Here is a 57671-nt window from a genome sequence, read left to right as displayed (position 1 = left end):
TATGACCCAATTCCACGGCACGATAATGCATAACACCAGCACCTAAGCTAGCCATCTCCATCATCTCTTCGTAGTTGATCTTTTCTATTTTTTTCGCTCTTTTTAGCTTTCGTGGGTCCATTGTATAGATTCCGTCTACATCTGTATAAATCTCGCAGGAACCCTTTAGCTTAGCAGCTAAGGCTACAGCTGAAGTGTCACTACCCCCACGTCCTAATGTTGTATACTCGTTTTCTTCTGTAACTCCTTGAAATCCTGCCACCACTACAATTTTATTTTCTTCTAAGGCTTTTATTAACTTAGAGGTTTCAATATCCTTGATACGAGCCTTTTGATGAATCGCGGTAGTTTGAATATTAAGCTGTGACCCTGTAAAGGATACTGCTGAGTATCCTTTTGCATTTAGGGCCATAGATAGCAGTGCTATAGACATTTGCTCTCCCGTAGTTAATAGCATGTCCATTTCTCGTGGTACTGGATGATCTGTGATCCCCTTGGCTAAGGAGATCAACTCATCCGTGGTTTTACCCATAGCAGAAACAATTACTACGACGTGGTATCCTTCTTCTTTTTTCTTAATGACTTTATCAGCTACTTCTTTTATTTTTTCTGTCGTAGCTAAAGATGAGCCTCCGTATTTTTGTACCACAATCTCCATTTTTTATTACGCCCCCATCAAATCTCGAAGTTCTTGTACGATTTCTGTTTTTGACTTTGTTTTATCGTCAATTTCTTTAATAACTTTAGCTGGTGTTCCTGCCACTACTACATTTTCAGGCACGTCTGATGTTACAACAGCTCCTGCTGCCACAACTGAACCCTTACCTACCTTTACACCTTCTAAAATAACTGCGTTTGCTCCTACAACTACATCATCTTCAATGATAACAGGTGTCGCTGAAGGTGGTTCGATTACACCAGCCACCACTGCTCCCGCTCCAATGTGACAATTTTTACCAATTGTTCCTCTGCCGCCTACTACCACATTCATATCAATCATGGTACCTTCACCAATAATCGCACCTATATTGATGACAGCACCCATCATAATAACAGCATTTTTATGAATTTCTACTTTTTCACGAATAATAACCCCTGGCTCGATTCTTGCTGGGATATCCTTCATATCTAATAGTGGAACACCTGAATTTCTTCTATCATTTTCTAGTACATAGTCAGCTATTTTATCTTGATTTTCCTTTAACAATTCAGCAATGTTTTTCCACTCCCCAAAGATTACGCCGCTATCTCCTTGAATAAAGTCCTTTACCTGCCACTTGCTCCATTCTATCTGGCTCAACTGCCCCTTTAAGTATACCTTTACCGGTGTTTTTTTCTCGCTGTCTTTAATGTATTGTATAATTTCTCTTGCATCCATTTTCTATCTTCCTCCTCTAGTTTTTTATATTACCCTTTTCTTATGTTTCCATAAATCATAAGGTTTTATTATATTCTATACAGGTATCTACAATACCAAGCTGCCTTCTTTTGAAAGGCAGCTTAAGTTTTTTTACTATTATTTTAGACCCAAAACATCCTTCATATCGTACATTCCACTTTCCTTACCAATAAGGAATTTAGCAGCCTCTAATGCCCCTTGAGCAAATACAGAACGATCATAGGCTTCATGGCTAATTTTTACAGTCTCTAGGTCATGAATAAAACTAGCTTCATGTACACCTACAATATTTCCTCCACGAATAGCATGAACACCAATTTCTCCCTTTTCACGAGGACATTGACCTTCTCTGCCATAGACATGTTTCCTTGTTTCCCCTAGGCCTTTTTCGATGGATTCTACAATGGTAGTGGCACTACCTGATGGTGCGTCCTTCTTTCTATTGTGATGGGCTTCCACTACCTCAATATCTACCTTGCCTTTTAAAATAGATGCTACCTGTTCTACTAAGGAAAACATAATATTCATTCCTAAAGACATATTGGTGGCCTGTAGGATAGGAATTACTTCTGAAGCTTTTTCAATCAGCTGTTTTTGTTCAGCTTCGATGCCAGTAGTCCCAATGACCAAAGACACCTTATTATCTACACAATATTTTAAAACTCCCTGAAGTGCAGTTGGATGAGAAAAGTCAATAACTACATTTGGCACTTCCTCAACTTTATCAAAAGGATTTTTTTCATCTACACCCTCTATCTTACTCCAGTAATTGTCCTCCACTGCTAATTTATAAATTTTCTGCCCCATTACTCCGCTTATACCAGCTATCAATAAATTCATAAAAACCTTCCCTTCTCCTATATGATTTGTAGATATTTCATTTCCTCTACCAGCTTCTTCATATTTTCTTCCTCCATAGGAGTTAAAGGAAGTCTTAATTGATTTTCAATATATCCCATTACGCTTAAAGCAGCCTTCGTAGGAATTGGATTTACCTCAATAAATATCAGATTAATCAACTTCTTATAATGTACTTGAAGCCTAATAGCTTCTTTAATATTCCCCTCTTCAAAGGCTTTACACATAGCTTGTGTTCCCTTTGGTTCTATATTGGCCAGTACAGAGATTACACCATCACCACCACAGGAATAAATAGGTAGAATATTATCGTCATTACCAGACCAAATTTTAAAGTCTGCTGGTACCAACCTTTTAATCTCTAGTACTTGACTCATATTGCCGCTAGCTTCCTTCACACCAATGATGTTTTGTACTTTGGCAAGTTCCACCACTGTTTGAGGTTCAATATTTACACCAGTTCTTGAGGGAACATTATATAAAACCACTGGTAGTGTTGTTGATTTTGCGATTTCCTTATAGTGTTGTATTAACCCTTTTTGTGTGCATTTATTATAATAAGGCGTTACTACTAAAACCCCGTCAGCTCCTAGTGCTTCTGCTTGTTTTGTGTATTTGATGGCTACCTCTGTATTATTAGAGCCTGTTCCAATAATAATAGGTACTCTTTTATTTGTTTTGGCTACAGCAGCTTTTATTACAGCTTCTCTTTCTGCTTCTCCTAATGTTGATGCTTCCCCCGTAGTACCTAGTACGATTAAGGCCTGTATATCGTTTTGTATTTGAAAGTCAATCAATCTTTCAAAAGCTGGTATGTCTATTTGCCCATCTTTAAAAGGGGTTGCAATGGCAACGCCTGCACCTTTAAACATATTTTTTCCTCCTTATTTGTTTTATAGGAAATGTTTTCTTATTTCATGCCTTCCATTACCTCAATAATTTGAACAGCGTTGGTAGCAGCTCCTTTTCTCAAGTTATCCGCCACAACCCAAAGAGATAGTGCTGTTGGATCAACTAAATCTTTTCTTATTCTTCCTACATAAGTATCGTCTGTATTTGCTATCTCTAACGGTGTAGGATATCCATTGATCTCTGGATTATCTATTACTACAACCCCTGGTGCATTTTCTAAAATTTGTTTTACTTCTGCTACCTGTGGGGCTTCTTTAAGTTCTAAATAAATAGATTCACTATGTCCATAAACTACAGGAATCCTCACGGTAGTAGCGTTTACTACTATAGTATTATCTTCAAGTATTTTTTGTGTCTCGTACACCATTTTTAATTCTTCTTTTGTAAATCCATTTTCATTAAATACATCAATATGGGGAATACAGTTACCTGCAATTCTTTTTGGATATACTTGATTAGGATAAGCTTCGTCCTTTAATTGGCTTTCTAACTCTACAATAGCTTTATGTCCGCTGCCGGATACTGCTTGGTAGGTAGATACTACAATTTTTTTAATTCCATACCGTCTATGAAGTGGTGCTAAGGCCACCATCATTTGTATCGTTGAACAGTTAGGATTTGCTATAATTCCTTTATATCCCTTTAGTGTATGAGGATTTACTTCTGGTACCACCAAAGGAATCCCTTTAGTCATTCTCCACTGGGAAGAGTTGTCAATTACCACATTTCCTGCTGCAGCTGCAATAGGTGCAAATTTTTCTGATACGCCACCTCCAGCTGAAAATAGTAGATAGTCAAACTTATCCTTCATAACTTCTTCTGTCAAAAGTTCTACTGTAATTTCGTTTCCTTTAAACTCTATTTTTTCTCCAGCTGATCTTTGAGATGCAAAAGCTCTCAAAGAATCGATAGGTACATTTCTTTCCTTTAAAATTTCAATCATTTTACGTCCGACCGCTCCCGTTGCTCCCACTACACCAATAGATAGACCCATATTTATTCCCCTTCCATAATTTGATTATTGAGTTAGATTTCACCTTCATAAAAGTATATTAAAAATCTCCTAGGATAATCCTAGGAGTTGTTAATGCGACAAAGTATAGATACTTTAGTAATTGTCAAAAAATATTCTTTAGAACAAATTACTAGCTGCTTTCTTCTATAATATTGTAGCAATTAACAAATAGCACCCCATGGATTAGTATTTCCATGACAGTTGTTTAGTTATTCACTAAACCCCCAACTGTTAAACTGAAAACCATTTAACAGTTTCGGCACGTCAGCCTTTCTATAGCAGTATTGAGGGTTTCCCTCTTAACACCTACTATATACTCATCTTCAATGCACCTCTACTCATTAACTGTATATTTAATTGTTATAAATCCTCTATAATAGAAAACCCTTATGATATTGTAGGTAGTGTAACACACTTTACTGGATGCTGTCAACCGTATTTGGAAATTCCCTCTCCCATATTGATTTTTCGGAATTTTCTATGTTTTAAAACACGCCTTATACGTGATTATATTTTGGGGTAATGGGTCAAGTAATTTTATCCTTGAGCTTGCGTTGTTTTATATACAAAGAAGGACAGAGAAAATTCCCCCGTCCTTTTAAATAGCCATTTTTTTGTTAATAGTAAAAATCATGATCCCCAATAGTTTTCATAAATCTTCTGTTGGCAACAATCCAAAAGTTAGTTGCTTTTCTTGGATTTAAGAAATACAGAGCATCTCCTACAGGCTTCGCTCCATTAAGTGCCTCTGTTGCTGCTTGAACACTGTCTCTATTAGGTGTATTGTGGATTGTTCCATCAATTACTGGTGAAAACTGTACATAACCATGTTGTCTGTCAAAAACAACCCCATAAATTGTATTAGGAAAGTTACTGCTTCGAACTCTATTTAATACAACATTCCCTACTGCTACCTTTCCTTGGTAGGGCTCCCCTTGGGCTTCAGCATGGATAATTCTACTTAACCAGTACATATCATCCTCTCTTTGAGAACCTCTGGTGACCACTGTATTAGATGATGCCTGTGCAACATTTACTGGTTGTGGAGGTGTTTTAGTCTGAACTACCTGTCCAACATAAATCGTATCAGTATTTATGTTGTTAATAGACCTTAACTCTTGCAAGGAAAGATTTGCTCTTTCAGCAATTAGAAATAATGTGTCTCCACTTTTTACTGTATATCTGTCGGAAGTAATAGGAGACATATCAACCGTATTTGCAGTGCTTGTAGTGCTTCTCGGAGCTTCAACAACTGCAACCTCCGCTGCAGCTTCCTCTGATGTAATACTAGAGGCAGCTGTTTGTAACTTTTCTTCAACTTTTTCTGTCAATTCACTACTTGCCATAATTTCTTCATCTGTTTCATGTACTTCTTCATCAGAGGTTTCATAAACCCATTCTTCTGTCTCTTCCTCTAAGTACGTTTCTACCTCAGCAGCACTATCTTTTATCTCTTTGTCAGGTGCATTTGCTATTTGTACTGAAGCAATCGCTACAACGATGAGTACGATGGACATAATACCAATCCACCATTTGTTTGATTGTATCTTCATATACACCAACCTTTCTCATAGACTCTCAAAAATTTTAGCATAAATCAAAAGGGGTGTATATGGTTTCAAGGGTTGTAAGTTTTGGTAAAGGGGAGGCCCCTTTAAAAACTGTCGTTACACATAGATTCCAATATTTTCAAACCTTAGGATGTTAGGTAAATTTTATTGCTTTATCATTAGCGCTAGCTAAGCCATAAATTGTCATCCTAAGGAGAACAAAGTGAAGTCGAAGGATCTTAGAATTAAGAAAATTCTTCGTTGTTTCAAGATCCTTCGCTATGCTCAGGATGACAAATTGAGAGGGTTTTTGGAAATAATCAGCTTAAGTTAACGCATATGATTGCTTTACAACTCTGTTAGGGTATATAAATCTTTTCGTCTATTCTTCAATAGAGGAAGTTCTTCTCTCACCTTTTCTAAATAATCTAAGTCTATTTCTCCATAGATAATAGTTTCCTCTTCCTTCGTAGCAGCGATTACTTTTCCAAAAGGATCTATAATGGTAGAAAATCCGTAGGCATGATAGTTAGATTGCAGGTTTCGAGCAGGAGATGCACCTATGCAGTAGACTTGGTTGTCTACCGCTCTGATTTTAATGGTATCATGCCAATGAGCAGGTCCGGTGGTGGTGTTAAAAGCTGCTGGTATAATAATCACTTCTGCCCCCTTTAGTGCCATTATTCTCATAAGCTCTGGAAATCTCACATCAAAACATATAGCTACACCTATCTTGCAGAATTCTGTATCTACTACTGTCACCTTTTCCCCTGCTTCAAAGACATCTGATTCTTTAAAGGTAATTTTTCCTTTAATATCTATATCAAACAAGTGCATTTTCCTATGGCTGCCTAAAAGCTCTCCCAATGGTCCAAAGATAAAGGAAGTATTGTAGATTTTATCATGGGACTTTTCTGCTATAGATCCTCCTACAATGTACATAGATAATTCTTTTGCTAAACTTGATAGCCTATTGGTGGTCTCCCCTGGATAAGTTTCTGCCGCCTGTACCATAGCCTTTCTGCTATAGGGACAATTAAATATTTCCGGTAGTACTGCTATGTGAGCACCTTGAGATTTTGCCTCACGTATCATTTTTTCAGCTTTAGCTAGGTTTTCTTCCTTATCTTCAGTAACAAGCATCTGGCAAACCGCCATTTTAAACTTACGCATTTTCACCCACTCCTTAATATGTAGTATATATCATTAGAACCAAAACATAGCCTAAAAATCAAAAGTTTCCTTTTAAACCATTATATTTTGTGATAGTATATTTACATCATAATAATTTCTTATTAAACAGGAGGAGATCCCCCTATGAGAAAAGTTTTAGGAGTAATTCATTTTTTATTATATGCTATTTATGTTAGCATTTTTGTTATTCCAAAAGCAAAAAAATTACAAAAAGAAGATCGTATTCAAGAAAAAAGACAGTTAACTGATAGAATTAGCAAACGTTGGTCTGAAGTATTAATAGGTGCTACTGGCAGTACTGTAGAAGTAAAAGGTTTAGAAAACATACCTGAGGAAGGACCTGTATTATTTGTAAGTAATCATCAAGGCTATTTTGACATTCCTGTTTTACTGCTTTATCTACCAAAATCTTTGGGCTTTTTAGCTAAGATTGAGCTAAAGACTTGGCCTGTCATCAGTAAGTGGTTGGAATGCATCGAAGGTGTTTTTATAGATCGTAATGATATGCGTCAATCCTTGACAGCCATTAAACAAGCCACTGAAACCCTTAAGTCTGGTCAATCAATGGTGATTTTCCCAGAGGGAACCAGAAGCAAGAGCAGCGAACTAAGCCCTTTTAAACCCGGTAGCTTAAGACCAGCACAAAAAGCAAATGTTCCTATTGTACCTATTACTATTCAAAATACTTATAAGATCTTAGAAGCTAATAACGATAAAAATCTTACCGCAACCAAAGTCATCCTCACTGTTTCTCCTCCAATTGACTTTAACGATGTCTCAAAGGATACCTCCAATGATTTAATTGTTCAGGTCCACGAAATCATCAAAGATAACCTACAAAGCTCCTAGAAAAGTCTAGGAGCTTTGCTAATACAAAGTATCTGATCCCTTCTGTATATTTTTCGCTTTAGAATATAGGATTTTTAAATGATTACCCGATTTTTGGTTTGTTGAAACCAGTTTATTTTTTTGATACACAAGGATGATCTTTTATATAAAATCTCCAGGGAAAATCTATAGCTTCCTCTGCATAGTCTATATTAATTCTTTTGGTGGTTACTATATCAAAGGAAGAAGTTTCTTCACTTTCCATGATATATAATTCATCACCCAAAAGATTCATGCCATTATTCTCTTTTGTTATATGCATTGCCATGCAAAGCTTCCCTGGGCCATTGGTTAGGTTCTTAAGTTGTTTTTTAGATATTTCATCCATCTTCTTTTTATATCTATTTTCCACCATTTTTTCTAAAGCCTCTATCGGCTCTACAGCTCTGACTAAGACAGCAGCAGCCTTCCCCTCTTCCTCCGTTACAACATTGAAACAATAGTACATACCGTAGATTAAATAAACATAGGCAGTACCAGGAGGGTCGTATAACACTTTTGTTCTATTGGTAATTTTATTGTTATAGGCATGACATGCCTTATCAATTTCTCCTATATAAGCCTCTACTTCTACGATTTTACCGATATATTTATTACTTCCTACATAATGCACTAAATACTTCCCTAGCAAATCTTTAGCTACCTCTAAAGTAGGTCTATTATAAAATTCTCTGCATAGCTTCCCCATAATTCTTCTCCCTTAATTTATTTAAACTGTTTCTGCATATTTTTCTATATTAACTATGCTACCATTATACCACTGATGATTAAATTTCAGTTTCACTATTTTCTACTTCTTCTACTACATTTTCCTTTGAGGATTTTACTAGATGCCTTAAATCAAAGACGTACATGCATGTTTTATCTATAATATAAAACTTCGTTATATTCTCAGGGTTTAGGCTATGCTTGTATAAAATGGGTTTCTCTATTTCATCAGCAATTTTAACCAGGTCCTCTATCGTCTTTACTTTATAATAGCTATCATGAGGGTTTATCTTTTCTTCTTCTAAAGCCACCAGACGGCTACCATGCTTCTTAAATATGTTATTTAGGGTTTTCTCCAGTTTGTTTTTAGGAGGTTTATTGGAGGTAAAGAAAATAACATAGATCAAGCCTATCAAGCAGATACCTATAAAGATCCCGTGTAAAACAAGGTTTTTCTTGCCTAGAGGAAGCTCTACTTGTATGGTTTCTTCAATATTCTTCTCTGTTTCTCCTATCTGCCTTTTCTCTATTACAACCTGACTTTCTCCAAGAGGAATAACAATTGCAGGAGACTTTTGTTCTTCTATTAGTCCCTCCTCTGTATTAGCCTTCAGATTCACCTTCATATATATAATCAATCTTGTTGATGTTCGTGTTTTGGCAGCCTCAGCCACTTGATCTGCAAACTTATTATAGCCTTCTAATATAAAAGAAATGTCTTCTTCTATAAAGATTTTTTGATCCTTTACAGCAAAGCTATTTACTGGTAAAATAATAAAATCTTTTTTCCATATGATTTTTTCCCCTTCTGTTTCCCTGTTATAACCTTCTATGGTTGCAAGGACTTCATAGTCACCCTCTATACTTACTACTGCTTCTCCATAAAAGCCATAATTAAAAGTTGTTTGGATATGATCTATAAACTCTGTAAAATATGTATGATCTTCTCCTAAACTTTCTTCATCAAATAATAGGTTTGGCTTTAGAAAAACCTCATAGCTGACATCTGTCTTGTTTTTGTAGCTATAACGAGGAATTTGCTCCTCACTAAATTCCACATAACTTATTTTGCCATATAGCGAAAACGACATAATCCCTATTAAAATTATAAATATTATAATAAAACTTACTCTTAAGCTTCTATTCAAACTTTTTTTCATATACCATACCTCCATGATAAGCTTTACTATATAGGCATTCTATAATATACTATTTTTTCCTTGAAACTCTGCTTATTTTAAGGTAGTTTAATACCAATTCTGTACTTTAACAAAATCTTCAAGTCATTAAAAACGGAGTTAGTAGGAAATTTTACTAACTCCGTTAAGTTCGTAGTTATTATTTATTATTGTTGAAAGGTTTTATCAAATACATTGTGTTGTACAAAGTCAAATATGATCTCTACTTCTACTTTTTCATTTTCACCTTCATTTTTTCCATTAACATTGTTTAGTCCATCTTGTGGAATTTTAAAGGTTACATTATATCCAAGTCGCTCATCTTCACTCTTTCTAGTAAGCTCTTCATCAGCACCTATATACTGACCTATTAGTTGTTGACTTAATACTGTTTTTAATTCAGCTAAGCTTACATCGTTACCTTCAATTGTTTTTCTAGCCCTATGGCTTCCTTTTTGACGAATAACAAATTCATAATCTACTCTAATAGCCTCTTGTAGTTTACTATTTGTTATTTTTTTGCCTCTTGCATCTTTAGCAACAGTATTCACTGTAATTTCATTAATAACCGCTGGTAATGTTCCTTTATTTTCTGCTCTTAGGCTTGTGATAAATTGAGTACCTGGATACATATTATCAATAGCAAACTTTGCAACGTTTCCTTTAATTTCTGTATCAGCAACAACAAGGTTATCGATTAAGTCAGCAGCTTTTACAGCTTGACTATTGAAGTCTACTTCAGAAGATGCATTTGCTTTCGACAATTCAATCTTTAATTGTCCACTTGACATACTGTTGTTAACAGTAAAGCTTTCCGTCCATGCCGCATAACCTGCACCCATCAACCCTATTGCTACTACTAGAACTAATGCAATAAATTTTGTTTTTTTCATTTTCAAACCACTCCTCTTAGTAAATTTAGGTTTAATAAACCTTATACTGTTAGTATAAAGATTTTTTACATAACCTGCGCCCTGCAAAAGAGTAGTTTTCATCTGCTCACTTAGGGTTATAAAGCTACCACCAATTACTTACCTTCTACTACTTTTGTACCATATAAGTTTACTTCTTTAAAAAATTATTATTTCATCCCATTATCTACTGACAAAAGTAAACCAACGATGGCAGGGCTGAAACCCCTGCCTAAAATTGTATATCCTCTAATAAAACATCATTTTTTTGTTTAAGAAGTAGTGTTGGCCAACCTACTTTAGGTACTACCTTTATTATTGTGCCATTTATTTCTTCCGGCTTTACTAACCTTGTATCTACTGCTGTGTTATTGTCCCCCCTTGTTTGGTAACTAGTCATGCCCTTATCATCTTCCCTTATATCTATAATTCGGTGAGATATTAGTATATCATTTCGCCTAAACTGAATAACATCCCCTACCTGCAGCCGATGAATATCTTCTATGTCCCCTATCTTTCTTACCAATATAAGATCCCCTGGATATATCATAGGCTCCATACTTCCTGTAGCTATCACAGAAGGGTATATAGGGAAAACACCTACTACAAACCATACAATCCCAATGGAAATGATGCTTGTAATAATCCAGCCCAGTATCCCCTCTTCATCCTGAGCTGTATTTTTTGTCTGTTTTGCTTCCTTTGCGTACATATTTTGTAATGTTATCAACGAAAACACGGGACATAGAATACCTATAAGGGCAGCTGTAATCCATTTAACATCTGGAAGGATAGGAGATAACCAGTGAAAAAGCTGAAATATACCTAGATAAATCATTGATGTCAGTGGACCACCAAGAAAAACTAAGTATGTAGCCATTAAATTTTGGCAAAACTCTGGTGCAAAGTACCGAGCTATAAATTCAATGATGGTTGGAAGTTCCTGCAAGCTTAAGACTTGATTAAAAGAAATTGTAGTAACCGTCATGAACAGAGACACAAGGATAAAAATAAAGTAGTTCTCTTTCTTTGTTAAATGATTTACTAAATAACTTCTTATGAACTCTTTGCCTATCAGGGTAGTGCCAACAAAGCAGATATTTGTTATAACCCCTATGATGCTACGATTATAGGGGCTTTTCCCAAAACCATCAATCATCCCTGTGATTATAGACACCACAATATATAAAACTCCAAAATTAAAAGCCCACAGGTTAAGAAAACTCCTATGCTTTAATTTGCCCTTAGGATGAACCTTGGGTAAATTCCATACTATCACAGCGCACCCTACCCATAGGACAGGCTTTATATAATAAAAAAGCTGGCTTCCTACACCTATGAAGGAAGCCACTGATGAATTTTGAATAATATATATCCCTATCATTAAAGCAAGCACCAAAAGACACCTTATTTTAGATCTTCTTGTGGGTAAGTAGTTTTTTTCTATCATCATCGATCCCCCATTGTCCATTATTCTTCTCTATCATTTGTACTATCGGGACTTTCGGTATCGTCTGAGGAACTTGAGTTATCTGAATTGCCGGTACTACAATCGTCTGAGGTTTCTGTTGAAGTACTGCTGGGTGTAGTATCTGAAGTTTCCGTTGCATCTATGGAAGTTGTTGTTTCCGTTGTTTGTATTGTATCTGATAAATCCACTGAATTTGTGAAATTTACTGTCTCGGATAATTCAGTAGTATTTTCTATGTTTATAGCACTTTTTTTATCTGAAACTTCTTTCATTGTTCCTTCTTGCATGGAAGTTTTATCAATTATTATATTTTTGCTTTTATCTATACTTTCCTGAGTATCTATTTCTCTACTTTTCTCATTACTCCCTACAAATTCATTCGTAAAAGTTTCTATTTTATTTTTTTCCTCTAAAATTTCACCTCCACCCAAATCTGCTTGAGGCACCTCAGGCGCTACAATTTTTATATTTCCTGTGATGTATAGGTTTTTTTTCCAAGAACCATAGCCTCCAGACATAAAAAGCATCGCTATCAGGATACTAATTATGATAGTGACTGTCTTTTTTTTCATCATCATACCTCCATTTTAGTTGATATTTGCTATGTTAATTTCCCTTAATAATTTTTCTAAAAATTATGCTAAACTAAATTAATCATTGGCTTGATAGTATTTTAATTCAATCTCAAAGCTATAATCTCCAGGATCTTGATCTTTTGGCACTTCCACCAAAACATTCCCATCATTATAATCAACATATATGCCTTCTGACGCCATAACTTCATATTCACCAAACTTTACAGGAATAGTGCTGTAATCAACTATTTCATAGCTTAGGCTTCCCGTGCTGCCAGGTGTTAATGTAATTTGATCATTACGAGGTATCACCTCCAAATCCATTTTCCCTGTAGATAGAGAAGCTATCATTTGCAACCCACCATTCCAATAACCATAGCTTATACCCATAAGATTTAATACAGTAATAGAACCTATTAATATCATACACTTTCCTAAGGAATCTTTTTTTCTTTTCTTTTTTGCCAAAAGATCTCCACCTCTTTCTTTGTAAATTACTTTTTCATTAAAACTAGTGATTAAACCTTGTAGTATTATTTATATAGATGGCAGCTTCTGTTCTGTGTTTTAAATTCAGCTTAGAGAGAATATTACTGACATGTTTCTTTACAGTATGTTCTGATATAAAAAGTCTTTGAGCAATTTCTAAATTACTTAATCCTTTGCCTAATTCATTAAGAATATCCTTCTCTCGCCCTGTTAATGTTTCTACTGATGTAGCTTTATCTTGATTCAGCTGATATTTCATGACTTCTGGATCAAAAAATTTTTTGCCTCTTATCACAACACTAAATCCATATAAAATATCTTCAGCAAAAGCTTCTTTTAATATATATCCATCTACCTCCGCTTTTTGAGCTCTTATAAAATCCTCCTTTTTCAAGGATGATGTAACCACAATAAACTTTGTTGTAATATTTTTATTTCTTGCCCTCTGGATAAGTTCTAGTCCATCTTCACTGCCAAGATTTAAGTCTATTATTGTGACTTCAGGATTAGATTCTGACATGATCATTATTGCTTCTTCTATGCTCCCCGCTTCTTTTATTTCTTTCACTTTATCATCAAAAGATAAAGTAGATGATAAACCTTTTCTCACTAATGGATGATCATCCACAATCAGTATCCTCATACAACTTCCTCCTTATAAGTTTTTGGTATATCATTAGGAATCGTGATATCTATTTTTGTCCCCATACCTATCTGGCTATTTAAGTTTATCCTTCCATTTAAGGAACAGGTCAGTTGAAAAATATTTCTTATCCCCAAACCCATTTTTTTATTTTTTTCTAAAAGCATAGCATCAAATCCTATGCCGTTATCTATTATTTGAAGGGAAGTAACACCTTCTTTTACCTCAAGCGTTACCTCTATTTCTTGAGCTGATCCATGTCTTGTTGCATTACCAATGCCTTCACATATCATTCTATACAGTGCTTTTTTTTGCGTCATGCACAAAAGTTCGTGATTTCCTCTTGGATTAAAACGAATGATTATATTATTTAATGCTCTCATCTCATTTAGATAGTTTTCAATGTTAACTATAAAATTATTTACACCATCCTTTGTCCAACTAAGACCATAAATTGTAGCTCTTAAATCCTTCACTACACTATTCATACAAGCTCTCATTGTATTAAGTTCTGCTTCTATTTTATAAGCTTTCATCATTCTTAAACTTTTGATTGTAGTAAACATACTACAGGATACACTGAAAAGTCTTTGTAGCACACTATCATGTATTTCATTTGCTATCCGATTTTGTTCTTCACTAATTAACAACTCTTCATTCACCTGCTCTAGCTGAAATTTTTCTAGTGTGATAGAACTGAGATTTGATAAAAATTTCAACTGCTCTAGGGTTTCTTTATAACTTACTCCACTGTCTACATATGTTATATCAATTCCTAGTATGCCATAGACCCTATAACTAGATTTTATAGAAATAAGTAGCAGTTGATTGCTTTTTATATTCAATTCAACAGGTGTGTCTTTTTTGATAATAGCAGACCATTTTTTTATTACTTCACAACGAATCTCTTCTTTTAAGTCTTTAGATAGCTTATCTGACTGAATAATGAATTCAGTATTGGACTTATTCGGATATATAAATAAAACACCACTATTTTTTGTAATTTTCCTTCCATAATGTAACATTAACTGAATTAAATTATTTTTACTTTCCTGTCTTGTAAACAACTGTGTCACCCTATAAAGTTCCATGATATAGTCCATTGACTGCTTAATTTCTTCATTGGCTATTACCAACCGTCTATTTGTTTCTGAAAGCTCAACACTTTCTTCTTCAGTCTTTTTTATATACTTTGTTAAAAGTTGAATAACTCCAGTAATGAGTATAAAGCTCAATATGAGATTAGACTGTTCACTGACTGTAGTAGCAAAATCCCCACTCTTTTTTAGCAACAAGGGAGACATGTAAATTAAACTAAATAGGTAAACAAATATATTCCCCCAACAATACTTTCTATTTAACTTTACTGATGTCACTAATATGGTATTAAGGGAGTACCATATATAGGGACTGCTGAGACCGCCGGATGGTATAAGGATAAATGAGTTTCCAATAGTTTCAATTAAAATCAATAACTTAATTTTTGAAATAGAAGATTCGTTTTTTATATACAGGTAGTTGATGATAACTGAAGAAGTGCTTATACAGATTACAATGAACACTTTTCTTTTAATAGAATAATTTAAGTCACTTATTAGATAGAAAAAAGAGGTAGTAACTACAGATGTATATCTGTATAGAAACATAATTTTAACTATTTCTGACTTATCCTTTAGGAAAAATATTTTATTGTAAATCCTTTGATAAATCAAAAAAACGCCTCCTCTACCAAACTTTATTAGCTTGCTTATTTATTCTAGAAATCTCTTCCTTACCCCTGGATAACTTTATTACACTACTTTTCAAATTATTAGCTCATTTATGGAAAACAGTTCTATAAGCAAAATAATTCAAAAAACAAAAGAGACCTATCTATAATATATAGCCTAGGTCGGTTGCACCACTCACTCCATAGGTTCTAGGTGCCCAAATATAGAACCTACTTCTTTGTTTCCTAATGATTAATTATAATTTTTTTCTCTCATCAACAATAACAATACAGTTTTTTTAAATACTCCTTTTACACTATACTATAGTCTTATTTTCTTTTTTTTAAATCCTACAAAAGAGGTAGTTTTTTTTCAAAAATACCCTGCACAAAAGGGTAGTAATACCTATTTTCCAACAAATAAGAGACTTATGCCTTTCCCTCAAATCTTCAAACTAATTTTTCCTCTTCTTCTGAAAAAATTTTGATCAATCCCATTTTGTTGTTAATGTTTAGCTTTTGATATATATTTTTAACGTGATACTTAACCGTATTTTCACTTATATAGAGATGTTTTGCTATAGCTTTATAGGTATATCCCTTGAGTAGCAATTCTATAATTTCCGTTTCCCTGTCAGTAAACTTTTTATTTTGCTTAAGCTCCGACACGACTATCTTCTGATGATGTTTCTCCATATCTATAGACTGAAAAAGAAATATATCATTTTTAAAGAAACTAGCAAGTTGCATATGTAGTATAGGTAGTAGGACCACCATCATACAAACAATAATCAGTGCAATTAAGGAGGCATTTAAGTAAGTTTCTCCAGTGTTAAATAAATTTTCTCCAACCATACCTCCAATACTAATTCCCAATACATTCATAGATAAGCCAATTCCTAAAATCTTCCCAGGATTATCACTATAATCAAAAAACTCTGCTAAGATGCTCCACCAAAACAAGTCAAATACGCCAAAAGCAGCAAGCATCAGTGTATTGATCATCAAGTAGCTTCTAACAGACCTATCCAACCACATAAAAAAGATATAGGAAACGCCTATCATAGCAAGAGCAATATGCAATACATAACCTTGGTTTATTAAATTCTTTGAGCTTTTAAGGAGAAAAAGTACTGCAATATATGGTATCGCCCAGTAATAGCTTGTTAACAGTTTATGATGGGAAAAAGCCGGTAGTACCACACGGTACATTAAGCCTGAATTGATAGTAATAATTAAGATAAATAAACATAGGATGACTAGAGATCTTAAGCTGGTGAAAGCTTCTTGATGGGATTTTTCTAACTGCACTGTGCAGTAATCCTTCTCTTTAGCCGACGCTTCCAAGTTAAAAGTTAGTAACAGTCCTGCCACAAGAAGTATACAGGCTAAAGCAAGCCCAAATAAAGATGAAATATTTACAGCAACTCCATTAATCAAAATCATTAACATATTAGAATAGATCAGGACACTTGCTGCTGTTTTAAAGCGTTGTCCCCTTTGAGAATAAATCTTGAAGTAAAAACTCCAACTGACTATATAAGCACCAGCAAAAAACGCTATGACACCAATAGATATATACCATAGCATAGAAAAGGGTAAAAAGAAAATTACGCTTCCTAGTATACATATCATTGTAGAGGTTATCATAGCCTTTCTTGCAGTAACCTGTTTCTTAATAAAGAACCCACTAATAAATAGTCCCATAAAATGACACAACACGGCTATTGTATTATGTGTCATTCCTTCTGTGTTTACATTTTTCATAAGGTTATATAAAATTTGCCCTTCAAAGACAACAGATAATAACCATCCAGAAACTAAAGAAAAGCTTATAATAGATAGTAACCGTTGATCCTTTTTTAGTTTTTCCATGAATATACTCATAAGATCACCCTCCAAGTGAATATGTGATATACTTCCACCACCTACCTTTACACTTAAAAACAGGACCTTTTTATCACATTAGGGCAAAAAATTCCTCTTATGTAAAATTTAGGATTTAATCATACAATATGAGTATATTTTACATCATTCTTACTTTGTCGTCTAGCGCTTTAAAACTACAAATTTTGCAAGGTTTCTGAATAAAATCACCATGCCCCACTGAAAAAATTTCTAACAGTAGTATTTATAGAATTTTTCTATTTTCTTCCATAGTAGCATCGCTAAATTTTATTTTTAAGTTGTACTAAAGTTAAATATAATATAATTGGAACAAATTAACAATGGAGGTGTGTAAATATGCAAGAGGGTAAAAGTAAGATCATTGTATCTGGCGGACTAGTTGGTCTGCTGGCTGCACTTCTGGTGAAGTTCGGAAATCCTGTTAATATGGGAATCTGCGTAGCTTGTTTTTTTAGAGATATAGCAGGAGGCTTAGGGCTACATAGAGCAGCGGCAGTACAGTATCTACGACCAGAAATTTCTGGATTTATTTTAGGTTCCTTTGGCATGGCAAAGATAAAGGGAGAATTTAAGTCCAGAGGTGGTTCTTCACCATTATTACGATTCGTACTGGGTTTTTTCCTTATGATTGGTGCTTTGGTATTCTTAGGTTGTCCTTTAAGGATGATTTTACGCCTTGCCAATGGTGATCTCAATGCATTATTAGGTTTATTTGGTTATGTAGCTGGTATTTGGATAGGCATTCAATTTTTAAAACAAGGCTTCACCTTAGGAAAAAATACAAAACAAACCGCTATTTCAGGTTATACTCTACCTGGTTTCGCCATTGCTATACTAATTTTTCTTTTAGCAGCTCCCGCTTTTATTTTTTTCAGTGAAAGTGGTCCAGGATCTATGACAGCACCTATAGTCTTGGCACTGGCAGCGGGCCTAGTTGTTGGGGCTGTTTTACAAAGAACCCGCCTTTGTACCGCTGGAGGTATTCGAGATATTTTATTGATCAAAGATTATCATTATTTATGGGGACTTATTGGTATATTTGTGTTTGCACTTTTAGGAAATCTTCTCTTCAATTTCGATACTTTTAAAATAGGCTTCCAGGATCAGCCTATTGCTCATAGCGATCATCTATGGAACTTCCTTGGTATGACTTTAGCAGGTATTGCTGCTGTTTTACTAGGGGGATGCCCTCTTAGACAATCTATTTTAGCAGGTGAAGGAGATACCGATGCTGCTATAACCATCTTCGGTCTCATGGCGGGTGCCGCCTTTGCCCATAATTTTTCTCTAGCAGCAAGCCCTCAGGGAGTTGGCTTAAATGGTAAAGTAGCTGTGATCATAGGACTCTTTGTAGTTTTAGCTATCGGTTATGGGGTTGTAAAATCTGTAACCCATCACAGAGAAACATTGAATACAAAAGGAGGAATAGAAACAAATGTCTAATATCGTTGATGCAAGAGGCAGATCTTGTCCAGAACCAGTTGTCATGACAAAACAAGCCATTGAAGGCTTTAATGGAAAACCCATACAGGTCTTGGTAGACACTATGGTGGCGGTAGAAAATATTAAGCGTTTCGTAAAAAATCAAGGGTTTCAAGTAGAAGTAGAAGAAAACAACGAAGAGTATTCTCTACATATAAGAAAATAGGTGATTACTTTGAAGAATTACTATTGTGTGCTAACCTTTCACAATACTCACTATGCCCTAAACACCGAAAAAATCTTAAAGGAAAATCATATACCTATCAAGCTTATGCCAGTTCCGAGACAAGTTAGTTCTAGCTGTGGCATAGCCGCTGAATTTCCCTGTGAAGACAGAGAAATGATACTAAAATTATGTACAGAGCACCATATTGAGATTGATGAAATCCACAAAATCCAGAAGCAAGAAAAAGGTAATTGGTTTACGAAATTAATGGGTACAAACTCGTGAGTATATTACAACAAATGAAGATAGAGGAGAAAAAAATTTCCCCTCTATTTTTTATTTTACCTTTTCAATTTCGGTATTATATCTTAACCAAATAAAGCATTCAATATTAATAGTCCTACTAGTCCTACTGCCCATGCTATGGTAGTAGTGACAGACCATACTCTAATCTGTTCCTTTACGTCTTTAATACCTAACATACGGTTTACAACCCAGAAATAGCTATCATTAAAGTAAGAAAAAATTAAAGAACCTACACAGGCTGCTAATGCTGCAAATACAGGGTTTACCTGTAAATTAGCCAGCATTGGTGCTGTAATAGAAGCAGCAGTGATCATAGCAACAGTGCCACTTCCTTGAATCAAGCGTACAACAGAGGCTACGATGAAGGGAACTAGTATTGCCGGTAGAGGAGAAGCAGCGATCAACTGTGCTAAATAATCTCCAGCACCACTTTCCCTTAACACAGTACCCAAGGCACCACCGCCACCAGTTACTAAGATAATAATCCCAGCGGAACGAATCCCCTCCTCCATTTTTTCTATAGTTTCTTCACGGGTTAAGTTCTTTGTTAAGCCTAAAATTGCTACCAATAGTCCTATTCCCACAGCGATTACGGGAGAACCTATAAAAGCAATAATACTAGCTGTATTACCTCCCCAGCTCAACAAGTTTGATAAATTAGATAGCAAAATTAAGATTACAGGGATAAAAATAGGGGCAAAAGCCATAAAAGTAGATGGCAGCTGTACTTCTTCTTCACTTACAGCTATTTCGTCATAAACTGGGTCTTGATAGTTTGGACGAATCCAAGTATCCCCTTCCCCTGGCAATTGGTAGATTTGACTTCCCATCCATTTACCGTATAACATACCCGCCAAAGTCATAGGAATCGCTAATACAATTCCCCAAAGCAGTAAGCTGCCTACACTTACCTCAAATATTCCAGCAACACCAACTGGTCCCGGCGTTGGAGGCACTAATGAGTGGGTGATCACTAAACCCAATGCTAGAGCAATACCTAAAGAAACAACAGACTTTTTCGTTCTTCTAGAAATTGCTTTTACGAGAGGTGATAAGATAACAAACCCCGAATCACAAAAAATTGGGATCGATACAATAAATCCTGTGATAGCCATTGCCAGTTCCTCTCTCTTTTTTCCCAGAACCTTAATAAAAGTCTTTGCCATTTTTTCAGCAGCACCAGATGCCTCAAATAACTGTCCCATCATAACACCAAAACCTATAATAATACCTATACTGCCTAGCGTGTTACCAAAACCTCTTGTGATGGACCCAACCACGCCATTTGCCGGCATCCCACCAACTAAACCTGTTACAGCAGCTGAAATAATTAATGCTAAGAATGCGTGTACCTTTGTTTTAAGGATTAAGGTTAATAATAAAATAATACCCAATACTAATCCTAAAACCATCTGACCTCCCGAAACTGCTAATTCCATTTCATCTCCTCCTTTTTTTTATTATAAAGTTCCTTCTTCAGTGCTCAAACACTAGAGGGTCTAAGAACTTTTAGACTAAAAACGTTTTCCTGAGCATAGCGAAGGATCTTGAAATAACGAAGAACTTTCTTAATTCTAAGATCCTCCGACTTCGCTTTGCTCCCTCAGGATGATAATTTATGGCTTAAGTTAACACTAGTGCTTCAGGCTTTTATAAAAATTATTATTGGTGATGGAAGGATAGGAGTAGTTATTTTTTAAAGTAAGATCCATATTTTGCCCCTACTTTAATAGCTTCGATCATGCTGACAGCACTGGCTTTCCCTGTACCTGCTATATCAAAGGCTGTTCCGTGATCTACAGAAGTTCTTAAAAATGGCATATTATTTGTCAGAGATATTGTTCTTTCAAAGTCTACCATTTTTGTGGCAATATGACCTTGATCATGATATAAGGATAATACTGCATCAAAGTTTCCCTTTAAACCAAAGTGAAATACTGAGTCAGCAGGTACTGGACCTACTACATCAATCCCCTTTTGACGGGCTTCTTCAATAGCAATATTGATTTCATCTACCTCTTCTCTGCCAAAAAGACCATTTTCCCCACTATGTGGATTTAACCCTGCAACAGCTAGCTTTGCCCCATGAATACCCAACCGCTCTAATGCTGCATAACACCTCTGTATATAATCGAAAACTCTTTCTTTCTTTACTAAGTCACAAGCTTCTCTTAAAGATACATGACGTGATAAGAAAAATACTCTAAGTTTATCTACTTCAAACATAGTCAATGGATCATTGGTATTGGTTAAATCCGCTAATATTTCAGTATGACCAATGTAATGAATATTTGCAGCTTTTAAGGCTTCTTTGTTTATAGGCGTAGTGGCAAGAACATCTATCTCTCCTGACTTTGCTAAATCTACAGATTTTTTAATATAATCAAAAGCCGCTTTTCCCCCCATTGCTTGCACTTTTCCAAATTTGAGGTTTTCTATCTCAACATTTTTTAAGTCTATTAAATTTAAAATACCCTCTCGATAATCTCCTTCATTTATTTGGGAGATTACTTTTATTTCTAAATCAACACCGCAGATATCCATTGCCTGCAATAGTGTGGATTTATCTCCTATAACAACAGCTTTACATAACTTATGAATCTCTTCTACTGCTAATGCCTTTACTACAATTTCTGGCCCTATTCCTGCAGGGTCTCCCATTGGTATTCCTATCACTGGTATTTTCATGTTAAATATCCCCTTTCTTTGTCAGTCTAAATTTATATGATATTCATTAGATATCTTTGTTAGTAGATATTCAATACTATCAATCATAGCGGTATCTCCCCCCACTAGGCCACCCTTCGTTATAATAGGCATATTGTTGTATTGACCATCAATAATTCGCCCATAGGCAGCTAAAGGCAATACTTCGTCCTTTACTTCTATTCCAGCAGACTTCAGTTCTTTACACACTGCTACAGTAATATCCCCCCCGCTGGTATATAAAGCACCGATTAAACCTTTACTTAATCGCATTGTATTCTCTGTTATCTTTGCTAATCCCTCAGCTATTCTTTGAGTCACATCATCTTCCGATATATTTAGACTTCTGCTGATTTCCTTTAAGTTTAAGATGCTGCTACCATTAGTTGTGACTCCTAACACTTCATATTGATTCATTTGAGATAGAAGCGTTGTCACTACTCTATGGATCTCTTCTTCCTTCCTTTCTGGATAAATAAGTGCTTCAGGATCTACTTTTGCAATTAGTGGTGTATGCTTTAACTTTAATTCTTCTAACTGTCTCTGTGTGTTGTTGGTAACGCTTCCTACTGCAAACATCACTTTTTTCCCAGGTATTACACTGGATTGCCCTAGTAAAGTTTTAGCTAAAGCAGCGGTAAAAGGCCCTGGATCTACCGCAACAATCGATAGTTTTGTAGCAGTTGCAGCCTTAGCTATCGCTTCTATTTCCTCATCTGTTGCTGCATCTATAATCACTATCCTTTTGCCACTTCTCTTTTCCTGTAAAATTCTATCTTTTAAGCTATTCTTTCCCTTCAAAACTTCCTTTAAGGGAATAAAACCAACCTCATAAGTTGTTTGATTGCTGATCAATTCTATAATACAGGAAGTATCTACGGGAGTTTTAGGGTCTTTTGCTACATCTGTCTTTTCCAAGGGAATAGCATTAACCATGAGATATCCCCCTACCGCTATTCTGCCAGAGGAAGGAAAAGAAGCTACGACAATAGCTAGTTCTTCTTTATCTAAGGTGTCTAACACAGCCTCTATTTCTGCTCCTATATTTCCTCTCAAGGTACTGTCAATTCTTTTACTAAACATGCTAATCGTTTTGTTTTTAAAGACCTTTACTATTTCCACCACTCGTGCATAGGCTAACTCTCGACTAATACCCCTGCTATCTGTACTTATGGCAATAGTATCAAAGTTATTCTTTTCTTCAGAAAAGTTTTGTAAATTTAAGTAGGTAGCAGATTTGAATCCCCTTCTTGCTAACAAAACCCCTGTAGCATTGGCACCCGTCAAATCATCGGCTATTACTATTATTCTAGACATATATACTCCCCCATTTGCAGTTCTGCTATTTTTCTATCCTTTCGATGGCAACTTTCTTTGTCTTCAATACATCTACTGCTTCTAACTCTAGGTCAGTGTCTGTAATAATTAAGTCTAGTTCCTCTAAAGAGCATACCTTTGCAAAACTTTTTTTTCCAAACTTCGAGCTGTCACATACTAAAACTTTTTCTTCCCCCGCTTGGAGCATTTGCTTTTTCAGTTTTGCTTTATCTAAGGTAGGTGTAGTAATGCCACTTTTCAAATCAACAGCATTAGCTCCTATAAAAATTATATCCGCTAATACATCTTTAAAGAAATCTCTTGCATTAGAACCAATGACAGCACCAGTAGATTTTTGAATACATCCACCACAACAATAAACCTCTATATTTTCATAAGGATACAAAAAGGCTGCAATCATTACATCGTTGGTAACAATCTTGATATCCTTCTTATTCACCAATTGTTTCGCTATCTCCATATTTGTAGTGCCAGCATCTAAGATCACCGTATACCCCTCATGTACCAAACTAGAGGCATATAGCGCTAACTTTCTTTTTATGCTTATGTTCGTTGTTGCCTTATCTTTATAAGGTACTTCCTTTATTAGTGGCTCCTTTAATACAGCCCCTCCATAGGTTCTTGTAACGATATCTTCTTCTTCTAAGATCTGTAAATCTCTTCTTATGGTCATAGTTGATACACTTAATACCTCTGCCAAATCCTCCACGATTACCTTCCCGTGCTCTTTTAAATGATCAGTTATTATTTTTCTTCTTTCAGCAGGTAACATTAGTTTTAACCCCCAGGTTGTTTTAATTTAACATTTTAAACCTTCTTATTGTTTGTTTGTGTTTGTTTTTGTTTCTTTATGTTTATTATAAGGAAGTTTTGCCATTTTTGCAAGATGTTTTCTGAAAATTTAAATATGTAATAATAAAGCTCTAAAGAACTTCTCGTTTAAGAGAGTTTTTAGAGCTAAAAGCTTATCAAATAAAAAGATATTATAAATTTCTATAGCCTTCATACTTATATAATTCTTCCTCCCCCTGAGTAATCTCTTCTTTGTATGAGTCACTAACACAAAAGTTCTTCAATCAACTTTTGTGTTAGTGACTCATACTGGGTAGAATAGAATTTGCTCTCTGATACTTCAACTTACTGGAACAAAATCACTATACTAGTCCTAACAACCTAGCAGTCTGAGCTACAATAAAGCAGACAAACACACCAGTAACTGTTGGTATCATGAAGGAAGCAAAGGTCCATTTCTTACTCTGGGTTTCCTTCCTTATTGTCAGCATTGTAGTACCACAAGGAAAATGTAACAATGTAAAAATCATAACACATACTGCTGTCAACCAAGTCCATCCATTATCTATAAGTAGCTCTCTCAAGGCTTCTAAACTGTCTAGTTCCAGCATAGCACCTGTAGACAAATAGCTCATAACAATAATAGGTATAACAATTTCATTAGCAGGAAGCCCTAGTATGAAGGCCATAATGATATACCCATCCATACCAATTAAGCGACCAAAGGGATCTAAAAAAGCGGCACAATGATCTAATATGCTTATATCGCCGACCATAATATTTGCCATTATCCAAATAACAATGCCTGCAGGTGCTGCTACCATAATAGCTCTTCCTAATACGAATAGAGTCCTGTCTAGTATGGATCGAACTAAAACCCTTCCCACTTGTGGCTTTCTATAGGGAGGTAATTCCAATGTAAAGGAAGAAGGCAATCCTTTTAAAATTGTTTTGGATAGAATCTTTGAAACAACAAGTGTCAAAACAACCCCTAAAATAATTACTCCTAACACTGAAAGTGTAGCTATAAAGGATTGGCTGATGCCTGTAGCGGATCCCCCTATAAAAATAACCGCCATAGAAATCAAAATAGGAAACCTACCGTTACAAGGTACAAAATTATTGGTGATAATAGCTATTAGTCTTTCCCTAGGAGAATCGATAATTCTACAGGCAATAACACCTGCTGCATTACACCCAAATCCCATACACATGGTCAACGCCTGTTTACCATGTGCACAAGCTTTCTTAAAGAAGTTATCTAAATTAAAAGCTACCCGAGGCAAATACCCTAAATCTTCTAGTAAAGTAAACAAAGGGAAAAATATCGCCATTGGAGGCAGCATTACTGCTACAACCCATGATAAGGTTCGATATACCCCAAATACCAACATGCCGTGCAGCCAATCTGGTACTCCTAATCCTAAAACAAAGTTTGATATAGGTTGCTCCATGGCAGAAAAGAAAGTAGCTAAGGCTTCTGCTGGATACTCTGCTCCCTCTAAGGTGATCCAAAAAACTATCCCCAGTAATGCTATCATAATAGGGATTCCAAATACTCTAGATGTTAATATATTATCAATTTTTCTATCCATTTCATTATACTTTTCATTTTTGATAAGGACAGTCTTCTTGTGGATTTTTTCAGCTTCTTTTACAATAGCAGCAACAATTTTATCCTGATTTTCTTCTTGTTTTATATTTTCTTTTTTAAGAAACTCCTCCCCCTCTTTTATACAACCTTCTAAACCTTCTGAGTTCAATTCTTGTTCCTTTAAATAAGTGTTTATAGATTGTAGAATTTTAGTATCTCCATTAAGGAGTTGGAGAGCTACCCATCGACTGTTGATTTGATCCTCTACTACTTTTTCCATCTTGCCTTCAATTGTTTGCAGTACTTCTTCTATCTCTTTTCCATAGTGTATCTTCTTAGGCTTTAAGCTAATTTCTCCTAAAGCCACCTTATAAACTGTATCCTTTAATTCCTCTAGACCTACACCATCTCTAGCACTGGTTCCTACCACTGAAACACCTAAACTTTCAGATAGCCCCTGTAAATCAACTTCTATTCCCTTTCTTTTGGCTTCATCCATAAGGTTGACACACAGCACTACTTTATCTGTTATTTCTAAAATTTGTAACACCAAAATTAAGTTTCTCTCTAAGGATGTAGCATCTGTTACTACAACAGTTGCTTGAGGCTTACCAAAACATATAAAGTCCCTTGCTACCTCTTCTTCCACAGAATTTGCCAACAAAGAATAGGTTCCTGGCAAATCCACTAATACAAATTTTTTATCCTTATGAGCATACCTTCCCTGTGCATTGGTGACGGTTTTTCCTGGCCAGTTTCCGGTGTGTTGGTTCAGCCCTGTTAAACTGTTAAATACTGTACTTTTTCCCGTATTAGGATTACCCGCCAGAGCAATCACTATTTCATCGGGAGAGTTAAGTTGTACATTAAACATTTCATCTAATGCGCCTTTTCCCGTTGATTGGTGCGTAAGTCCCACAATAGATCCCTCCTATTTATTTTTCAATTGCCTCTACCAGAATCTTTGAGGCTTCTTCTGACCGAAGAGCAATAACAGTACCTCTTATTTCATAGGCGATAGGGTCTCCAGAAGGACTTTTTCTTAAGGATTCCACCTTCGTGTCTGTAATCAAGCCTAGATCCAGCATCCGCCTTCTAGCACTTCCCTCTGATACAAGTTCCTTCACTCTTGCAAATCCACCTATTGGCAATAGATTTAATGGAATTAATTTTTCTTTCATATATAAACCTCCCATGAGAATAAAGTTAGTTGCAGGAAAAAAACATTCCTACCCCCAATATATGAAAATAAAAAAAAAGTGTTACGAATATAATGTAAAAAACATATAAATACTTATAAAGGTGTGATTTGATATGAATAATAGAGAAAAGTATCGTACCGTCAGAGGATATGAGCTGTTAAAGAGAGATAAAGAACAATTGACCCACAGTATGGAAGACTATATGGAGATGATTTACCGCAATGCCATGAAGGACGGGTATATACGAATGAATATTTTAGCTGAACAACTAAATGTGCAAACTTCCTCCGCTACAAAAATGGTTCAAAAATTAGCCAAACTAGGGTTATTACATTATAAAAAGTATGGCGTGATTCATTTAACGGATCAAGGGAAAGAAGTCGGAAATTTTCTTTTGCAGCGCCATAATATCATACTGGAATTTTTAAAGCTGCTGGGAGTAGAAGACCGTATCTTAACCAATACAGAAGTGATAGAGCATGGGGTTAATATTGATGTGCTTAAATATATACACTTATTAAATAGTTTTTTTAATAGCGATCCTTTGGTGAAGGAAAAGTTTGAAGCTTTTAAAGAAAACTACGATAATAACTAATTTACCAAATCTTGTAATCAAATATTTATACTCAATGGTATAAGTATCATTTTTTACTATATTTATTGCTTCTATAAAAATAGAGAAGCCTTTTTTTAGGTTTCTCTATTTGAAATTTATTTATTGTACTTTACTTCTCTCATACCCTTGCCCAGCCTTTTGCTAGAAAAAATTGCATAATAACCCCAGCTAAAAAACCAGCCCCCATATTCCACATACCAAAGCCTGCTGTAATTAACATAATATAAAAGTCAGATCTTTCACTGCCTACCTTGCCTGCTCCTGCCGCCACTTCTAAACCTGCAAAGAATAGGATTACCCCCAGAACCGCCTCAGGAAACACTTGAAGGATAATGTCAATAGAACCACTGAAAAACATTGCTAAAGTTAATAAGATACTTCCCATAATGACTACTGCTCCTCCGGTTTTAGCACCAAAACGAACATGTCCTGCCATGCCTCCAACCCCATGACACATGGGGGCCCCGCCAAAGAATGGAGCAATTAGATTGACAAGTCCAACACTGTAAGCAACCTTTTTTTCGGTAGTAGGACGGTCGGGGAAAAGACGATTATTTTCTGCCGATACAGCCACAACTGCATTTCCTAGAGTAATAGGCGCTTGAGGGATTGCCATAAGCAAAGCTCCAGAAAATAGCTCTTTTAAAGTAAAGGGAACAAAGTTGATAGAAGGTACCTGTAGTTTAAACCGAATATTGCTTAGCTGCTGAATAAGATCTGGTGTTTCTATAAAGGCTACCACACATCCAAATAACAAAAGTGCAAACATCGCTGGGAAACGCTTACTCTTAAGCAGAAAAAAGGTGATCAGCAAAGCAATAATAGCAATCATCCAACTGTTTGTCATCATTTTTATGCCATTTCCCATAAAGGATAGTCCCAAGCCAAGGGCAATACCACATATAATTGGTTTGGTAGCTAGTTTTGCTACATGACTAATAGAGTTAGTAACGGATAAGACCAACCAAAGAAGTCCCGTAAAAAAACCAGCTCCCCAAATCATACCAGGACTCACAACGGCTGCCTGAGTAATGGCAATACCTCCTATTAGCTTCATAGGCTGAACCGGCATAGGGGTACGAAATACCAGTCCAACCAAAACCATCGAAAGTCCAAAGGAAAACAGAATACCAAAGGGATCTAGCTTAGTGACTCCGATAAAACCAACGATAAAAGGCAATAATATCCCCAAATCACCAAAAGCCCCTGCCCATTCCATCCAACCATATTGGTTTTTGATATTTTGTTTTTGATGTGTTTCTATTTTTGTGTTCAAAGTTTTTGCTCCTATCTTTCGTATATTAGCGTCTCATGCTTCTAAACATAACAGTCGTTTTTTTCTAAACTGCCGAACTGCAGCAAACAAAGGTTTTTGATGTCCAGCGTCGAAGACGACAATTATAGCAGGATTTTTCATCCTCTACTATCAGCTCTTCTTCCACATCTTCTTTAAAATTTTTGCACTGGTTCGCTGCTTTAGCTGCTAAGTCAAAATCCTGCTGTCCTCCCGAAAACTCTTTTTGGCCTTTTTCATTTCTAAGAAACATTCATCTCATCTCCAAACTTTCTAATTTGCTGCTTATTGCAGGCCATATATATCTGTCCTTTATCAGGACTTTTGCATCCTGCAACAAGAAGTACAGCTTTTCCATCTAGTAATATAGTTTTTGTCTTGGCTTCAAAAACAACTTTTTCTTCTTCCGAAAGGATATTTTTATTGGTATCCATCACCAGATCAATTGATCCCTGCTTATAAAGATCGGCTACTGTATAGGCTTTGTCAGAAGGAGGAATGTTCAAACGACCTTTAAATTCTCCGTCATTTCCTGACAACCTTAGTCCAGTACCTGCTAGGGCGCCGATAACCCCTTGCCCTGTTCCCCCATGCTCAGAAAGATGGACTTGCAAAGTTTCGGCCAATGTATAAGCTTGTTGTTTTGTTAACACCTCTTTTTTAGCCCTTTTACCAAAATCCATCAAGCTTACTGGATTCTCTAACTTTTCTATATCTACCACACATAAACCTGGATCAGAGCCTTCAGCATGTTCCTGTTTTAAATAAGCAGAGGCATTATCAATGATCATCTGATAATACGCTTCATTTATTTCTGCCTCAAAACACATAGAGCTGTTATGAGAAGTATAGGGTATGTCTTCATGAATCAGAAGTTGATGTCGTGTGATTTTTTTGCATCTCCCCAATTATTTTTTTCAATCATTGCTGCGATACCTTCTGCTAAAGCACCTGTACTAATTGCTTTTTCTAAGTCATCTGTGTCGTCGATACATAATAATATTTTCATGTCCTTCCTCCCCCATCTTATGGTTACTTCTATCTTAAAAACATTTAGAGACAGCTTTCCTATAAAAGCTGTCTTTAACATAAACAGTTCTTTTAAAGCTGACATTTCCATAGTGTTGTTGACAATGCTATTAAGTTAAAAGTTTTACCTTATGAAAATACCCTTACAGATTTTTTGATAGCATATGAACTAAGTTCAGAAATGCCAGAAGCTAAGGAAATCTTTTTGAAAATATTATCTTTGTGTTGGTTATCCCACCATGAGCCTGCAAGTATCGTAATTTTGCTATTTGTAAAGGCTGGGGGAAACATTGGCGTCGATGCACCAATCATAATAATTTCTCGTGCATCTTCACACATCTCTAAGATTCCATCAATAGAACCGTTAATCATAGTTGTTCCACTGAGGGCTACAATATCGCAGGTGGGAAGTAAGCGAGACTGTTCCTCCATCGGTAGGACACTGCCTTTTTTTCCACCACACTGAGATATGCCTTTATCAAAAACATACAGTTTCTTTGCCCGAGCACCTATCATCTTAGCCACAGGTGGTATAAAACCAATCATACCAACCGTATCTGTATCCTTTACAGTAATACCAAAGGGTCTATCCAGTGTTTCAGCATCCTCCAGCTTCTGCTGTCTTGATGCTGCCACCAGTACCGCCATTCCAATAGCTTTTTGTAGACTGTCGCCACCTGTCACCACCCATTGGGCAATGTCAGCAGCCTTTTCTCCAATCACCTGCTGTCCAAAGGGAAAGATAGAACAACCTGCCTGCAATTCATCTCTAAGAACATAAGATATGCCTATGTCGCCGTTGTCCAATTCTACAGCTATCAAAGAGACACCTACCACCAAATCCTTCACTTTTCTACCTTGTAAATAGGGTTCTGCTGTTCTTAAAACTGATGCTATCAACATAAAAACTCCTCCCTTCTAGCTGATGCCCTGTGGAACACATACCCTCCGTCCCAGTTCATCAATTTCAAACAAACGCAACTTTCTACCATACAGATTAAATAAAAATTCTTCATCCAGGATTTCCTGACTCATTCCAAAAGTGAGCTTTCCATTTCGATCTAATACCGTTACCTGATCATCAAGTAAAAGAACATGATCAGGATTATGGGTGGTCATCACTACACCATACCCCTCATCCCTCAGCCGCTGCATCATCTCCAGTACCTTCATCTGATTGCCAAAATCTAGATGGGAGGTAGGTTCATCCAACAGGATAATAGAGGGTTTCTGCACCATCACCCGGGCAATTGCCACCTGCTGACGTTCCCCACCACTGATTTTCATGAAAGATTGCTCTGCGATATGTTCCAACCCCATTGCTTGGATTGCTTTCCATGCCCTCTCGTATTCCGCTGCCTTTGGCTTCTGAAACACTCCCATACGTGGTGCACAGCCAGTGACAATATAGTCCAGCACACTGTAGTTGAAGGAGGGGATAATATTTTGTGGTACAAATCCAATTGCACAAGCAATTTCTCGTTGAGACATTCTTCGATAACTTTTCCCCTCCAGTAATATATCACCTGTTTTAGGTGTATAAAGTCCTGCTATACAGCCAAGCAACGTAGATTTACCTGCTCCATTTGGTCCTAAAATAGAGAGAATACGCCCCTGTGTAATATCAAAATTCAGTTCTCTAAACACCTCTTTCCCCTTAGGATAGGAAAATCCTAAGTCCCGTACCGCAATATTCATCCTGCACCCGTCCTTTGTTTCCATAGTAGCCATGCATAAAATGGTGCTCCAATCAACCCTGTAAGGATGCTCAGAGGAATTTCCACTGATGTTGCTGCCCGAGAGAGTGTATCGATAAATAGCATAAATAAGCCCCCTAGCAGTATGGTGATGGGCAGCAGCTTTGTATTATCAGCACCAGCCAATAACCGCCCCAAATGAGGAATCACCAAGCCAATCCAACCAATGGTACCACTAATGCTGACTGCATTGGCTGTAAGTAAACTTGCACAAACAATCGTCAGTCCCCGATATAGCCCTACATTCATCCCCAAGGTTTTAGCTTCCTCCTCCCCAAAAGAAAGAATGTTAATTCTCCAACTCAGGGCAAGCAGCAACCCTCCACAGATAAAAAACAATGGGGAGACCGCCACGATTTGTCCTTGATTTACCGATGCAACACTACCCATTTGCCAAAAAACAATCTCTGCCAACTGTGTTTGCGGATCAGCAATATATTTCAATATCCCCAAAAGGGAAGACATAAAACCACCAGTAATGATCCCTGCCAGTACCAGTGCCATGTTGCTGTCATTACGCAACAAACGAGTGATCCCAATGCTCATACCAACAGCAAGCATGCCTACCGCAAAGGCGGAGAACTGTATCATGACCATGCCACCATCTAATAGCAAAATAGCCATTGCTGCTCCAACGCAGGCTCCTGATGACACTCCTAGTAGATCAGGGGAAACCAAAGGATTTTTAAAAACCCCTTGATAAACTGCTCCCGAAAGGGAAAGCGACCCACCCACCAATATGGCTGCTATTACACGCGGAATACGGATAACAAACAATACATCATGCATTGCTGCATCAGCAGGAGACGAATTTGTTGCTTTTTCTATCACTACTCGCATAACATCTGCAGGATTCATACTGTACCGTCCTAGGCTCAATGCCATCAAGCAGAGTCCTACCAATGCCCACATCAGTCCTGTTAGAAGTATAGGATACTGCTTATTTCGTACGTTTTCCATTATTTTGAAATTCCAAGCTGTTCAGCAGTAAAGGTCTGTCCATATACAATTTGATAAAATTCATTTGCATCTTCCATTAGTTCCTCGAAGGAATAGTGTTCAGGGTGTAGGTTATAGCATGTCCAACATAGACCCAATAATGAGGCTGCAACAGGATAATCCCATGGCTCTAATTTAGATGGAAATTGAAAGACCTTTTTGTTTTGTATAGCAGAGATACTTGCCCATTGGGGATCTTTTAAGATATCTTCCACCGTATAATCGGCATAAACAGGGATGTAGACCACCTCAGGGTTCCAAGCAATAATCTGCTCAATATTCACTTCCGTCCATAGCTCCTCTGCCTGAAAACCAGCGGTTACATTGACACCTCCAGCAGTGTCAACCATAAGGTTTTGCAGCATTTTATCTGTGCTCACTGATGTTTTAGAGCTTCCTGATAGCATCAATACTGTTGGCTTCTCGGTGACCTTTTCTGCTACCGCACTGATTTCACTAATCTTTTTATCAAAAAATGTTACCAGTTCCTCTGCACGTTCATCTTGACCAATTGCCTTCCCTACTAGGATTAATCCGTCTTTTATAGAATCAAATTTTTCAACATCTAGAGCAATAGATGGAACGCCAATTTCAGCAAGCTGATCAATCATATCCTTAAAACGAACTGGCATTACTATAAGGTCTGGGTTAACGGTCATCACCGTTTCCATATTGATATTCTTACCTTTACCTATTTGTGTTACTTCGTTAATTTCAGGGGCAACCAGGTCATATAGACCATAAGCCATATCCTTATTCCCAAAACCTGCAAATCGTGAACCATTTCCATCCAAAACAACAACCATGTTCATACTGGGATTGTGAGTACCAATCACCCGTTGGGCAGGCGTTGGCAGCTCTACAGTTCTGCCTAAATGATCAACTAAACGAATCGTTGTTTCCTCCATGGACTGAGTTTCATCAACTACTGAGGCGGGTTCATCCGATGAGGTTTGCGTCCTATCAGCACATCCCACAAATAGCAACAAAGTCATTGCACACACCAAAGCCAAGCTTAAAAGCTTTTTGAAAACTTTCATTTCATTCTCTCCCCTTTTTCTATGTATTCCTCTATTGACTTCTCTAACATTTATAATAGGGACGACAAAAAATAAAAAATGCCGAACCCCATTTAAAGTAGAGTTCGACAAGTAATCGCCATTCAAAGTCAATAGCAACTCTCCTTTCCACAATGGGAGATCATGTCGTTTCCAACATAACCCTAACGCCTGCAATCCATAGCTAGTAGCCTCAGGTCTTACAGGTTTGGAGCTTTTAAAATATGTAACTTTTACCAGTTCCACTTTAACATATTTATCGCATTGATGTAAATAGAATTTTAAAAATTTTCTATATTATCCTGCTATTTTCACTTTTATTCAATGTAAATATATCATTTATTTTCGAAATGTTTGTTAGTCGACAAGATTTTATAAATTTTTCAAAAAAATATGTTAATTCATTGACAAGCTGAACAAAATCTACTAAACTATATACTATAAAATTAAATATCTCCGAGTCTATTTTTCCTAAAAAGTTCTTTGCTTCAAGGTAAGTAGACCGTTAGGGTACTACTGGAAACAGTTTTACCTCCCATTGTGGAAAGGAGTCATGTTGAAAACAGTAGTTTGTTGTTTTTTTCAGCACTTATGTCTTTTATAAGACATTTTTATGATAATCATCATTTGAAATCATAACTCCTTCTTTTTAAAGAAGGAGTTATTTTAATTTCTACATAAAAAAAGGGGGGAGATCATTTATTCATCTACTGGTTTCATCAAAATTTAAATGAACACAACAATCAGAAATGGGGGAGAATTAATGAGTTTAAAGAAAAGTAAGTCTTTTTTAATTGTAAGTTTTGTGTTAGTATTAATGATGATATTTGTTGGGTGTGCAGGCTCACCACAGGAGGCTCCACCTGCTGAGGAAACACCACAAGATGCTGCACCACAGGTGGCAAACACTAATCTTCTTTTATCTACAACCACTAGTACAGAGAATAGTGGTCTATTAGATGCTATTTTACCAGTATTCGAAAAAGAAACAGGTATAGAAGTAAAGGTGGTAGCAGTAGGAACTGGTCAAGCCCTTCAAATGGGTAAAGATGGCGAAGCAGATGTATTATTGGTACATGCTAAGGCTTCTGAGGAGGAGTTTGTTGCAGAAGGTCATGGTGTGGAAAGATTTGAAGTAATGTACAATGATTTTGTATTACTTGGTCCTGACAGTGATCCGGCTGGGGTTTTAGCTAGTGCTTCTAACGATATATTAAAAGCTTTTCAACTAGTCTATGATAACCAAGCTCCTTTTGTTTCTAGAGGCGATGATTCTGGTACCCATAAAATGGAACTAGAACTTTGGAAGGAATTAGGTCTTGAACCTTCTGGTAATTGGTACGTAGAAGCTGGACAAGGTATGGGAGCTGTTATTCAAATGACAGATGAAATGGTGGGTTACACCCTTACTGACAGAGCAACTTATTTATCTATGAAAAATAACTTGGAATTACAGGTTGTAACTGAAGGAGATACAAAACTATTTAACCAATATGGCATTATCGCTGTAAATCCTGATAAAAATGATAAAATTAACTTTGAAGCTGCTGAGGTATTTATAGATTGGATGCTATCTGAAAAAGGACAACAGCTTATTGGAGAGTTTGGTAAAGCTGAATATGGCGAACCACTGTTTATACCAAATGCTAAGTAATTTATTTATAAATTAAACACAAAGGGAGGACAACAAGATGAGGGAAATCGTCGAAGGTTTTAGAACAGCTGTAGAATTATTGCTTTCATTCGATAAAGAAATATATGACATCATTCTATTATCTATCTATGTTTCTCTCGTCTCTACCTTCCTTTCTACCATCATAGCCGTCCCCATCGGGATCATAATTGGAGCAAAGGACTTCCCTCTTAAGAGGTTAGTAGTTCGCTTTATTTATACGATGATGAGCTTGCCTCCTGTCATCGTTGGTTTGGTGGTTTTTTTATTTATATCAAGACGAGGACCTTTTGGGTATTTGGGTATTGTTTTTACCCCCACCGCTATGATCGTGGCCCAAATCTTCTTGATTGCTCCTATCGTCGCTGGAATTGTATATAACGGTACAAAAGAAAAAGGAGAAGAAATAAAAAAGTTAGCTAAAACCTTAGGAGCTAATAGGAGGAGCACTTTAATTCTTTTAATTAAAGAGTTAAGAATTATCATTTTTACTGGTATCGTTTCAGGTTACGGTAGAGCAATTTCAGAAGTAGGTGCAGTTATGGTTGTAGGTGGAAATATTAAGGGACATACTAGAGTGATGACTACTACTATAGCCATGTTAAGAAACCAAGGGGATTATGCTACAGCCATTGCCATTGGTTTAGTGCTGTTATTTTTATCTTTTATTATCAACTCTACATTATATCATTTTCAACAGGGAGAATAAAAATGGATCTTACAAGCAAAGATTTGACAAAGTCCTATAAAGAAAGAAAGGTTTTAGACATAGATGCTCTTCATATAGAAAGTGGAGCTTTTTTGGGGATTATCGGGCCCAATGGAGCTGGTAAGAGTACTTTGGTAAAGATTTTAGCTGGACTTGATACGCCAACCACTGGTGTAGTTAAATACGATGGAGTTCCTTTGAATACTAGGATTCATCAAAAGATGACGATGGTATTTCAAAAACCTTATTTATTGAGGACTTCTGTTTTCAATAACATTGCTTATCCTTTAAAAATTAGAAAAGTAAATAAAAACAAGATTCAACAGCAGGTAGATGATTTAATAGAAGAAATGGATATACAACATATAAGAAATCAAAATGCTTGGACCCTTTCTGGAGGAGAAGCACAAAAAGTGGCACTAGCCCGCGCCATCATCTTTCAGCCTTCTCTATTGATTTTGGATGAACCAACCGCCAGTATAGACCCTGCTTCCACTTTAGTGTTGGAAAAAACCGTAAAAAATTTTTATAACAAAACAAAAGCTACTATCATTATTGTTACCCACAACCTACAACAGGCCAAAAGGTTATGTGATGACGTGGCTTTTATGCATAAAGGCAAAATCTTAGAATACGGCAAAACAGAAGATGTTATTCTTTTTTCTAAAAATCATTTGATACGACAATTCGTGGAGGGAGAAATCATTTTATAACTTCCCCCTTTTGATGTTTATAGCATTGATTTCTCCTTCCACTTTTTTTATAAGCATTTCTTCATCCATAGCAAACCTTTTTATGAATAGGTATAACAATTCTGCTGAAAACTGTATCTTCCAAGGGGTGAAGGAAGGGCTATAGGTTAGCACATAAGCACAAAGTCTTGTGATATCTTCTTGAATCTCTCCCTCTCTACAATCTTCAAAGTCAATCCCATATACTTTTTCATCTTCTCCTACGATAAAATTCCTTAAGTTGACATCTCCTAAAATAGTCTCAGATTTATTGATAAACTTAGCAATAGCATAAAACTTTTCCATCCATTCTATTAAACTCTCTATAAGAGCACGGTTGGATTCATAAACTTTGCCCTTTTCCAAAGCACTGTTTCTTTCCCTTTCCTCTATGGTTTCTAGCAGGGTTTTTCCCTGAATATATTCCATGATAATATAATTGCTTTTTTGCTGATAAATTTCTGGTACAGAAAGACCTTCTTGCTTCAACAGAAGAAGAAGATCAATTTCTTTTTTCATTTTTTCCTTTGATAAAAGGTATTTTTTTACTACCACATACTTTGACTGATGTAGCTCTTCTTGGAAGTAGGGCAATTTGTAAACTTCATTTTTTTTACTATAGAACCTTTCTACAATCTTAGCATTTTCTATTTCTGTAATATTTTGAAATTTATTTTTACATAGTGTCATCTTTCTCCAACCTTTATCTGTATATTTGAACCTTTATGGTAACCTTCCAACTCTGCTACAACCCCCATAACAGCGTTATAAAGAATTTTTTGTACAAAGGGAACCATTGAAATTTCTTGTTGATTGATAGATAGCTTAATATTTTCCTCACCAAGAATACAATCTTCTCTTTTCGCCTCTCCTTTTAAAATCTTAATACCTAATTCCCTACAGCTATAACCACAAGCACAGCAACATTCCCCTGAAAATTCAGGAAGTTTTTCATAGACCTTCTCTTCGATCAAATCCACCAGCTTTTCTACATCTGACATTGCATTGATGACAGGAACACCTTTATATTCCTGTAGTGTATTGGCTATTCTACCGGATATGGCAAATACCGTACCATCTATTCTTTCTTCGACTTCTTTCACATCATGGGCTGTAATAATCTTCGGTGCATTGGTGTCTTCTACCCCCTCTAGCACCACAAAGTCTTGATTATAAAACCGTAGTATTTCTTCGACATTTAATTTCTCAGGAAATAATATGTCGGTTTCATAATGTCCCCTAGCAGTCACAAGTTCTGAGCCTGCCCTGCGATGGCGATAGGTGTTAGTACCTTCTTGGTCTATAGCAAACTCCTCGAAATGAATGTCCTTGACGCTGCCAACAGAATATCTTCTTTTTTTTAGTTCTTTGATTATATTTTCAATGGTTGTTGTCTTCCCAGACTGAGTAATCCCTCTCACAGAAAAAACCTTCATCTTTATCTCCCCCTACAAATAGTTTAATCGCAAAATTACTGTAAAAGTTGTTATGGTAAGCAAGATAACTGCATAGTCTATCCACCGCATTTTTAATAAATGATAACTAGTTCTCTTATTATAGATCCCAAAACCTTTCATTTCCATGGCTGTCGACAGTTTTCTGGCCTTGATCAAGGAGTTAGCTACAATTGGCATTAAAACATACGAATATATTTTGATTCGTTTTCTCCATGGGATTTTTTCCAGTTCTATACCTCTTAGCTGAATAGCTGTTACCACATCCTTTATTTCCTCTGTAAAGGTAGGTAGAAATCTAATAGCTATGGATACCATAAAGGCAATTTCATAAGGAACCTTCCACTGTACCAGACCTTGAACCACTTCTCTTGAATTATTGGTAGCCATAATGGTGGCGGAGGAAATAATAATTAACATTCTTAATATTAACTGAATCCCCTTGATCATTCCTTCTCTAGTAATAAGTGTAATACTGCCTATATGAATAAGGCTAGAGCCGTGAGGATGAAAAAGACTTTGTATAAATACAAGAAAAATAAAAATCCATAAAATTCTTTTCAGCTTTTTAAGTACTGATAGAATAGGGCTATTGAAGATAACAGACAGTAGAATAGAAATCAATAGAATACCTGCTAATATATAGATATTTTTTATCAATACCGCTAAGGAAGAAAGACTAAGCACCATTATAACCTTGACTCTAGGATCTAAAGCTTTTTCTGGTATCCTCAATGATTTTACCTCCCATCATTTTTATAACACGGGTAGCATGCTCTTCTACAAAGGCTTCATCGTGACTTATTACCACCATACCCACACCTTCATGCTGAAAATTTTTCAGAATCCCTGAAAGGACTACCTTCCGCTCCTTATCTAATCCAGTAGTAGGTTCGTCTAAGATTAAAAACTTAGGTTCGTGAATAAAGATAGCAGCTAAAGCCAATCTTTGCTTTTCTCCTTGACTCAAAGTAAAGGGAAAAGCTTTTGACAAATGACTTATTTGAAAAACCTCCATTGCTTCCTTTGCCTTTCTTTCTACGACCTTTTTTTCCGTGCCCTTTATCTCTAAAGGAAAAGTTAATTCCTCATACACCGTTGGAGCAAAAATCTGTTTTTCAGGATTCTGAAATAGATAACCTACTCTCTTGCCAATAGCTCCTAAAGACATGCTATTGCTGTCTGTACCATCAATCATCACTGTACCGTTTTGAGGTTTTAAAAGCCCTGCCATTAATTTTCCCAAGGTGGTCTTACCGCTGCCATTTGGCCCTACAACAGCGGTAAAATCCTCTTGAAATAATTGTAGAGAAGTGTTTTTTATAATGAAATCACTTTTTCCATAGGCAAAATCTACATTTTTTAAAGTTAAATAACCCAATGCTATCCCTCCTTCCCCTACAGTTTACCTTGAAACACTTCCAGCTTCCCGTCTTTTAGTACCATAATTCTATCAGCTATATCTAAGTTAGAAAAATCATGTTCTACCATAAGAATGGTTTTGCCTGTGTTTTTTAGTGCTACGATCTTTTCTTTAATGAGTTTTCTTCCTTCTGTATCAATTTGAGCCATTGCCTCATCAAAGATCAGAATTTCTGGTTTTAGACTCAATATGCTGGCTAGAGCAATCAGTTGTTTTTGCCCTCCTGATAAATGATAGGGATTGCTGTATCTATATTTTCCCATGCCTACTAAATCTATAGCTTCTGAAACCCTCTCGCTGATTTCCTCTCTACTTAAGCACAAATTTTCTGGACCAAAGGCGATTTCATCTTCGATAGTAGGGGAAAAAAGCTGTGTATCAGGGTCTTGAAAAACAACCCCCACCTTCGTAGCTACAGCAGCTAAATCCATATTCTTTACAGGCTCGCCAAATAATAATGCCTCTCCTTTAAGTTTGCCTTTGTAAATATGAGGGATAATACCACACATGCAATAGCAAAGGGTACTTTTTCCATTACCACTTAGTCCTACAATTCCTACCACTTCACCTTTTCTAATCTGTAAATTTATACCTCTCAAGATACTTTCTTCTTTGCCCGCATATTGATAATAGAGATTTTTTACCTCTATAGGATAAATCATTGTAGTTCCACCTCTACTACAAATTTCGTCCAACGCTGGCTGAAGGGATCTTTTCGTATGATGATTTGGTAGGGTCCGCTGCCTCCTTCCTCCTTTTTCCCCAAGGCTTCTCCATCTCTTTCGTAGGCAATATAAACGTTGTCTTCCTGCATTACCTCTTCTATCCCCAATGCCACTGTATAACCGTCTATAGAGCGAACAATCACCTGTTCTTTATCCTCTATAGACAAGTTTTTTGACATCAACACTTTACTTAAAGGCACCCCTTTGTAGATATGCTCCACAGGATCTTTGCCGCTGCTTTTCAAATTTGCTTCAAACTCTATAGGCTGCAAATCTTCTATCCATGCTAAGTCTACTATACTTACTTCTTCCCCCTTCTCCTTCAGTGATATGGAGGCATTTTCCACCATAGTTTGTTTATCTTTTACATACCCTCTATTTAGATAAGCGCTAATGCCTACAACGATTATTAACACTGCGATAACAATAGGAATGATTTTCTTCAACTTCTCCCTCTCCCTTCTGTAACAATATAAGGTACGATCATATCCTCATGCCGAAAAGAACCATGATTTCCTCCCCGTTCTGCCTCAGGGGTAGTATGCATACCATGATCCGAGGTAATAACTACTTTTCCACTCCAGCGTTCTACTAGTTCTCTTACATAAGCATCTGTCTCTTTTATCATTTCTAGTGTTACTTCATGCATATCACCATAGCTATGTCCCATATCGTCAATACCATGAAAGTGAATAAACATAAAATCATATTCATTATCCATATGACTTAATGCAGTTGCATAAACTTCGTCACAGGTAATACCATTATTATTCTCATCTCTATTTAGCAAAGGTTCAATTTCAGTGTTAAGAATTTTTATATCACCTTCAATCAGCACACTTTTTTTATCTAAGTCCTTCGCTACAGCAAATATGCTGGGAACTTTTAAATCCCTTTGGCTTCTTGAGTAAACACCACTTTCATAAGGAGGTCTTCCTGTTATCATGGCGGCAAATCCAGCGTTGGTTACCGACTGATAGACTGTTGTCGCCTTTTGAGCTAGTTCTAGTTCCTTTAGAAAAGGAGCATAACCCTTCTCCATGGCATACACATATTGGTGATAACCAAAGCCATCTAAAAATAAAATAAGTACTTTTTCATCCTTTGTTAAAAAGTGGCTAGCATCATAATAAGTATCCATGATGCTGACTTGAGGAGGATCTATCATGATTCCTCTAGCATCGGTTATTTTGCTTTTACCATCCTTTTCATATAAATCAATTCTGTTGTCTACCATTTTAAGATAACCATCTGCATTTATAAATTTGTATTGTCCTACATCCCCTACAGCCAATAATCTTTGACCCTCTGAGATATCTACTAAGTCTCTAAGTCTTATGACCTTTTCTTCAGTATAAATAGTGGTTTCATAAACATGTCCTTCTTTATCAAGAGAAGAAGTTCCATGAAAGTTGGCATAAAGGGTTTTGGGCATGGTATACATTTGGCCTGCAGTAATATTCATGATGTTTTCTTCACCTGTAATCACGTTGAAACCATAATCCCAATCTTCGTCTTTTGATATCACCACTACTTCCTTTACTTTTTTTATGTTACTGCTGATAGGATGATTAGGATTAATGAATTCCCATGCGTTTTCTTCAGATAGGTTGATATAACAAGTTTCAACTCTTCCTCCGTCAATTTTAGCCATCAAACCATCCTGCCCTACCAATAAAATTTCTATATTTTCTGTCATGGGCTTTGCTTTGTGTAACAGTTCTTTGAGTGTCAAAACTTGCCTTGTCTCTCCATCAATTTCTATCTCTTTTAAGGAAAAACCTTCCTTACTTCTTATCATCAAAACTTCTTCTACATCTCCTATTACCTTAAAAGAAGGTATATATCCCTGGTGCTCTACCGTTGTTGTGCTACATCCCATCAATAGACTATTGATAAGAAGTAACATCAATAGCACCCTGCTATACTTCATTAAATTGCTCCTCATGTCGCTCCTCCTTTTATATTTCTTGATTCAACAGATGAAAGTTTTGAAACTGTTTTATTATAGCGTAGGCCACCAGCCCGCCTAATCCTCCCGATAAAGCAGCGGCACTTAAGCTTAGTATTAAAGGAATCAGTGGCAGTTGAAAAAATACTACATTCACCAAAAAAGTACCGCTGATATTAGCCGCAATTCCTCCTAGAAAACAACATACTGCACAACAACCTTTATGTCCAAGTATAAAAAATAAAAAATCTACAGCTAGACCCGGTAGTAAATAGGTAATAAAACTCACAATGCCGTGGGTTCCAAACACGCCTATTGCTATTACCATGATGGCCTGTACCAGTGCAATAAGGGTAGCTGTTCCTCTTTTCCCCACAAGCCCTACCCCTAATACCAGCCACAACATATAGAAGCCTCCAGCAATGACGCCTCCAGGTATATAAAGGGGTCCTGTGATAATATGCGCTAGGGGAACAATCACTGGCTTGATGGCAATCCCTAAGGACGCCATCATAGCCATAACTACTAAATCAAATATAGAAAACCTTTTTAGCAATCTTTTTCTTGATACCAGCATAAATTTCACCTCCCTTATCAGTCGCAATTATTTTTTTGCCTCTATAGAGAGTAGACCTTTTATGCTTGTATTTTTAGGTAATCCTTCAAAATAGGTAGTCAATTCCCCTTTTTCCCCTTGATACAATATGCTGTTTTTAAAATCACCTTTGTCCACTTCCACTGTATAACCATCTACAGCTGTTAATACATATATGCCCTCTTTATTTAGCCCAGTTTCTTTTAAAATTTCTTCTATATTTATGCCCTCTTGACCATTAGAATTTATCATCTCTATCACTTCTTTTGACTTATCATAGGAAACCCAAGCTGTTGAAGCATGGGCAAAATACAAGATCTCCTTTACATGCATTCCCTTTGGCATATCTGGTGCTAAGAAAGCTGGTGCATCAGTACCTGTTACTTTAATATAAGCTCCCTTAAAGATTGGCAATGTTTCATTTTTTTCTAAACCATCTGCTGCTTTTATGTATACGCTTTCAGAGGAACTCCCCTCTTCCAACTGTTCTAATAGATCTCCTGCTTTTATAGCTTCATCTATATGATCGTAATAAGTATAATCCTCTATATCTACGATTTCTTTTGCCGTTTCAAGAAAAATAATTTTATCAACCTCTGCTTGTTCAATGGTATCTAATACTTCTATCGTCTCTAAGTTACTAACCCAATACATTGCTCGTTCCTCTGGTATGACAATTCTTATAGGTTTTTGTTCAGGATCTAAAGGTCCATCATTGGTTTCATAAACCAGAAGAATATCTCGTGTATGTAATATCTCCTGTGGCACCTCTATAGAGTAGCCATCTCCTGCTACAAGTCTTATACCTGTTAAATCTTTTTGGCTTGTCCCGCTTTTTACCAGTACATCTTCTAACAATGCACCGGTTACTTTGAATGTATTCTCTTGACCACTGGAGTTTACAGAAGTAACCTCTTTTTCGATAGCATTAAGTTTTTTTATTTCTTCCACTGTAGTTATGAGATCCTGATTATGAATCCCTTTAATCGTAATATGTTCTTCTAAGACTTCTTCATTTACCGTAGGAGTTTCTTCTGTAGAGTTACTAGGAGTAGAGCAACCTGTGATAATAGTAAGTAGCATAGCAAAAATTAAAAAAATACATATTTTTTGTTTCCCAATCATTTTAAATCCCCCTCTTGTTTTATTTTATGTGTCACCCCGTATATGATAGATAATCTTGCATGAATAATTCCCTTACCACATCTCCCCTTTCATACTCTCAAAACTATCCAGCCAATGCAAAAACACCTCCCTCTTTATGGAAAAAGCTTTGTTTTTTCAACAAAAAAAACAAAACGCCTTAAAAAGGCGTATGGCTGTTATAGTTAGTTATTTTGCCATGGCTCCTTTCCACAATGGGAGGCACAACTATTTCTAGCTATACCCTACGGGTCTATACTCCATAAGCAAAATACTTGAAGGAATTATAGACTCGGAGACATTTAGTTTTTAGAATTACATTATTTACCTACTAGTCTACTTGATATGCCTAACTTTGTCAATATTTAAACAATATGAAATTTCTACATAAAAATATCAAAATGACATCAACTATAAACAAGATCTATTTTAGAGGAAGCTCCAACTTGATTAAACAATTTTTATACTAAAGCATAAAATAGTATAGAAACATACTTTCACATTAGTGTAAGAATAACTGTTTTATGTTATGATATAAGTATATTGCAATTACAAAGGGGAGATTGTCATGGCAAAAAAATTATATTTATCTGAAACTGATAAAAAAATAGCAGGGGTCTGTGGAGGCATTGCTGAGTATTTTGCTATTGATCCTACTCTAGTAAGATTAGGATGGGTGATCTTCTCTTTGGCGGGAGGATCTGGCGTGCTGGGCTATATTATTGCTGCTTTAGTTATTCCTCGTAAACATTATTATTAAGATAACATAGGCGTTAACTTAGTACAATTATTACCAAAATTCTCTTGAACTGTCATCCTGAATGTAGCGAAGGATCTTGGAGTAGCCAAGAATTTTACTAACACTAAGATCCTTCGACTCCGCTTTGCTCCACTCAGGATGACAAATTATGGCTTAAGTTAACGCTAATGATTAAGATAAAGAAGATATTGAAAAAAACACTTTATTATCTTTATAACTTTTGGGTAATATAATAAGAAAAGGAGTGATTCTATGATTATTTGTAATACCCCCGAAGTGCCTGGTAAGGAAATTATAGAAATATTGGGACTTGTAAAGGGCAGTACGATTAAAGCAAAACATATCGGAAAAGATATTATGTCTGGTTTAAGACAAATCGTTGGCGGAGAATTAAAAGAGTATACACAAATGTTGGATGAGGCAAGGGATACAGCAGTTGATTTGATGACAAAGGAGGCCCAAAAACTAGGGGCTGATGCTGTAGTTAATATTAGATTTGCAACCTCAGCGGTTATGCAGGGAGCGGCAGAAATAATGGTTTATGGCACTGCTGTAAAGCTGAGAGATAAATAACTTTAATAAGATTTGTATAGACCCCACTATAGATGTGTGCCTTTAAATTTTAATATACATGGTTTTGGGGCAAAACCCCAGACTATGTATATTAAAATTTAACTTTAGAAGCACACATCTATATGATAAACCACCTAAAAAAGTCGAACAATAAAGGAATGCTCTTATTGTTCGACTTTTTTTCATTTTTTCTATATAGTAATAGTAAGTTGAAATAAGACTTTTACAACTTATATATTACAATTTATCCTTCAATAAATGATATAGGACGCTGACAAACTCTCCTCTGGACAATACTTTCTCAGGGTTAAAGGTGGTTACCCTTCCTTTATCTCTGAAGATATTATAATATTTAGCTAAAGCTACATAACCAGTATCCTCTACCCTAATATCCTCTGCATCCGTATAAGGAATTTGAAAGATTTCTACAAACTGTGCCAGCTCCTTTTGTTGTAGTGCATTTAATATCCATTGGGTTACTTCCATTTTAGTTGCAGTTTCATCAGGTCTAAAATAATCATTCGTTTTCTCTATAATTTCTTTTTCTAAGGCAGTTTGGATATAAGAGTAATAGGGATCCTCTTTATCTACATCCTTAAAATGCACTGCTTTTTTATCAATACCGTATCTATTTCTGTCGTTCACTTCAACAATCCACTTAATAGCATCTTTACGAAGCAATACATCATTAGGTCTGAAAAGCTCACTAGTTTCTTTTAAAATTCCCATTTTATTCATCAGCAGAATTTCACTTTGATAAGGACTATTTTTTACATCTTTAAAACCCTCTATAGAATGGTCTTTTTCTATATATTCTTCTCCATTATAGTTTAAAAACTTGCCACTTACCGCATCTATGTAGGTAAAATGAAAAACCTTCAAGCTATAGACCGGTGCTAATTGTTTAAGAGGTATATCTAAGCCATCTTTTTTGCGGGCAGCTTGATCTTTCAATTGAATCAAGTATTTTTCAAAACCTACCGTATCATAAAACTTATTGCTTATGGTTTTTTTATCCAATATATTTGATGTAGCCTGCAACTCCACCTCATACCAGTTATAGTCTAACCCTATTATTTTCTTAGTAGTAGCATCATAAGTAATCCTTAAATAATTTTCTTCATAAGGAATGGCATGGATATACCTTGAGGAAGTAATCGCTACTAATCCCTCCCCCTCCACTGACTTTATCTCAAATTGCAGCTCCTCCTCTTGAATATGAGGAAAGATGTCTTTAACTTTTTTATTAATTTCTTGTTTTATTCTAGTCTCGTCTACTGATGTTTCCTGAAGTTTTTCTAATTCCTTGGCACGAAAGATACCGATAGGATCTTTACTGTAGCTGATGGAAATGATCTCTCCCTTCTCTGCATCAAGGGTAGCATGTAGTCTTCTTCCCGTTTCCTCATCCACCCAGTAAATTCCCCAAAACTTTCCCTTGATACCATAGTGATATTGGGAATAATAGCTGCTTTGTACCCTTAGTTCCTTCATATCCAATTCTCTACTCAATGCTTCCCCTACCAACTTCTCTGCTTTTTCCTTTGATATGACCCCCTCCTCTGGAAGGACTTCAGCTCCAGCACGGCCAACTGCCATTTCCTTTGCACCCATATCTTGTGTAGTAGTTCTAAGGTAATAGTCGTGGTAATAGATTTCTTCTGCTTCTAAAAGTCTTCCATCCACTGCGTGAATTAAATCCGATTTCTTTGGAGCATATAGATACACAGGGGTTAAAAGTGGTTTTCTTCTCTCATCCTTATTGTTGTGATATAGTGCTACATATTTTAAAGTAAAACGATCTTCACCTTCAAAAATTTTTCTTGCCTCTTCCTTTGTTATTAGAGATTTTTCGTTATTATAAAAAGCCTCATCCCATTTCATTTCATAGCTGGTGACATTTCCATCAACCCCTGATATCTGTACCCTAAAATAATTATTAGGAAAAAACTCTCCTTCTAGTTTTCGCAAGAAAAGAAAATGGTAGTTTTCTCCTCCATAAATATCCCTTCCTATGCTATAAACTATAGCAGAAGGTGCCTCTGCTACTACTTCTTCTGTTTCTTTGAACCTTTCTGGTTCTAGTGACTGGATAAAATCAATAGCTTTTCTTTTAGCATTCTCAGGCAACACCGTAACAGCCTTTCCATAGGTACTATCCCCCCATCGGTGTAGGTTCATAATTTCTCCCGTGTCAGCACCAACAGTAACAAAAATTCCCTCTTTTTCATTTTGAAACTCTAGGTTCCACATCTTTTTTTGTTGTAAATCTCTTGTAGTTAAGTTGGCTTGATTCAGTTTCATGCTGTCATTTATACTGAGCTTTTCCCTTACCAAAACTTCGATTTGTGTCTTGGTATACACAGAAGTCTCTACAGCAAAAACTACATTACTAAATACAGTAGTGATGAAAAGTATCATCATTATAGCAGCAATAAATCTCTTTGTCATAAAATCCCTCCTTAAATATTAAAGTAGTAAAATTTTCCTTAATTAAATAGACGAAAAGCATGAAAAAAAGTTCCCTTTCCATGCTTCTCTTTTAGGACTTATTCAGTAGAAATTTATCCTTCCAATGCTTCTTCAAGGATTTTTCCTTCTAAGGAAAGCAAACGTTCTTTTTCTTCCTCAGATAGTTTTTCTAAAATACTCTCTCTGTGTTTTAAGCACTCTTCAATCTTATTACGCTTTCCCTTTTTCTTATCAATATCTACCCAAGAAATTTTTTTATTCCTATAATACAAATCTAAATCCACCCAGCGATTTCCATCAGCATTATATTCTAGCCCTAACAAAATTCGTTTCATTTCGTCTGGTTTATAAAGGGTAAACAACCTTATTTGATAAGCTAGTACCGAAAACAGCGCTAAAGCATGATCCCTGGTCCACCCCTCCTCTAATACCATCCCTACCTCTAGCTGTGTCAGTATATAGTTCAAACGGTTATAATGCTCTTGATACTTTCCTTGGGCATCATAAATATTGATTCTTAGTTCATACCATTTTTTATCCTGTAGGCTTTGGGTTATAAACAAAATCCCTTCACATCTTAGCTTCTTAAAAATTCGGGATGCAGGGTGAGGTAGAAGGAGAGGCGTTTCAAACATATCTGCTTTTAGAAGCCTTCTAGAAATTTGTTTATGGGTCAAAAACAATATTGTATCCCCCATCTCCCCCTCATCCACTGCTTCTTCTATGGATAACGCTTTTCCACCATATTGTTGTAAAATTTCTTCTATTACTCCCTGTGTATCTCCGGCAGTTCTCATAACAATGGAAGAGGGTCCCATGTCCACTCGCTCCACCAAATGGGCAACATGACTATTGATCATAGCAGCAAGGCATATGGATGCTGGTTCATTGACAAGAACAGTTGCCTTTGCATCCATTACCGAAGTTTTTGTAGAATATATATCGGTTATAAAAATCAGGCTACTATCTTCTGTTGCCTCCTCCATTCCCATAAGAAATTCTGTTTCTTTGCCCATCAAATCTTCTAGAAAAAACTTTTTTACAGTTTCAACTGCATCTGTTCGAACAAAAAGAAGTCTTGGTCCCATCCTCAAAAACAGCATGATTTTTCCCCCTCTACAAACTAATTCTCCTTTGTTCCATTTTCCTAAACTGATTGGTGCCAAAGGGATAAGGCAAATGATAGATTTTTTGTGTTGTTAAATCAATAACATGAATCTTCTCAAGTCCATTTAATCCTATGTGCTGTTGACTTTTGTAGCTGGAAGGACGAAAACTATGTCCATATAAATAGTAATCAGTATTATAAACCTTCTTAGAATAATAATGACTCACATAAAAATTTTTCTCCTCTATCAATATATGTCCTTCTTTTATAACAATACCCTTTGAGGTGGTTTTCTTTACCTCTTTATATTGATCGTGATTTCCTACTGCATAATAAATCAATGCATCTGTAAAACTTTCTAAACCTGAAATAAATTTTCTTAAAGCCGTTTTATAGGCTTCTATTTCATTAGGGTGCAGCTCTAGTTTAATGTCATCTACTAAATCTCCTGTGTGTATAATATAAGAAGGCTCTAGCAGCTTCACTAGCCTAAAAATATAGCTGTAAATTTCCTGTGGTGTATCACTGATATGTAGTAATAAAGGGCCTGTAGCCTCTTTTAATTCTACGGGGATGTATGGACGATTAAAAACAAGTCCCACCCAGCGTTTTCCTCGTTGTACAATATCCATAAAAAAACCTCTATTCTCTTTTATCATGACTTTCCTTCAATTGAATTTTTCTTCTAAAGTTTTTATTCACTGATATTTTTATTATATCACAGTTCTTTAAACGCTTAGAAAAGTATAAAAAAAAACTTTAAGTGCAATCCAAACACTTAAAGTTTATATGTTATTCAGCTCTACTAAGGGGGAGTTAAATGGCTAAACTTAACCCAGTTTTGCTGAAAAGGGGCATTAATTTTTCATTAAAAAAGCCTGCATTTTCACATGCAGGCTTTGATAAACAATAGTAAAATAAATTATCACTTTTCTAAAATAGTGATACATTCATCTCTAAACCCATACACCGTGAATTTGAAATATATTAACATCACACAAGCAGGTATCCTGGCTCAGGTTCATAGTTTTTTTACGCCTTCCCAGATTTTCTATCCAGTGGCATCAATGTAAAAAACTCACCCTTACAGTGGCGGGACCGCGTTGGATTTACACCAACTTCCCTTTTCATTTTCTTATAAACTATAAACGTTTATAAGAAAAACTTGTTGAATGCAATATTTGATTTTTTATTATTGTATCATAGGATAAAAGCAAAATCAATACATAGTTAGGTATTTTTTTCTTTTTTTTAAAAAAATTTCTCCTTTACACAGGACTTAATCTAAGGTATAATATTTTTTGTGTCCAAAATAATTTTATATGCTGATGTAGCTCAGCAGGTAGAGCACTTCCTTGGTAAGGAAGAGGTTCGTGGGTTCAAGTCCCATCATCAGCTCCATTTAGTTATTGAAAAAAAGCAACTTCTAGAAAATTCTAGAAGTTGCTTTTTTATCTATACAGTAGTTTTTCCCATACCTGATTTATAGATAACCAACTACAAATCTTAACAAAATGCAGACTGGATGCATTTGCAAGAAATGACCACAATGTTCAATTCATGTAAGTGGAAAATCCGTAAAGAAATTTGCATGTTTGAGCGGTAGCGAGTTTGCAAATTTTAGGATTTTTCACTGGAGTGAATTGCTAACATTGTTCATTTCTGAAATCGCAGGAAGGCGTATTTTGTTAAGGTATAAAATTGGTTATCTATAGTTGAAACTATTGATATAATAATAGGACCTTTATTTAAATATAAATTTTCCATTTAATATTTCTCCTTTGTTTACACTTCCAATATCTGCTGGTATTATAACTATTCCATTAGCTCTGCTTAATGTAATTAAGTGATTCGAACATTGTGAACCTACATTATATGCATAATATCTTCCATTTTCTTTTATTATATCTGCATAAACATATTTTGTCCTTCCTTTTTTCCCTTTAAAATCATCCGCCAATACAACAGTAATTTCTTCTTTTACTAAATTATTTTTCCCCATCATTTTATTTACAGCAGGAACTACAAATTCTTCAAACGCAGTTATTATAGACATAGGATTTCCAGGTAATCCAAAAAAGAGTTTTTCATTATATACAGCAAAAGTTACTGGCTTTCCAGGCTTGATAGATATAGTGGTAAATTTTATATCTGCACCTAATTCTTTTAAAACATCTTCTATAAAATCATAATCTCCCACAGATGCTCCTCCAGAAGTGATTACTATATCTGAATTCTCAAAAGCATATTTTATTTTTTCTTTTAAAATATTCTTATCATCTGAAACTACTCCTAAAGATATATATTTTCCATTAAGATTATCAATAAGTGCTCGCAAAGAATACTCATTGCTGTTCCTTATTTTTCCCATAAAAGGTTCTTCGTCTATTTCTATTAATTCATCTCCTGTTATAATAAGGGAAATTACTGGAGATTTATAGACATGTATATATTTATATCCTAAAGAAGCTAAAAGCCCTATTTCAGCTGGTCTTATCATTTTTCCTTTTTGTATTGCTAAGTCTCCTATTTCTATTTCTTCTCCCATTTTAATTATATTATTTTCTTTTTTTACAACACTATTTAATATAAGCTTATCTTTTACTGTATTTACTTTTTCTATTTCTATAACAGCGTTTGCTCCTCTTGGAACTGCTGCTCCAGTCATTATCTTAATCGCTTCACCACATTTTATCTCTTCTTCATAATAATCTCCAGCCTTAATAATTCCCTTTATTCTTAGCTCAACAGGATTTTTTGATTCACAATTTTTAGTATCTTCACTTTTTATTGCATATCCATCCATAGCAGATTTATCAAAAGAAGGTAAATTATCTTTTGAGTATATATCTTCTGCTAAAATTTTATTTAAAGATGATAAAATATGCACTTTCTCTACTTCTAATAACTTAGCTTCTTTAGTAATTATATTTATCGCTTCACTTATTTTTATCATTTTTAGCTTCACATCCTCTGTCTCTTTTCTAATTTTGTTATAGTTATTATTTAATACACTCTCTTTGTTACCCTATTAGCTATTTTAAAATTACGTCTTAAAAGAGTAAGTGATGTAATCCCTTAATATAGCAAATCCCTATTATAACAGTTAATATAATTAAAATAATAACTATCTTGGTTATAATTCTAATCTTCTTGTTTTTAGCTGAGTATACAAAAGAAGATAAAAAAATACTAAATTCATACAATAAAATCATAGGTCCAGCCAATAAAAACTGCGAAACAATATCTGGTGGTGTTAAAATAGTAGCTAATAGAAATATTATAAATACGGCTATTTTTCTATGTTTTTTTAACATATTAGGATTTATTAACCCCAACTGAGTAAGAAGCAAAACCAGCATTGGTAGTTCAAATATTAAACCAAAAGATAAAAGTAATGAACTCATAAAGCTTACATATTTAGCAAATGAAAATAAAGGGGAAACTTTATCAACTGATATACTAACAAAAAACTGAATTATAATTGGTATAACTATAAAGTAGGCAAATGCTATTCCAATTATAAAAAATAAAATCCCCATATTCATAGCAAGCAATAAGTATTTTTGCTCTTTACCTTTTAGTCCGGGTCTTATAAATAACCAAATTTGAAATAAAATAATTGGCAGTGCCATCGTTGTACCAACTACAAAGGATATTTTGACGTACTCTAAAAACAGCTCTGGAGGAGATACATATATAAATTCTAAGCTCTTACCTGGCTTGATAATATATTTCATGATTTTATCTATATAATTGTAACTAATTAAAGCACCAGCTATAATTGATATGGCAATGATTATAATTCTTTTTCTTAACTCACCTAGGTGCTCTATCAGAGTTAATTGAATATCTTGCATTAATAAAACCTCCCCAGTAGTTTAAATGCTAAAGGCACTGTCATAACAGCGCCTTTAGTCTTTATTTTTTATAACTCATTAGTGTCTTTTTCTATATCTTCAGATATTTTTTTAGCATGAGTTCTGAATTCTCCTAATGCTTTTCCAAAAGCTTTACCTATTTCAGGAAGCTTTGAAGGGCCAAAAATAACAAGAGCTATTATCAAAACAACTACTAACTCAGACATACCTATTTTTCCAAACATTTAAATCTCATCTCCTCCTATAATATCATTATATTTTAATGACATTCTTATATTATTCATCTTTTCACATTTATTACATATGCCTAAATCCTTTGTTCCTGGAACATATTTGTCCCAACAATATTTACAGTAAGCTAAAGAAATTTCCTTTTTTATTATAAAATCTTTAAATATAGAATGTAGTGGAAATGGTTCTTCTTGTATAGCTTTTTCTAAACACATACTGGTACATATGCCGCAAGATCTACATAAACTAATGCTATGCTTTATACTAACTTGTTCCTTATCTTCTTTAACTTCCCATGCATTCCACGGACAAACAGCTTCACAAACCCCACATCCATTGCATTTAGAATTTAAATTATAGCTAGTAAACATTCCATTATCTTTATCTAAGAGTTGTTCCTCTATACACCCTAAGTTTTTAATCGTATCTATTAAGAATTTTCTTTCATTAAACTCATCATTATTGTCAGTTTTTATAGAATTCAAAACTATATCAGCGACTAAATATGTTGATTCTTTTTTTATTAATGAAAAAAAATCTCTACGTGAAAATTGATTTTTAGGGTACGTAATTTTCTTTTCTGAATCATTTAGTATTTCATAGTCAGGATTAATATTTAAATTCTTCAAAAATAATACTACTTTTTCTAATGAATTTTGAAATGCATTACAATCCTTTCCATAAATACATTCCGTACATTCGCTCAAATTAAAATATACTTTTCTATTTCTTAAAATAATAATAAATGCTGCTAAATACTCCTTATGTAGTCCATGAAGACAAGGAAATTTAATATTTCCTTTATTTCCTTCTTTCACACATCCAACTACTAAAAAATCTTTTTGTTTTGCTTCATTAAAAGCACTTATTTCTCCAAAAGACTTTAAGTTTATGGCTTTAGAGGGACAAATAGTTCTACAGATACCACAACCTGAACAAATATTCTCATTAATTACTATATTATCTTCTTCATACTTTATTGCCTTAACTGGGCAAACATCTCTACATCTGCTGCATTCACTAAATCTATTAATATTACTTAAACAGTAATTTTTTGATATAACAGGATAATTCTTTTTTGTAAGCTTTTTAATAAAATACTTAATAAGCATATGAATCCCATCCTAATAATTAAATTATTTATTTAAAGGCTTCTTTCTTAGGCTTTATAACTAAGGATGGATTTGTTAATTTAGAATCTGCAAGACCTCTAACATCTGCTGTTGTACCGCTTATTTTTCTAAGTTCCCCTATATCTTTGCACTCTAGTGCTCTCATATTACATGCTGAAATACATACTGGCTCTTCTCCAGCGTCTGTTAATTCATAACACATATCGCATTTGCTAGTCTTTTTCAATTCTTTGCGATATTGAGGTGCTCCATAAGGACATGATTTTACGCATCTTTGACATCCAGCACATTTATCTGTATTCACATAAACTATCCCATCTTCTATTCGTTTAGTCATTGCCCCAGTTGGACAATTTTTAACACAAATAGGATTCTCGCAGTGATTACAAGATAATGATATAAAGTACATCCATGGATTAGGAAATTTCCCCCCTTCATATGCATCAACATGTCTGAAATTTGCTCCTACTTCAAGATTATTTTTATCTTTACAAGCTATAACACATGATTTGCACTGAGAACATTTTTCCATATTAAAGAAAAACCCTTTTTGCCTCATAAAAAATCCTCCTATACTATAAAACTATTCTTTGTTTCCATTTATGATCAGGTTCAAGTTCCTTATTATATTTTTCAACATCAACAATACATGCTTGAAAAGATTCTATGTCTGGACCTGATGGATAATCTCCAGTTAACATATTTGCAGATCCTCCCCTGCAGTTTCCATTATCATCTATTTCAATCCATGAACCTTGAGGTAAAAGTACAACACCTGGCATTACCCTTTCTGTTATATGAAGTCTTCTCAAAAGAGAACCATGTTCATTAAATACACGAACTACATCTTGTTCTGAAAATCCACGTGCTTTCGCATCAATCGTATTCATGTACAATTCATACGGAAATGCTTCACGAAGCCATGGAACATTTCCCATAACCGAATGTGTTTGTCTTTGACCATGTATACTGCAAAGCTGAAGAGGATATCTTCCTTTAATTTTTTTATTCCAATTTTTAAATGTGGCTTCATATCCATGAGTTGCAGGTTCATATATTGCAATTGGGTTTCCTTTATTCCAGCCTGCTTTAGTAACCATATCTGCAAGCTCCTGACAATGAATTTCTATCTTACCACTTTTTGTAGATAAAGGATTTTCTTCAGGGTTTTCTCTGAATTTTTTGTTATGTATATAAACAAATTTGTCGTCTTTCTTTCTTTCTACCTGATAAATTCCCTTTTCTTTAAATTCATCAAGTGTTATTCTTCCAATTTGAGGCTTCCCTTCAACTCCCCAAGCCTTTATATCATCGTCCGTTATAGTAACCAATGGTTCATATCCTGAATTGTCAGGTTTTATAACCTGTGCTCCTGCAATTTGATTAAATATTATTTGCTCATCAGATATATGTTGAATTTGCAAAGAATCTATTCCCCACCTTTTTCCAAGTTCTTTAGCAATCCAGTAATCATCTTTTGATTCAAATAATGGTTCAATAACTTTTCTTGCCCATATTAATGTTTCTCTATTTCCAGCAGTAACATTTCCAAATCGTTCCCACATTGTTGTTATAGGAAGAACAATATCTGAATAAGCTGCATTTGGATTTAAAACATACTGATTTGTTACAACAAATTCCACTTTACGATGTGCTTTAATACCTTTATTTGCATTATTCGTCTGGTTAAGAGTTGAACTATGACTATGATATATCATTCTAACATCTATATCTTTTTTAGCTCCTACTCCATCGGTATACTTTCCTGTTAAAATAGCATCCCAATGTTCTGCACTAGATAACTTTGGCTGCTTAAGAGGATTCTCCAGTTCTGATACTCCAGTACTTCCTGCCCTTACAAGAGCTGGTCCTCCATTGGTTGAAGGTTCTTGAGCACTGCAACTAAAGCAACCTCCAGCTATGCCCATATTACCCGTCATCGCTCCAACAGTAGTTTGTGCAAGACATACGTGCTGTCCTTTCTCAATTCTTGCTGAATTCCATCCGAATAAAACGGTTGCTGGCTTAGTTGATCCAAGTTCATTTGCAAAAGAACGAATTTTATCCGCAGGTGTTCCGCAAATTTCTGAAGCCCACTCTGGAGTCTTAGGTTGGTTATCATACGTACCTAGAACATAATCTTTAAAGTTTTCCTTTGGGTCTGCACCCTGAGGCATATGCTCAGAGTCAAATCCTACTGTGCACCTATTTAAAAAATCCCAGTCAATTAAAGGTTTTTCAGGAGAATCTTCTGTTATTAAAACATAAGCAATTGCAAGTAGCATCGGAGTATCAGTTGCAGGTCTTATAGGTATAAATTCATCAGCTAAAACCGATGCTGTTGTATTATAAAATGGATCTATACTTATTATTTTAATTCCAGCTTCTTTAGCTCTTAAAAGATTATTCATAGCATAGCTTCCTGAGTTCCAGGCTGGATTATTTCCCCATAAAACTATTAATTTCGCATTTAAAATATCCATTCTATCGTTAAGGGCATGTTGTTTTTGGTGTATTCCCATAATAGGCTGCATTGCTCTTGCCCATGCTCCACGAGATCTACTTCCATACTTTTCAACATACCCCCCATATAAAGCAAAAGGAGCTCTCATTTCTCCACTTCTTCCATCTGCTCCATGTACTAAATAAATAGATTGATTTCCATAGCTCTCTTTTATTCTTGTAGTTTCACTAGAAACTATATCAAGAGCTTCATTCCATGAAATTCTTACCCACTGATCCTTACCACGAAGTTCTTTTTGTCCACCTCCGGGAGCCCAGTGCTTACGCTTCATTGGATACTTTAATCTATCTGCTCCAAATACCTGTTTGCGCTGAGACCTTCCTCTTGCACATGCTCTTTGCTGAGGAAAATCAATACTATCAGGATGAGTATCATCTGTTTTTTGTCTTATAACAACACCATCTACTACATATGCCTTATTTAAACATCTTCCCCCACAATTATGCCAACATGCTGCACTTACCCATTCTCCTTTTTTGCTTAAAATACTATCCGCTTCAGCCGCAGACACTTCAGAAAGCTCACTTTCATAACCTGTAACCATTAATGCAGCAGATGTAGCTGCGCTCCATTTTAAAAATGACCTTCTATTCATTTTAAAACTTTTTACTTTATCAATAAAATTATTCATAAAAATCAACTCCTATCAAATTAGTATAAAATTTTTCCAACTGAATACATATTTAAGTTGATCTTTCAATCAATTCTTTCAATATTAGATAATCAACTTCAACATATCCTTTTAAAATTTTAGCAATTCCTCGATAAAATTCTGTATTAGAGCTATTTATCATACTAATTGAAAAATCTGGTATCCATTTAAGAATATGTTCTCTTAGA

The 57671-nt window shown here is 35.4% G+C and carries 59 protein-coding genes, 1 tRNA gene and 6 riboswitches (2 of these 66 cut by a window edge); of the genes, 11 read left to right on the top strand and 49 right to left on the bottom strand.

All coding sequences use genetic code 11. The features are described 5' to 3' along the window. From CACET_RS04455 to CACET_RS04425, 7 genes are all read right to left on the bottom strand, one after another. A protein-coding gene (locus tag CACET_RS04455) for an aspartate kinase (protein WP_044823444.1) crosses the window boundary here: on the bottom strand, positions 1 to 658 show its 5' portion. 563 nt of this gene lie to the left of the window's left edge; only the first 658 of its 1221 coding nucleotides appear in the window; the start codon lies at positions 656 to 658; its stop codon lies beyond the left edge, outside the window. Positions 659 to 664: 6 nt separating this feature from the next. Next, positions 665 to 1378, bottom strand: coding sequence for a 2,3,4,5-tetrahydropyridine-2,6-dicarboxylate N-acetyltransferase (gene dapD, locus CACET_RS04450; protein ID WP_044823445.1), 714 nt, complete (start codon positions 1376 to 1378; stop codon positions 665 to 667). A gap of 138 nt (positions 1379 to 1516) precedes the next feature. Then, complete coding sequence (gene dapB, locus CACET_RS04445) at positions 1517 to 2239, bottom strand: 4-hydroxy-tetrahydrodipicolinate reductase (protein WP_044823446.1); 723 nt, start codon at positions 2237 to 2239, stop codon at positions 1517 to 1519. Positions 2240 to 2256: 17 nt separating this feature from the next. Then, entirely contained in the window at positions 2257 to 3129 is an 873-nt protein-coding gene (gene dapA / locus CACET_RS04440) for a 4-hydroxy-tetrahydrodipicolinate synthase (RefSeq protein WP_044823447.1), read from the bottom strand. Positions 3130 to 3167: 38 nt separating this feature from the next. Beyond that, the gene (locus CACET_RS04435) at positions 3168 to 4163 is read right to left on the bottom strand and encodes an aspartate-semialdehyde dehydrogenase (RefSeq protein ID WP_044823448.1); all 996 of its coding nucleotides are present in this window, start codon (positions 4161 to 4163) and stop codon (positions 3168 to 3170) included. A 182-nt stretch (positions 4164 to 4345) separates the two neighbouring features. Next, positions 4346 to 4529: riboswitch (Lysine riboswitch) on the bottom strand. A gap of 272 nt (positions 4530 to 4801) precedes the next feature. Beyond that, complete coding sequence (locus CACET_RS19365) at positions 4802 to 5737, bottom strand: cell wall hydrolase (RefSeq protein ID WP_082058094.1); 936 nt, start codon at positions 5735 to 5737, stop codon at positions 4802 to 4804. A 345-nt stretch (positions 5738 to 6082) separates the two neighbouring features. Then, a complete protein-coding gene (locus CACET_RS04425) occupies positions 6083 to 6907 on the bottom strand; it encodes a carbon-nitrogen hydrolase family protein (protein ID WP_044823449.1) in 825 nt (274 codons plus the stop codon). 144 nt (positions 6908 to 7051) lie between these two features. Here CACET_RS04425 and CACET_RS04420 point away from each other — a divergent pair, with 144 nt between their 5' ends. Further along, the gene (locus tag CACET_RS04420; protein ID WP_044823450.1) at positions 7052 to 7777 is read left to right on the top strand and encodes a lysophospholipid acyltransferase family protein; all 726 of its coding nucleotides are present in this window, start codon (positions 7052 to 7054) and stop codon (positions 7775 to 7777) included. Positions 7778 to 7889: 112 nt separating this feature from the next. Here the strand turns inward: CACET_RS04420 and CACET_RS04415 are convergent, their stop codons facing one another. The 9 genes from CACET_RS04415 to CACET_RS04375 all read right to left on the bottom strand — a co-directional run bounded on the left by CACET_RS04415 (position 7890) and on the right by CACET_RS04375 (position 17386). Then, positions 7890 to 8504 carry a DNA-3-methyladenine glycosylase gene (locus tag CACET_RS04415; RefSeq protein ID WP_044823451.1) on the bottom strand — a complete coding sequence of 205 codons (615 nt, stop codon included), beginning with the start codon at positions 8502 to 8504 and terminating at the stop codon, positions 7890 to 7892. Between the two features lie 79 nt (positions 8505 to 8583). Further along, on the bottom strand, positions 8584 to 9684 hold the full coding sequence (locus CACET_RS04410; protein WP_044823452.1) for a DUF5305 domain-containing protein: 1101 nt from the start codon (positions 9682 to 9684) through the stop codon (positions 8584 to 8586). Positions 9685 to 9869: 185 nt separating this feature from the next. Next, positions 9870 to 10595, bottom strand: coding sequence for a hypothetical protein (locus CACET_RS04405; RefSeq protein WP_044823453.1), 726 nt, complete (start codon positions 10593 to 10595; stop codon positions 9870 to 9872). A 250-nt stretch (positions 10596 to 10845) separates the two neighbouring features. Next, positions 10846 to 12063 (bottom strand): signal peptidase I, encoded by a 1218-nt coding sequence (locus tag CACET_RS04400; protein ID WP_242846877.1) that lies wholly within the window; start codon positions 12061 to 12063, stop codon positions 10846 to 10848. A 20-nt stretch (positions 12064 to 12083) separates the two neighbouring features. Further along, on the bottom strand, positions 12084 to 12656 hold the full coding sequence (locus CACET_RS04395) for a hypothetical protein (RefSeq protein ID WP_044823455.1): 573 nt from the start codon (positions 12654 to 12656) through the stop codon (positions 12084 to 12086). Positions 12657 to 12734: 78 nt separating this feature from the next. Then, the gene (locus tag CACET_RS04390; protein ID WP_044823456.1) at positions 12735 to 13127 is read right to left on the bottom strand and encodes a hypothetical protein; all 393 of its coding nucleotides are present in this window, start codon (positions 13125 to 13127) and stop codon (positions 12735 to 12737) included. 43 nt (positions 13128 to 13170) lie between these two features. Beyond that, a complete protein-coding gene (locus CACET_RS04385) occupies positions 13171 to 13791 on the bottom strand; it encodes a response regulator (protein WP_044823457.1) in 621 nt (206 codons plus the stop codon). Continuing rightward, positions 13788 to 15086 carry a sensor histidine kinase gene (locus CACET_RS04380; protein WP_158385969.1) on the bottom strand — a complete coding sequence of 433 codons (1299 nt, stop codon included), beginning with the start codon at positions 15084 to 15086 and terminating at the stop codon, positions 13788 to 13790. The genes CACET_RS04385 and CACET_RS04380 overlap by 4 nt, the downstream gene beginning before the upstream one ends. A 585-nt stretch (positions 15087 to 15671) precedes the next feature. Continuing rightward, positions 15672 to 15755: riboswitch (cyclic di-GMP riboswitch) on the bottom strand. 194 nt (positions 15756 to 15949) lie between these two features. Beyond that, the gene (locus tag CACET_RS04375) at positions 15950 to 17386 is read right to left on the bottom strand and encodes a helix-turn-helix transcriptional regulator (RefSeq protein WP_044823459.1); all 1437 of its coding nucleotides are present in this window, start codon (positions 17384 to 17386) and stop codon (positions 15950 to 15952) included. Between the two features lie 357 nt (positions 17387 to 17743). Between CACET_RS04375 and yedE the strand changes: the two genes are divergently transcribed. Genes yedE through CACET_RS04360 form a run of 3 tightly spaced genes read left to right on the top strand, consistent with a single transcriptional unit; the run spans position 17744 to position 19340 of the window. Further along, positions 17744 to 18850, top strand: a complete 1107-nt coding sequence (gene yedE, locus CACET_RS04370; protein ID WP_044823460.1) for a YedE family putative selenium transporter — start codon at positions 17744 to 17746, stop codon at positions 18848 to 18850. Then, positions 18843 to 19055, top strand: a complete 213-nt coding sequence (locus tag CACET_RS04365) for a sulfurtransferase TusA family protein (RefSeq protein WP_044823461.1) — start codon at positions 18843 to 18845, stop codon at positions 19053 to 19055. Before yedE ends, CACET_RS04365 begins: the two co-directional genes overlap by 8 nt. Further along, complete coding sequence (locus CACET_RS04360; protein ID WP_144414721.1) at positions 19056 to 19340, top strand: putative Se/S carrier protein; 285 nt, start codon at positions 19056 to 19058, stop codon at positions 19338 to 19340. An 83-nt stretch (positions 19341 to 19423) separates the two neighbouring features. Here CACET_RS04360 and CACET_RS04355 read toward each other — a convergent pair whose 3' ends face one another. The 6 genes from CACET_RS04355 to CACET_RS04330 all read right to left on the bottom strand — a co-directional run bounded on the left by CACET_RS04355 (position 19424) and on the right by CACET_RS04330 (position 26972). Beyond that, complete coding sequence (locus CACET_RS04355) at positions 19424 to 20800, bottom strand: GntP family permease (RefSeq protein ID WP_044823463.1); 1377 nt, start codon at positions 20798 to 20800, stop codon at positions 19424 to 19426. A gap of 250 nt (positions 20801 to 21050) precedes the next feature. Then, positions 21051 to 22049 carry a 4-hydroxythreonine-4-phosphate dehydrogenase PdxA gene (gene pdxA, locus CACET_RS04350; protein WP_044823464.1) on the bottom strand — a complete coding sequence of 333 codons (999 nt, stop codon included), beginning with the start codon at positions 22047 to 22049 and terminating at the stop codon, positions 21051 to 21053. A 21-nt stretch (positions 22050 to 22070) separates the two neighbouring features. After that, positions 22071 to 23384: a four-carbon acid sugar kinase family protein gene (locus CACET_RS04345; RefSeq protein ID WP_044823465.1), complete on the bottom strand. Its 1314-nt coding sequence runs from the start codon at positions 23382 to 23384 to the stop codon at positions 22071 to 22073. Positions 23385 to 23409: 25 nt separating this feature from the next. Continuing rightward, positions 23410 to 24177: a DeoR/GlpR family DNA-binding transcription regulator gene (locus CACET_RS04340; RefSeq protein ID WP_044823466.1), complete on the bottom strand. Its 768-nt coding sequence runs from the start codon at positions 24175 to 24177 to the stop codon at positions 23410 to 23412. A 382-nt stretch (positions 24178 to 24559) separates the two neighbouring features. Then, a complete protein-coding gene (gene feoB / locus CACET_RS04335) occupies positions 24560 to 26710 on the bottom strand; it encodes a ferrous iron transport protein B (RefSeq protein WP_044823467.1) in 2151 nt (716 codons plus the stop codon). Between the two features lie 16 nt (positions 26711 to 26726). Then, a complete protein-coding gene (locus tag CACET_RS04330) occupies positions 26727 to 26972 on the bottom strand; it encodes a FeoA family protein (RefSeq protein ID WP_044823468.1) in 246 nt (81 codons plus the stop codon). Positions 26973 to 27105: 133 nt separating this feature from the next. Here CACET_RS04330 and CACET_RS04325 point away from each other — a divergent pair, with 133 nt between their 5' ends. Beyond that, the gene (locus CACET_RS04325) at positions 27106 to 27588 is read left to right on the top strand and encodes a metal-dependent transcriptional regulator (protein WP_044823469.1); all 483 of its coding nucleotides are present in this window, start codon (positions 27106 to 27108) and stop codon (positions 27586 to 27588) included. A gap of 139 nt (positions 27589 to 27727) precedes the next feature. Here the strand turns inward: CACET_RS04325 and CACET_RS04320 are convergent, their stop codons facing one another. The 8 genes from CACET_RS04320 to CACET_RS04290 form a co-directional block, all read right to left on the bottom strand. Further along, positions 27728 to 28885, bottom strand: a complete 1158-nt coding sequence (locus CACET_RS04320; RefSeq protein ID WP_242846878.1) for a putative sulfate/molybdate transporter — start codon at positions 28883 to 28885, stop codon at positions 27728 to 27730. 64 nt (positions 28886 to 28949) lie between these two features. Beyond that, positions 28950 to 29156 carry a hypothetical protein gene (locus CACET_RS04315; protein WP_044823471.1) on the bottom strand — a complete coding sequence of 69 codons (207 nt, stop codon included), beginning with the start codon at positions 29154 to 29156 and terminating at the stop codon, positions 28950 to 28952. Beyond that, positions 29146 to 29733, bottom strand: a complete 588-nt coding sequence (locus tag CACET_RS04310; RefSeq protein WP_052661227.1) for a hypothetical protein — start codon at positions 29731 to 29733, stop codon at positions 29146 to 29148. The genes CACET_RS04315 and CACET_RS04310 overlap by 11 nt, the downstream gene beginning before the upstream one ends. Positions 29734 to 29771: 38 nt before the next feature. After that, positions 29772 to 30017, bottom strand: a complete 246-nt coding sequence (locus CACET_RS20100; RefSeq protein WP_158385967.1) for a hypothetical protein — start codon at positions 30015 to 30017, stop codon at positions 29772 to 29774. A gap of 44 nt (positions 30018 to 30061) precedes the next feature. Next, a complete protein-coding gene (locus tag CACET_RS04305; RefSeq protein WP_044823472.1) occupies positions 30062 to 30835 on the bottom strand; it encodes a Rossmann-like domain-containing protein in 774 nt (257 codons plus the stop codon). 15 nt (positions 30836 to 30850) lie between these two features. Continuing rightward, positions 30851 to 31630 (bottom strand): ABC transporter ATP-binding protein, encoded by a 780-nt coding sequence (locus CACET_RS04300; RefSeq protein ID WP_044823473.1) that lies wholly within the window; start codon positions 31628 to 31630, stop codon positions 30851 to 30853. Beyond that, positions 31627 to 32649, bottom strand: coding sequence for a FecCD family ABC transporter permease (locus tag CACET_RS04295; RefSeq protein WP_044823474.1), 1023 nt, complete (start codon positions 32647 to 32649; stop codon positions 31627 to 31629). Before CACET_RS04295 ends, CACET_RS04300 begins: the two co-directional genes overlap by 4 nt. Further along, entirely contained in the window at positions 32649 to 33728 is a 1080-nt protein-coding gene (locus tag CACET_RS04290; RefSeq protein WP_082058103.1) for an ABC transporter substrate-binding protein, read from the bottom strand. The genes CACET_RS04295 and CACET_RS04290 overlap by 1 nt, the downstream gene beginning before the upstream one ends. A gap of 124 nt (positions 33729 to 33852) precedes the next feature. Continuing rightward, a riboswitch (molybdenum cofactor riboswitch) is annotated at positions 33853 to 33972 on the bottom strand. Positions 33973 to 34188: 216 nt separating this feature from the next. Beyond that, a riboswitch (molybdenum cofactor riboswitch) is annotated at positions 34189 to 34313 on the top strand. A 196-nt stretch (positions 34314 to 34509) separates the two neighbouring features. Between CACET_RS04290 and CACET_RS04285 the strand changes: the two genes are divergently transcribed. From CACET_RS04285 to CACET_RS04275, 3 genes are read left to right on the top strand one after another with little or no spacing between them, the layout of a single operon-like run. Further along, complete coding sequence (locus CACET_RS04285) at positions 34510 to 35400, top strand: ABC transporter substrate-binding protein (protein WP_044823476.1); 891 nt, start codon at positions 34510 to 34512, stop codon at positions 35398 to 35400. 37 nt (positions 35401 to 35437) lie between these two features. Continuing rightward, positions 35438 to 36127 carry an ABC transporter permease gene (locus CACET_RS04280; protein ID WP_052661229.1) on the top strand — a complete coding sequence of 230 codons (690 nt, stop codon included), beginning with the start codon at positions 35438 to 35440 and terminating at the stop codon, positions 36125 to 36127. Positions 36128 to 36129: 2 nt separating this feature from the next. Further along, positions 36130 to 36840 carry an ABC transporter ATP-binding protein gene (locus tag CACET_RS04275; protein WP_044823477.1) on the top strand — a complete coding sequence of 237 codons (711 nt, stop codon included), beginning with the start codon at positions 36130 to 36132 and terminating at the stop codon, positions 36838 to 36840. Here the strand turns inward: CACET_RS04275 and CACET_RS04270 are convergent. Genes CACET_RS04270 through CACET_RS04230 form a run of 9 tightly spaced genes read right to left on the bottom strand, consistent with a single transcriptional unit; the run spans position 36835 to position 44131 of the window. Next, complete coding sequence (locus tag CACET_RS04270) at positions 36835 to 37548, bottom strand: RIO1 family regulatory kinase/ATPase domain-containing protein (protein ID WP_044823478.1); 714 nt, start codon at positions 37546 to 37548, stop codon at positions 36835 to 36837. The two genes, CACET_RS04275 and CACET_RS04270, sit on opposite strands and share 6 nt — an antisense overlap. Next, positions 37545 to 38294, bottom strand: coding sequence for a molybdopterin-guanine dinucleotide biosynthesis protein B (gene mobB / locus CACET_RS04265; protein ID WP_044823479.1), 750 nt, complete (start codon positions 38292 to 38294; stop codon positions 37545 to 37547). The genes CACET_RS04270 and mobB overlap by 4 nt, the downstream gene beginning before the upstream one ends. Positions 38295 to 38306: 12 nt before the next feature. Further along, positions 38307 to 39047, bottom strand: a complete 741-nt coding sequence (locus tag CACET_RS04260) for an energy-coupling factor transporter transmembrane component T family protein (protein ID WP_201774900.1) — start codon at positions 39045 to 39047, stop codon at positions 38307 to 38309. Beyond that, positions 39016 to 39693, bottom strand: a complete 678-nt coding sequence (locus CACET_RS04255; protein WP_044823480.1) for an energy-coupling factor ABC transporter ATP-binding protein — start codon at positions 39691 to 39693, stop codon at positions 39016 to 39018. The genes CACET_RS04260 and CACET_RS04255 overlap by 32 nt, the downstream gene beginning before the upstream one ends. Positions 39694 to 39710: 17 nt before the next feature. Then, a complete protein-coding gene (locus tag CACET_RS04250) occupies positions 39711 to 40397 on the bottom strand; it encodes an energy-coupling factor ABC transporter ATP-binding protein (protein WP_044823481.1) in 687 nt (228 codons plus the stop codon). After that, positions 40394 to 40906 carry a molybdopterin-dependent oxidoreductase gene (locus CACET_RS04245; protein ID WP_044823482.1) on the bottom strand — a complete coding sequence of 171 codons (513 nt, stop codon included), beginning with the start codon at positions 40904 to 40906 and terminating at the stop codon, positions 40394 to 40396. Before CACET_RS04245 ends, CACET_RS04250 begins: the two co-directional genes overlap by 4 nt. Then, positions 40903 to 42408: an alkaline phosphatase family protein gene (locus tag CACET_RS04240; protein ID WP_044823483.1), complete on the bottom strand. Its 1506-nt coding sequence runs from the start codon at positions 42406 to 42408 to the stop codon at positions 40903 to 40905. The genes CACET_RS04245 and CACET_RS04240 overlap by 4 nt, the downstream gene beginning before the upstream one ends. Positions 42409 to 42421: 13 nt before the next feature. Further along, a complete protein-coding gene (locus CACET_RS04235; RefSeq protein ID WP_044823484.1) occupies positions 42422 to 42988 on the bottom strand; it encodes an ECF transporter S component in 567 nt (188 codons plus the stop codon). A 27-nt stretch (positions 42989 to 43015) separates the two neighbouring features. After that, positions 43016 to 44131, bottom strand: coding sequence for a molybdopterin-dependent oxidoreductase (locus tag CACET_RS04230; protein WP_044823485.1), 1116 nt, complete (start codon positions 44129 to 44131; stop codon positions 43016 to 43018). Between the two features lie 205 nt (positions 44132 to 44336). Then, positions 44337 to 44459: riboswitch (molybdenum cofactor riboswitch) on the bottom strand. 258 nt (positions 44460 to 44717) lie between these two features. On the opposite strand from CACET_RS04230, the gene CACET_RS04225 reads away from it, so the two are divergent. Together CACET_RS04225 and CACET_RS04220 are read left to right on the top strand one after the other, a co-directional pair. Continuing rightward, the gene (locus tag CACET_RS04225) at positions 44718 to 44909 is read left to right on the top strand and encodes a PspC domain-containing protein (protein WP_044823486.1); all 192 of its coding nucleotides are present in this window, start codon (positions 44718 to 44720) and stop codon (positions 44907 to 44909) included. 252 nt (positions 44910 to 45161) lie between these two features. Next, the gene (locus CACET_RS04220; RefSeq protein ID WP_044823487.1) at positions 45162 to 45482 is read left to right on the top strand and encodes a YbjQ family protein; all 321 of its coding nucleotides are present in this window, start codon (positions 45162 to 45164) and stop codon (positions 45480 to 45482) included. Positions 45483 to 45719: 237 nt separating this feature from the next. On the opposite strand, the gene CACET_RS04215 is transcribed toward CACET_RS04220, so the two are convergent. The 3 genes from CACET_RS04215 to CACET_RS04205 form a co-directional block, all read right to left on the bottom strand. Then, complete coding sequence (locus CACET_RS04215; protein WP_044823488.1) at positions 45720 to 47933, bottom strand: S-layer homology domain-containing protein; 2214 nt, start codon at positions 47931 to 47933, stop codon at positions 45720 to 45722. Positions 47934 to 48046: 113 nt separating this feature from the next. Then, on the bottom strand, positions 48047 to 49057 hold the full coding sequence (locus CACET_RS04210) for a hypothetical protein (RefSeq protein WP_044823489.1): 1011 nt from the start codon (positions 49055 to 49057) through the stop codon (positions 48047 to 48049). Positions 49058 to 49070: 13 nt separating this feature from the next. Continuing rightward, positions 49071 to 49694 carry a metallophosphoesterase gene (locus tag CACET_RS04205; protein ID WP_158385965.1) on the bottom strand — a complete coding sequence of 208 codons (624 nt, stop codon included), beginning with the start codon at positions 49692 to 49694 and terminating at the stop codon, positions 49071 to 49073. 351 nt (positions 49695 to 50045) lie between these two features. Next, positions 50046 to 50246: riboswitch (cobalamin riboswitch) on the bottom strand. Positions 50247 to 50386: 140 nt separating this feature from the next. Here CACET_RS04205 and CACET_RS04200 point away from each other — a divergent pair. Beyond that, a tRNA-Thr gene (locus tag CACET_RS04200) sits at positions 50387 to 50463 on the top strand. A 343-nt stretch (positions 50464 to 50806) separates the two neighbouring features. On the opposite strand, the gene CACET_RS04195 is transcribed toward CACET_RS04200, so the two are convergent. The 7 genes from CACET_RS04195 to CACET_RS04165 all read right to left on the bottom strand — a co-directional run. Beyond that, positions 50807 to 52030: a molybdopterin molybdotransferase MoeA gene (locus tag CACET_RS04195; protein ID WP_341411826.1), complete on the bottom strand. Its 1224-nt coding sequence runs from the start codon at positions 52028 to 52030 to the stop codon at positions 50807 to 50809. A gap of 85 nt (positions 52031 to 52115) precedes the next feature. Then, positions 52116 to 52922 (bottom strand): twin-arginine translocase subunit TatC, encoded by an 807-nt coding sequence (tatC, locus tag CACET_RS04190; protein WP_082058095.1) that lies wholly within the window; start codon positions 52920 to 52922, stop codon positions 52116 to 52118. A 68-nt stretch (positions 52923 to 52990) separates the two neighbouring features. After that, positions 52991 to 53167, bottom strand: coding sequence for a twin-arginine translocase TatA/TatE family subunit (locus CACET_RS04185; RefSeq protein WP_044823492.1), 177 nt, complete (start codon positions 53165 to 53167; stop codon positions 52991 to 52993). Next, on the bottom strand, positions 53168 to 54286 hold the full coding sequence (locus tag CACET_RS04180; RefSeq protein WP_044823493.1) for a 4Fe-4S binding protein: 1119 nt from the start codon (positions 54284 to 54286) through the stop codon (positions 53168 to 53170). It abuts the gene before it with no gap. A 28-nt stretch (positions 54287 to 54314) separates the two neighbouring features. Beyond that, positions 54315 to 54866 (bottom strand): 4Fe-4S dicluster domain-containing protein, encoded by a 552-nt coding sequence (locus tag CACET_RS04175; protein ID WP_044823494.1) that lies wholly within the window; start codon positions 54864 to 54866, stop codon positions 54315 to 54317. Between the two features lie 16 nt (positions 54867 to 54882). After that, positions 54883 to 57462: a molybdopterin-dependent oxidoreductase gene (locus CACET_RS04170; RefSeq protein WP_044823495.1), complete on the bottom strand. Its 2580-nt coding sequence runs from the start codon at positions 57460 to 57462 to the stop codon at positions 54883 to 54885. Positions 57463 to 57514: 52 nt separating this feature from the next. Then, positions 57515 to 57671: the final stretch of a TorD/DmsD family molecular chaperone gene (locus tag CACET_RS04165; protein ID WP_044823496.1), read on the bottom strand. The gene runs 536 nt beyond the window's last position; only the last 157 of its 693 coding nucleotides appear in the window; its start codon lies beyond the right edge, outside the window — the gene reads right to left on this strand; the stop codon is at positions 57515 to 57517.

It is taken from the genome of Clostridium aceticum (assembly GCF_001042715.1).
Lineage (GTDB): Bacteria > Bacillota > Clostridia > Peptostreptococcales > Natronincolaceae > Andreesenella > Andreesenella acetica.
Note: the sequence above shows the minus strand (reverse complement) of the source record. Positions and strands in the feature narration are given on the sequence as shown.

Excerpts from the sequence above, each read along its gene's own strand:
- CACET_RS04215 (WP_044823488.1), bottom strand. The coding sequence starts at position 47,933 with ATGACAAAGAGATTTATTGCTGCTATAATGATGATACTTTTCATCACT.
- CACET_RS04175 (WP_044823494.1), bottom strand. The coding sequence starts at position 54,866 with ATGAGGCAAAAAGGGTTTTTCTTTAATATGGAAAAATGTTCTCAGTGC.
- CACET_RS04285 (WP_044823476.1), top strand. The coding sequence starts at position 34,510 with ATGAGTTTAAAGAAAAGTAAGTCTTTTTTAATTGTAAGTTTTGTGTTA.
- CACET_RS04240 (WP_044823483.1), bottom strand. The coding sequence starts at position 42,408 with ATGAGGAGCAATTTAATGAAGTATAGCAGGGTGCTATTGATGTTACTT.
- dapA (WP_044823447.1), bottom strand. The coding sequence starts at position 3,129 with ATGTTTAAAGGTGCAGGCGTTGCCATTGCAACCCCTTTTAAAGATGGG.
- CACET_RS04290 (WP_082058103.1), bottom strand. The coding sequence starts at position 33,728 with ATGAAAGTTTTCAAAAAGCTTTTAAGCTTGGCTTTGGTGTGTGCAATG.
- CACET_RS04185 (WP_044823492.1), bottom strand. The coding sequence starts at position 53,167 with ATGTTTGGAAAAATAGGTATGTCTGAGTTAGTAGTTGTTTTGATAATA.
- CACET_RS04420 (WP_044823450.1), top strand. The coding sequence starts at position 7,052 with ATGAGAAAAGTTTTAGGAGTAATTCATTTTTTATTATATGCTATTTAT.
- CACET_RS04300 (WP_044823473.1), bottom strand. The coding sequence starts at position 31,630 with ATGAATATTGCGGTACGGGACTTAGGATTTTCCTATCCTAAGGGGAAA.
- CACET_RS04355 (WP_044823463.1), bottom strand. The coding sequence starts at position 20,800 with ATGGAATTAGCAGTTTCGGGAGGTCAGATGGTTTTAGGATTAGTATTG.
- CACET_RS04180 (WP_044823493.1), bottom strand. The coding sequence starts at position 54,286 with ATGCTTATTAAGTATTTTATTAAAAAGCTTACAAAAAAGAATTATCCT.
- CACET_RS04330 (WP_044823468.1), bottom strand. The coding sequence starts at position 26,972 with ATGAAAGAAAAATTAATTCCATTAAATCTATTGCCAATAGGTGGATTT.
- tatC (WP_082058095.1), bottom strand. The coding sequence starts at position 52,922 with ATGCAAGATATTCAATTAACTCTGATAGAGCACCTAGGTGAGTTAAGA.
- CACET_RS04170 (WP_044823495.1), bottom strand. The coding sequence starts at position 57,462 with ATGAATAATTTTATTGATAAAGTAAAAAGTTTTAAAATGAATAGAAGG.
- CACET_RS04325 (WP_044823469.1), top strand. The coding sequence starts at position 27,106 with ATGAATAATAGAGAAAAGTATCGTACCGTCAGAGGATATGAGCTGTTA.
- yedE (WP_044823460.1), top strand. The coding sequence starts at position 17,744 with ATGCAAGAGGGTAAAAGTAAGATCATTGTATCTGGCGGACTAGTTGGT.
- CACET_RS20100 (WP_158385967.1), bottom strand. The coding sequence starts at position 30,017 with ATGTCAGCTTTAAAAGAACTGTTTATGTTAAAGACAGCTTTTATAGGA.
- CACET_RS04225 (WP_044823486.1), top strand. The coding sequence starts at position 44,718 with ATGGCAAAAAAATTATATTTATCTGAAACTGATAAAAAAATAGCAGGG.
- CACET_RS04250 (WP_044823481.1), bottom strand. The coding sequence starts at position 40,397 with ATGATTTATCCTATAGAGGTAAAAAATCTCTATTATCAATATGCGGGC.
- CACET_RS04375 (WP_044823459.1), bottom strand. The coding sequence starts at position 17,386 with ATGAGTATATTCATGGAAAAACTAAAAAAGGATCAACGGTTACTATCT.
- CACET_RS04395 (WP_044823455.1), bottom strand. The coding sequence starts at position 12,656 with ATGAAAAAAAAGACAGTCACTATCATAATTAGTATCCTGATAGCGATG.
- CACET_RS04405 (WP_044823453.1), bottom strand. The coding sequence starts at position 10,595 with ATGAAAAAAACAAAATTTATTGCATTAGTTCTAGTAGTAGCAATAGGG.
- CACET_RS04270 (WP_044823478.1), bottom strand. The coding sequence starts at position 37,548 with ATGACACTATGTAAAAATAAATTTCAAAATATTACAGAAATAGAAAAT.
- CACET_RS04295 (WP_044823474.1), bottom strand. The coding sequence starts at position 32,649 with ATGGAAAACGTACGAAATAAGCAGTATCCTATACTTCTAACAGGACTG.
- dapB (WP_044823446.1), bottom strand. The coding sequence starts at position 2,239 with ATGAATTTATTGATAGCTGGTATAAGCGGAGTAATGGGGCAGAAAATT.
- CACET_RS04280 (WP_052661229.1), top strand. The coding sequence starts at position 35,438 with ATGAGGGAAATCGTCGAAGGTTTTAGAACAGCTGTAGAATTATTGCTT.
- CACET_RS04315 (WP_044823471.1), bottom strand. The coding sequence starts at position 29,156 with ATGTTTCTTAGAAATGAAAAAGGCCAAAAAGAGTTTTCGGGAGGACAG.
- CACET_RS04435 (WP_044823448.1), bottom strand. The coding sequence starts at position 4,163 with ATGGGTCTATCTATTGGTGTAGTGGGAGCAACGGGAGCGGTCGGACGT.
- CACET_RS04305 (WP_044823472.1), bottom strand. The coding sequence starts at position 30,835 with ATGTTGATAGCATCAGTTTTAAGAACAGCAGAACCCTATTTACAAGGT.
- CACET_RS04365 (WP_044823461.1), top strand. The coding sequence starts at position 18,843 with ATGTCTAATATCGTTGATGCAAGAGGCAGATCTTGTCCAGAACCAGTT.
- CACET_RS04275 (WP_044823477.1), top strand. The coding sequence starts at position 36,130 with ATGGATCTTACAAGCAAAGATTTGACAAAGTCCTATAAAGAAAGAAAG.
- CACET_RS04400 (WP_242846877.1), bottom strand. The coding sequence starts at position 12,063 with ATGATAGAAAAAAACTACTTACCCACAAGAAGATCTAAAATAAGGTGT.
- CACET_RS04415 (WP_044823451.1), bottom strand. The coding sequence starts at position 8,504 with ATGGGGAAGCTATGCAGAGAATTTTATAATAGACCTACTTTAGAGGTA.
- CACET_RS04235 (WP_044823484.1), bottom strand. The coding sequence starts at position 42,988 with ATGCTGGTATCAAGAAAAAGATTGCTAAAAAGGTTTTCTATATTTGAT.
- CACET_RS04410 (WP_044823452.1), bottom strand. The coding sequence starts at position 9,684 with ATGAAAAAAAGTTTGAATAGAAGCTTAAGAGTAAGTTTTATTATAATA.
- CACET_RS04345 (WP_044823465.1), bottom strand. The coding sequence starts at position 23,384 with ATGTCTAGAATAATAGTAATAGCCGATGATTTGACGGGTGCCAATGCT.
- dapD (WP_044823445.1), bottom strand. The coding sequence starts at position 1,378 with ATGGATGCAAGAGAAATTATACAATACATTAAAGACAGCGAGAAAAAA.
- CACET_RS04220 (WP_044823487.1), top strand. The coding sequence starts at position 45,162 with ATGATTATTTGTAATACCCCCGAAGTGCCTGGTAAGGAAATTATAGAA.
- CACET_RS04310 (WP_052661227.1), bottom strand. The coding sequence starts at position 29,733 with ATGTGTTTTGAGGCAGAAATAAATGAAGCGTATTATCAGATGATCATT.
- CACET_RS04425 (WP_044823449.1), bottom strand. The coding sequence starts at position 6,907 with ATGCGTAAGTTTAAAATGGCGGTTTGCCAGATGCTTGTTACTGAAGAT.
- mobB (WP_044823479.1), bottom strand. The coding sequence starts at position 38,294 with ATGAAGGTTTTTTCTGTGAGAGGGATTACTCAGTCTGGGAAGACAACA.
- CACET_RS04205 (WP_158385965.1), bottom strand. The coding sequence starts at position 49,694 with ATGGATATTGTACAACGAGGAAAACGCTGGGTGGGACTTGTTTTTAAT.
- CACET_RS04210 (WP_044823489.1), bottom strand. The coding sequence starts at position 49,057 with ATGCTGTTTTTGAGGATGGGACCAAGACTTCTTTTTGTTCGAACAGAT.
- CACET_RS04385 (WP_044823457.1), bottom strand. The coding sequence starts at position 13,791 with ATGAGGATACTGATTGTGGATGATCATCCATTAGTGAGAAAAGGTTTA.
- pdxA (WP_044823464.1), bottom strand. The coding sequence starts at position 22,049 with ATGAAAATACCAGTGATAGGAATACCAATGGGAGACCCTGCAGGAATA.
- CACET_RS04230 (WP_044823485.1), bottom strand. The coding sequence starts at position 44,131 with ATGATTGGGAAACAAAAAATATGTATTTTTTTAATTTTTGCTATGCTA.
- CACET_RS19365 (WP_082058094.1), bottom strand. The coding sequence starts at position 5,737 with ATGAAGATACAATCAAACAAATGGTGGATTGGTATTATGTCCATCGTA.
- CACET_RS04340 (WP_044823466.1), bottom strand. The coding sequence starts at position 24,177 with ATGTTACCTGCTGAAAGAAGAAAAATAATAACTGATCATTTAAAAGAG.